This is a genomic window from Kribbella sp. NPDC051952 (assembly GCF_040680855.1).
Taxonomy (GTDB): Bacteria; Actinomycetota; Actinomycetes; order Propionibacteriales; family Kribbellaceae; genus Kribbella.
In genome coordinates, this window is the sequence record NZ_JBFAXQ010000020.1 from 1 (window position 1) to 57,265 (window position 57,265).

At 67.4% G+C, this 57,265-nt stretch carries 53 protein-coding genes (1 of these 53 cut by a window edge); 25 read left to right on the forward strand and 28 right to left on the reverse strand.

Annotated elements, in window-relative coordinates:
* Positions 1-775, forward strand: a 775-nt coding sequence (locus tag AB0L70_RS30345) for a phosphotransferase (protein WP_363690180.1), incomplete at its 5' end; no start/stop codon positions are given.
* Here the strand turns inward: AB0L70_RS30345 and AB0L70_RS30350 are convergent.
* From AB0L70_RS30350 to AB0L70_RS30375, 6 genes are all read right to left on the reverse strand, one after another.
* Complete coding sequence (locus tag AB0L70_RS30350) at positions 776-1,537, reverse strand: hypothetical protein (RefSeq protein ID WP_363690181.1); 762 nt, start codon at positions 1,535-1,537, stop codon at positions 776-778.
* Positions 1,538-1,605: 68 nt separating this feature from the next.
* Positions 1,606-2,724 carry a hypothetical protein gene (locus tag AB0L70_RS30355; protein ID WP_363690182.1) on the reverse strand — a complete coding sequence of 373 codons (1,119 nt, stop codon included), beginning with the start codon at positions 2,722-2,724 and terminating at the stop codon, positions 1,606-1,608.
* A 54-nt stretch (positions 2,725-2,778) separates the two neighbouring features.
* Positions 2,779-3,579: an ABC transporter permease gene (locus AB0L70_RS30360; RefSeq protein ID WP_363690183.1), complete on the reverse strand. Its 801-nt coding sequence runs from the start codon at positions 3,577-3,579 to the stop codon at positions 2,779-2,781.
* Positions 3,579-4,361 (reverse strand): ABC transporter permease, encoded by a 783-nt coding sequence (locus tag AB0L70_RS30365; RefSeq protein ID WP_363690184.1) that lies wholly within the window; start codon positions 4,359-4,361, stop codon positions 3,579-3,581. The genes AB0L70_RS30360 and AB0L70_RS30365 overlap by 1 nt, the downstream gene beginning before the upstream one ends.
* Positions 4,361-5,308, reverse strand: coding sequence for an ATP-binding cassette domain-containing protein (locus AB0L70_RS30370; RefSeq protein WP_363690185.1), 948 nt, complete (start codon positions 5,306-5,308; stop codon positions 4,361-4,363). The genes AB0L70_RS30365 and AB0L70_RS30370 overlap by 1 nt, the downstream gene beginning before the upstream one ends.
* 89 nt (positions 5,309-5,397) lie before the next feature.
* On the reverse strand, positions 5,398-6,126 hold the full coding sequence (locus AB0L70_RS30375; protein WP_363690186.1) for an SDR family oxidoreductase: 729 nt from the start codon (positions 6,124-6,126) through the stop codon (positions 5,398-5,400).
* Between the two features lie 155 nt (positions 6,127-6,281).
* Between AB0L70_RS30375 and AB0L70_RS30380 the strand changes: the two genes are divergently transcribed.
* The 6 genes from AB0L70_RS30380 to AB0L70_RS30405 all read left to right on the forward strand — a co-directional run bounded on the left by AB0L70_RS30380 (position 6,282) and on the right by AB0L70_RS30405 (position 11,362).
* Complete coding sequence (locus AB0L70_RS30380; RefSeq protein WP_363690187.1) at positions 6,282-6,884, forward strand: MarR family transcriptional regulator; 603 nt, start codon at positions 6,282-6,284, stop codon at positions 6,882-6,884.
* Positions 6,881-8,497: an MDR family MFS transporter gene (locus tag AB0L70_RS30385; RefSeq protein ID WP_363690188.1), complete on the forward strand. Its 1,617-nt coding sequence runs from the start codon at positions 6,881-6,883 to the stop codon at positions 8,495-8,497. Before AB0L70_RS30380 ends, AB0L70_RS30385 begins: the two co-directional genes overlap by 4 nt.
* Before the next feature lie 146 nt (positions 8,498-8,643).
* The gene (locus AB0L70_RS30390; RefSeq protein ID WP_363690189.1) at positions 8,644-9,237 is read left to right on the forward strand and encodes a hypothetical protein; all 594 of its coding nucleotides are present in this window, start codon (positions 8,644-8,646) and stop codon (positions 9,235-9,237) included.
* Complete coding sequence (locus tag AB0L70_RS30395; RefSeq protein WP_363690190.1) at positions 9,234-9,560, forward strand: hypothetical protein; 327 nt, start codon at positions 9,234-9,236, stop codon at positions 9,558-9,560. Before AB0L70_RS30390 ends, AB0L70_RS30395 begins: the two co-directional genes overlap by 4 nt.
* 96 nt (positions 9,561-9,656) lie before the next feature.
* Positions 9,657-10,235: a hypothetical protein gene (locus AB0L70_RS30400; RefSeq protein ID WP_363690191.1), complete on the forward strand. Its 579-nt coding sequence runs from the start codon at positions 9,657-9,659 to the stop codon at positions 10,233-10,235.
* A gap of 8 nt (positions 10,236-10,243) precedes the next feature.
* Positions 10,244-11,362, forward strand: a complete 1,119-nt coding sequence (locus tag AB0L70_RS30405; protein WP_363690192.1) for a hypothetical protein — start codon at positions 10,244-10,246, stop codon at positions 11,360-11,362.
* Between the two features lie 54 nt (positions 11,363-11,416).
* On the opposite strand, the gene AB0L70_RS30410 is transcribed toward AB0L70_RS30405, so the two are convergent.
* The 3 genes from AB0L70_RS30410 to AB0L70_RS30420 are packed head-to-tail and all read right to left on the reverse strand — an operon-like array spanning position 11,417 to position 15,244.
* Complete coding sequence (locus AB0L70_RS30410; protein WP_363690193.1) at positions 11,417-12,685, reverse strand: AI-2E family transporter; 1,269 nt, start codon at positions 12,683-12,685, stop codon at positions 11,417-11,419.
* Between the two features lie 30 nt (positions 12,686-12,715).
* A complete protein-coding gene (locus AB0L70_RS30415; RefSeq protein ID WP_363690194.1) occupies positions 12,716-14,086 on the reverse strand; it encodes a glutamate mutase L in 1,371 nt (456 codons plus the stop codon).
* A 3-nt stretch (positions 14,087-14,089) separates the two neighbouring features.
* A complete protein-coding gene (locus AB0L70_RS30420) occupies positions 14,090-15,244 on the reverse strand; it encodes a cystathionine gamma-synthase (protein ID WP_363690195.1) in 1,155 nt (384 codons plus the stop codon).
* A gap of 193 nt (positions 15,245-15,437) precedes the next feature.
* Between AB0L70_RS30420 and AB0L70_RS30425 the strand changes: the two genes are divergently transcribed.
* Positions 15,438-16,019 (forward strand): hypothetical protein, encoded by a 582-nt coding sequence (locus AB0L70_RS30425; RefSeq protein ID WP_363690196.1) that lies wholly within the window; start codon positions 15,438-15,440, stop codon positions 16,017-16,019.
* An 8-nt stretch (positions 16,020-16,027) separates the two neighbouring features.
* Positions 16,028-17,779 (forward strand): hypothetical protein, encoded by a 1,752-nt coding sequence (locus tag AB0L70_RS30430; protein WP_363690197.1) that lies wholly within the window; start codon positions 16,028-16,030, stop codon positions 17,777-17,779.
* A 175-nt stretch (positions 17,780-17,954) separates the two neighbouring features.
* On the opposite strand, the gene AB0L70_RS30435 is transcribed toward AB0L70_RS30430, so the two are convergent.
* Positions 17,955-18,260, reverse strand: coding sequence for a DUF1905 domain-containing protein (locus AB0L70_RS30435; RefSeq protein WP_363690198.1), 306 nt, complete (start codon positions 18,258-18,260; stop codon positions 17,955-17,957).
* Positions 18,261-18,304: 44 nt separating this feature from the next.
* Complete coding sequence (locus AB0L70_RS30440) at positions 18,305-18,982, reverse strand: hypothetical protein (protein ID WP_363690199.1); 678 nt, start codon at positions 18,980-18,982, stop codon at positions 18,305-18,307.
* A 62-nt stretch (positions 18,983-19,044) separates the two neighbouring features.
* Here AB0L70_RS30440 and AB0L70_RS30445 point away from each other — a divergent pair, with 62 nt between their 5' ends.
* Both AB0L70_RS30445 and msrA read left to right on the forward strand, forming a co-directional pair.
* The gene (locus AB0L70_RS30445; RefSeq protein ID WP_363690200.1) at positions 19,045-20,487 is read left to right on the forward strand and encodes a PLP-dependent aminotransferase family protein; all 1,443 of its coding nucleotides are present in this window, start codon (positions 19,045-19,047) and stop codon (positions 20,485-20,487) included.
* Positions 20,488-20,623: 136 nt separating this feature from the next.
* Positions 20,624-21,262: a peptide-methionine (S)-S-oxide reductase MsrA gene (msrA, locus tag AB0L70_RS30450; protein WP_363690201.1), complete on the forward strand. Its 639-nt coding sequence runs from the start codon at positions 20,624-20,626 to the stop codon at positions 21,260-21,262.
* 308 nt (positions 21,263-21,570) lie between these two features.
* Here the strand turns inward: msrA and AB0L70_RS30455 are convergent, their stop codons facing one another.
* From AB0L70_RS30455 to AB0L70_RS30475, 5 genes are all read right to left on the reverse strand, one after another.
* Positions 21,571-23,238, reverse strand: coding sequence for a PIN domain-containing protein (locus AB0L70_RS30455; protein WP_363690202.1), 1,668 nt, complete (start codon positions 23,236-23,238; stop codon positions 21,571-21,573).
* Complete coding sequence (locus AB0L70_RS30460) at positions 23,219-24,193, reverse strand: hypothetical protein (RefSeq protein ID WP_363690203.1); 975 nt, start codon at positions 24,191-24,193, stop codon at positions 23,219-23,221. Before AB0L70_RS30460 ends, AB0L70_RS30455 begins: the two co-directional genes overlap by 20 nt.
* 188 nt (positions 24,194-24,381) lie before the next feature.
* Positions 24,382-28,407 carry a trypsin-like serine protease gene (locus tag AB0L70_RS30465; RefSeq protein ID WP_363690204.1) on the reverse strand — a complete coding sequence of 1,342 codons (4,026 nt, stop codon included), beginning with the start codon at positions 28,405-28,407 and terminating at the stop codon, positions 24,382-24,384.
* Entirely contained in the window at positions 28,373-28,768 is a 396-nt protein-coding gene (locus AB0L70_RS30470; RefSeq protein ID WP_363690205.1) for a trypco2 family protein, read from the reverse strand. The genes AB0L70_RS30465 and AB0L70_RS30470 overlap by 35 nt, the downstream gene beginning before the upstream one ends.
* Positions 28,769-28,834: 66 nt before the next feature.
* Positions 28,835-29,359, reverse strand: a complete 525-nt coding sequence (locus AB0L70_RS30475; RefSeq protein ID WP_363690206.1) for a DinB family protein — start codon at positions 29,357-29,359, stop codon at positions 28,835-28,837.
* 168 nt (positions 29,360-29,527) lie between these two features.
* Between AB0L70_RS30475 and AB0L70_RS30480 the strand changes: the two genes are divergently transcribed.
* The 3 genes from AB0L70_RS30480 (at position 29,528) to AB0L70_RS30490 (ending at position 32,497) form a co-directional block, all read left to right on the forward strand.
* On the forward strand, positions 29,528-30,709 hold the full coding sequence (locus AB0L70_RS30480) for an MFS transporter (protein ID WP_363690207.1): 1,182 nt from the start codon (positions 29,528-29,530) through the stop codon (positions 30,707-30,709).
* Between the two features lie 144 nt (positions 30,710-30,853).
* Positions 30,854-31,678, forward strand: coding sequence for an alpha/beta hydrolase (locus tag AB0L70_RS30485; RefSeq protein WP_363690208.1), 825 nt, complete (start codon positions 30,854-30,856; stop codon positions 31,676-31,678).
* Positions 31,679-31,693: 15 nt separating this feature from the next.
* Positions 31,694-32,497, forward strand: a complete 804-nt coding sequence (locus AB0L70_RS30490) for an alpha/beta hydrolase (protein WP_363690209.1) — start codon at positions 31,694-31,696, stop codon at positions 32,495-32,497.
* A gap of 75 nt (positions 32,498-32,572) precedes the next feature.
* On the opposite strand, the gene AB0L70_RS30495 is transcribed toward AB0L70_RS30490, so the two are convergent.
* Both AB0L70_RS30495 and AB0L70_RS30500 read right to left on the reverse strand, forming a co-directional pair.
* Positions 32,573-34,039 carry a M28 family metallopeptidase gene (locus tag AB0L70_RS30495; protein WP_363690210.1) on the reverse strand — a complete coding sequence of 489 codons (1,467 nt, stop codon included), beginning with the start codon at positions 34,037-34,039 and terminating at the stop codon, positions 32,573-32,575.
* A 101-nt stretch (positions 34,040-34,140) separates the two neighbouring features.
* Complete coding sequence (locus AB0L70_RS30500) at positions 34,141-34,965, reverse strand: AAC(3) family N-acetyltransferase (RefSeq protein WP_363690211.1); 825 nt, start codon at positions 34,963-34,965, stop codon at positions 34,141-34,143.
* A 73-nt stretch (positions 34,966-35,038) separates the two neighbouring features.
* On the opposite strand from AB0L70_RS30500, the gene AB0L70_RS30505 reads away from it, so the two are divergent.
* From AB0L70_RS30505 to AB0L70_RS30515, 3 genes are all read left to right on the forward strand, one after another.
* Entirely contained in the window at positions 35,039-35,332 is a 294-nt protein-coding gene (locus AB0L70_RS30505; RefSeq protein WP_363690212.1) for a class I SAM-dependent methyltransferase, read from the forward strand.
* Entirely contained in the window at positions 35,332-35,757 is a 426-nt protein-coding gene (locus AB0L70_RS30510; RefSeq protein ID WP_363690213.1) for a hypothetical protein, read from the forward strand. The genes AB0L70_RS30505 and AB0L70_RS30510 overlap by 1 nt, the downstream gene beginning before the upstream one ends.
* A 257-nt stretch (positions 35,758-36,014) precedes the next feature.
* The gene (locus AB0L70_RS30515) at positions 36,015-36,704 is read left to right on the forward strand and encodes a hypothetical protein (protein WP_363690214.1); all 690 of its coding nucleotides are present in this window, start codon (positions 36,015-36,017) and stop codon (positions 36,702-36,704) included.
* Here the strand turns inward: AB0L70_RS30515 and AB0L70_RS30520 are convergent.
* Entirely contained in the window at positions 36,670-38,049 is a 1,380-nt protein-coding gene (locus AB0L70_RS30520) for an FAD-binding oxidoreductase (RefSeq protein WP_363690215.1), read from the reverse strand. The genes AB0L70_RS30515 and AB0L70_RS30520 overlap by 35 nt on opposite strands.
* 172 nt (positions 38,050-38,221) lie before the next feature.
* Here AB0L70_RS30520 and AB0L70_RS30525 point away from each other — a divergent pair, with 172 nt between their 5' ends.
* The 3 genes from AB0L70_RS30525 to AB0L70_RS30535 all read left to right on the forward strand — a co-directional run bounded on the left by AB0L70_RS30525 (position 38,222) and on the right by AB0L70_RS30535 (position 42,492).
* A complete protein-coding gene (locus AB0L70_RS30525; RefSeq protein ID WP_363690216.1) occupies positions 38,222-39,451 on the forward strand; it encodes a lactate racemase domain-containing protein in 1,230 nt (409 codons plus the stop codon).
* An 82-nt stretch (positions 39,452-39,533) separates the two neighbouring features.
* Positions 39,534-41,018, forward strand: a complete 1,485-nt coding sequence (locus tag AB0L70_RS30530; protein WP_363690217.1) for an alpha/beta hydrolase — start codon at positions 39,534-39,536, stop codon at positions 41,016-41,018.
* A gap of 22 nt (positions 41,019-41,040) precedes the next feature.
* Positions 41,041-42,492 (forward strand): NAD(P)/FAD-dependent oxidoreductase, encoded by a 1,452-nt coding sequence (locus tag AB0L70_RS30535; RefSeq protein ID WP_363690218.1) that lies wholly within the window; start codon positions 41,041-41,043, stop codon positions 42,490-42,492.
* A gap of 270 nt (positions 42,493-42,762) precedes the next feature.
* Here AB0L70_RS30535 and AB0L70_RS30540 read toward each other — a convergent pair whose 3' ends face one another.
* The gene (locus AB0L70_RS30540; RefSeq protein ID WP_363690219.1) at positions 42,763-44,136 is read right to left on the reverse strand and encodes a cystathionine beta-synthase; all 1,374 of its coding nucleotides are present in this window, start codon (positions 44,134-44,136) and stop codon (positions 42,763-42,765) included.
* A 95-nt stretch (positions 44,137-44,231) separates the two neighbouring features.
* Here AB0L70_RS30540 and AB0L70_RS30545 point away from each other — a divergent pair, with 95 nt between their 5' ends.
* Both AB0L70_RS30545 and AB0L70_RS30550 read left to right on the forward strand, forming a co-directional pair.
* A complete protein-coding gene (locus tag AB0L70_RS30545; RefSeq protein WP_363690220.1) occupies positions 44,232-45,260 on the forward strand; it encodes an SGNH/GDSL hydrolase family protein in 1,029 nt (342 codons plus the stop codon).
* 155 nt (positions 45,261-45,415) lie between these two features.
* Entirely contained in the window at positions 45,416-45,646 is a 231-nt protein-coding gene (locus tag AB0L70_RS30550; protein WP_363690221.1) for a DUF4287 domain-containing protein, read from the forward strand.
* A gap of 72 nt (positions 45,647-45,718) precedes the next feature.
* Here AB0L70_RS30550 and AB0L70_RS30555 read toward each other — a convergent pair whose 3' ends face one another.
* The 5 genes from AB0L70_RS30555 to AB0L70_RS30575 all read right to left on the reverse strand — a co-directional run bounded on the left by AB0L70_RS30555 (position 45,719) and on the right by AB0L70_RS30575 (position 50,074).
* On the reverse strand, positions 45,719-46,558 hold the full coding sequence (locus tag AB0L70_RS30555; protein ID WP_363690222.1) for an LLM class F420-dependent oxidoreductase: 840 nt from the start codon (positions 46,556-46,558) through the stop codon (positions 45,719-45,721).
* Positions 46,559-46,584: 26 nt separating this feature from the next.
* Positions 46,585-47,748: a VOC family protein gene (locus AB0L70_RS30560; RefSeq protein WP_363690223.1), complete on the reverse strand. Its 1,164-nt coding sequence runs from the start codon at positions 47,746-47,748 to the stop codon at positions 46,585-46,587.
* A 96-nt stretch (positions 47,749-47,844) separates the two neighbouring features.
* Positions 47,845-48,672, reverse strand: a complete 828-nt coding sequence (locus tag AB0L70_RS30565) for a Bax inhibitor-1/YccA family protein (RefSeq protein WP_363690224.1) — start codon at positions 48,670-48,672, stop codon at positions 47,845-47,847.
* A gap of 130 nt (positions 48,673-48,802) precedes the next feature.
* Positions 48,803-49,213 (reverse strand): hypothetical protein, encoded by a 411-nt coding sequence (locus tag AB0L70_RS30570; RefSeq protein WP_363690225.1) that lies wholly within the window; start codon positions 49,211-49,213, stop codon positions 48,803-48,805.
* A 111-nt stretch (positions 49,214-49,324) separates the two neighbouring features.
* A complete protein-coding gene (locus AB0L70_RS30575; protein WP_363690226.1) occupies positions 49,325-50,074 on the reverse strand; it encodes a DUF4118 domain-containing protein in 750 nt (249 codons plus the stop codon).
* A 74-nt stretch (positions 50,075-50,148) separates the two neighbouring features.
* Here AB0L70_RS30575 and AB0L70_RS30580 point away from each other — a divergent pair, with 74 nt between their 5' ends.
* The 3 genes from AB0L70_RS30580 to AB0L70_RS30590 all read left to right on the forward strand — a co-directional run bounded on the left by AB0L70_RS30580 (position 50,149) and on the right by AB0L70_RS30590 (position 53,331).
* On the forward strand, positions 50,149-50,649 hold the full coding sequence (locus tag AB0L70_RS30580; protein WP_363690227.1) for a DinB family protein: 501 nt from the start codon (positions 50,149-50,151) through the stop codon (positions 50,647-50,649).
* A 45-nt stretch (positions 50,650-50,694) separates the two neighbouring features.
* On the forward strand, positions 50,695-51,804 hold the full coding sequence (locus tag AB0L70_RS30585; RefSeq protein WP_363690228.1) for a GNAT family N-acetyltransferase: 1,110 nt from the start codon (positions 50,695-50,697) through the stop codon (positions 51,802-51,804).
* A 219-nt stretch (positions 51,805-52,023) separates the two neighbouring features.
* Positions 52,024-53,331 carry an NAD(P)/FAD-dependent oxidoreductase gene (locus AB0L70_RS30590; protein WP_363690229.1) on the forward strand — a complete coding sequence of 436 codons (1,308 nt, stop codon included), beginning with the start codon at positions 52,024-52,026 and terminating at the stop codon, positions 53,329-53,331.
* Here AB0L70_RS30590 and AB0L70_RS30595 read toward each other — a convergent pair.
* The 3 genes from AB0L70_RS30595 to AB0L70_RS30605 form a co-directional block, all read right to left on the reverse strand.
* Positions 53,328-55,664 carry a GH92 family glycosyl hydrolase gene (locus AB0L70_RS30595; protein WP_363690230.1) on the reverse strand — a complete coding sequence of 779 codons (2,337 nt, stop codon included), beginning with the start codon at positions 55,662-55,664 and terminating at the stop codon, positions 53,328-53,330. The two genes, AB0L70_RS30590 and AB0L70_RS30595, sit on opposite strands and share 4 nt — an antisense overlap.
* Before the next feature lie 88 nt (positions 55,665-55,752).
* Positions 55,753-56,409 (reverse strand): response regulator transcription factor, encoded by a 657-nt coding sequence (locus AB0L70_RS30600; RefSeq protein WP_363690231.1) that lies wholly within the window; start codon positions 56,407-56,409, stop codon positions 55,753-55,755.
* Positions 56,406-57,265, reverse strand: the 3' portion of a protein-coding gene (locus AB0L70_RS30605; RefSeq protein ID WP_363690232.1) for a histidine kinase. 265 nt of this gene lie beyond the right edge of the window; the window shows 860 of its 1,125 coding nt (coding positions 266-1,125); its start codon lies off the right edge, out of view — the gene reads right to left on this strand; it ends in the stop codon at positions 56,406-56,408. Before AB0L70_RS30605 ends, AB0L70_RS30600 begins: the two co-directional genes overlap by 4 nt.

Below are 57,265 nucleotides of genomic sequence, written 5' to 3' on the forward strand. Positions count from 1 at the left end.
CCGAGTACTTCTCCGGCAGCTCACCGGCGTACGCGTCGTCGCTGGCCCGTGGCTGGTCGATGCCGCCGATGCCGTTACCAGAGCCGTTGCCAGAGCGCCGCTGGCGATCGACGAGAAGCGCGCCTGGATGGTGCTGCCCGACGTCGGCAGTCCCTTGTTCGACGAGACGGATATCTCTGTCTGGGTCGACGCGCTGAGCGGGCACGCCAGATTGCAGCGAAGCTATGTCGATCAAACCGACCGGCTCTTCGAGTTCAGCTGCGTCGACCGCCGGCTCGCCGTACTTGCGGATGAGCTCGACCGGATCCTCGGTCCGAACCCGGCGACCGACCGACTCGAACCCGAGGAGCGAGCGGGGCTGCCGCGGCGGGCCGAACAGTTGCGTGAGGCAATCACCGAGCTGGCGGCGATCGGCGTACCCGAGACGTTGTTGCACGGCGATCTGCACCCGCGGAATGTCGCCGTACGGGATGGTCAGGTGCTCGCGTTCGATTGGACCGACGGGTCGGTGTCGCACCCGTTTCTGGACCTGATCACGTTCGTCGAGGAGCGTTCGCCGCACTCGATGGACCCGCGGGTGACGGACGCGTATCTGGCCGAGTGGGAGGAGTACGCCTCACCGGCGGATCTGCGCCGGGCGCTCGAGCTGGCCGAGGAACTCGGCGCACTCCACCAGGCAATGACCTCGCTGCACTTGCCGGATCACCTGTCCGGGCCGAGCCGGGAGTCGATGTATCGCGGTGCGGTGTGGTGGCTGCGGAAGGTGCTGGGCTAGCTACTTGTGCAGGATGGCCAGCTGGTTGCGCATGCCGCGGCGTACGGGTGGGTCCAGGTGGCGGTCCCAGTCCGGGCGGCGTTCGCCCCGAAGGAGGGCGTAGTACGCGAGTGCGTCGGACAGCGCCGCCTCGCGGAGGTACCCGCGGGCCAGCGGCTGCTTGCCGCGGCCGTTCGGTCGCGGGCGACGTTCGTACGCCGCGTTGGCGGTGAAGATCCCTAGTCCGTAGAACACGGTGAGCAGGTCGGTCAGCGGTTCGTGATCGGGCCGGCGGGCCAAGGAGATCCGGCCGCTGCCGAGCAGGAGTTCATGCCCGAGCTCGTGGGCGTAGATCGCGACCAGAGCCTCCGGGTCGGCGGCCAAGGCCGGAGCGAGCTGGATCTGGTTACGGTCGGCACCGCGCATCCAGCGGCCGGACTGCTCCTTCACCACGGACGTCGACCTTCGGTACGCCGGACGCCGGATACCTTCACCGACCAGCTCGAAGGTGAGTTCGCACTGGTCCGGGAGGAGGTCCATCCGGTCGGCGACGCGCGTACACAAGTCCTGCGCTGCCTCGAGGGTGCCGTCGTACCCGGCCGGGATGAGGTCCGTCGGCAGCACGATCGGCCGGAGCAGGATGTCGCGGCCGAACTCGATCACCAGCCAGTCCATCGACGCCCGGATCCACCGCCGCCGCCCACCCGGCAGTCGCTCCCGTGGCGCCTTCAGCTCGGCCCGAACCTGCTGACTGCGCCGCAACTGCCCGATCGGATTCCTCACCCGCCGAATCATCCCTGTCCGACGCCCTCGCAAACCTCCCAGTTCCCCACCGTCGCGACGACACTGCGTTAGGTGAGCGGCGCACCTTCCTGAATCGCCTTGGCCTCGGCCTCTTTCACCAGCATGCCGACCCCGCTGACGGTCCGGATCCGCACCGACAGATCGAGCTCCTTGCGCCAGAACGGGAAGAGTGACACGTTCGGCCACAGCCGATGCCGGTGGAAGCAGTACGACGACAGCGCGTCCGAGAAGCCGCTCTCCCCCAGGTAGCCGAAGGCCATGTACTTCCGCTTGCGACCCTTGATCCGCTCCGCGGCCTGGTTGGCCATGAAGATCCCGAATCCCTGGAACACGGCGAACAGATCGGTCAACGCCTCACCGTCGGCGCGTTCCCGCTTGATGATGCCGCCTCCCAGCAGCACCTCATGACCCAGTTCGTGGGCCAGCGCGGCCACCACGGTCGCCGGGTCGGCCAAGCAGTCGGCCGCCAGCAGAACCGCGGCTTTCTCGGGCGCGGCAGCCGGCCACTCCTGCCTACGGAGAGGAGACGGCGGTAGGCGCAGATCCAGGTAACAGCCATACGTACCCGTGCCTGCGGGAACGGCCCAGATTGCCTCGGCCTTCCGGAGCAACTCCGCCCGCCGATCCGGATCCTCCTCGTCAACGATCTCCTGGCATCGCGTGAGCTCGAACGCGAGCTCACGATCCGCGAGCCAGACAATCTCGGGCCCGAAACCGGTCCTCATCAGGGCGTCGATCTCGTCGTCCGTCATGTCTGCGTGGAGTCCCGAGACAGCGAGGATCTTGCGGGCCTGCTCCGCGTCCACGCTTTCCTGCAGCTGTTCGCGCAACTCACGCACCGCGAGGCCGCGGGCGGCAACGCGAACCTCGACCATCCGGAAACTGAACCGGATCGTGTCCGCGGGCACTCCCACCCGCTCGCAGACCTTGAGACACAGCGCCCGGGCCGCGTCCTCCGACCCGTCGTAGTCCGTGGGGACGAACGTGCTCGGCAACACCGTCTTCCGGCGCAACGGCTCGACCCCGAACTGGTCGATCAGCCAGTACATCGAGTCGTCGATCCACTGCTTCTGCCCGCCCGGCAGCTCGATCTTCGGCCCGAGGAACCGCGCTGTCGCCTCCTGCCGCGCGCGGCGCCGCTCCCGCCAGCCACTGATCAGTTTCACACCGAGACAGACGCCACCCACTCCACCCAGGTTCCCTTAGTTGCCGACGGCCCGCTATTTCAGCAGGAGGAGGCCCAGGCGCCGGGAGGCGACGTACATGCCGAGGGTGCCCATGGCTGCGAGGTAGGCGGCGTTGATCAGGAGGGGCCAGGCGATGGTGCCGGTGGTGAAGGCTCGTTCCAGTACGACGCCTTGGTAGAGCGGAGTGATCTCGACGAGCCAGCGGATCGCGGCCGGGTAGGTCTCGACCGGGTAGAAGGTGGCCGAGAACAGGAACATCGGGATGATCGCGAGCTGCACGAACTCGAAGTCCTGCCAGCTGCGCATGAACGTGGTCAGCGCCATCCCGGCGCCCGCGAAGGCGAACCCGATCAGCACCGAGGCCGGCAGCGCGAGCAGCGCCCACCACGACGACACCAGGCCCATGATCAGCATCACCACGATGAACATGGCCGAGTAGATCGCCCCGCGCAGCAGCGCCCAGGTCACCTCACCGGTCGCCACGTCCCACGGCTTCAGCGGCGTCGCCAGCATCGAATCGTAGAGCTTGGCGTACTTCATCCGGAAGAAGATGTTGTACGTCGAGTCGAAGATCGCACCGTTCATCGCCGAACTGGCCAGCATCGCCGGCGCGACGAAGGCGGCGTACGCGATCTTGGTGCCGTCGGCCAGTGTGAAGTCGCCGACCAACTGCGCGACGCCGACACCGATCGAGAGCAGGTAGAAGACCGGCTCGAAGAAGCCGGACAGGAAGACCACCCAGGACCGGCGGTAGACCAGGAAGTTGCGCTCGACGATGTGCCGCCCGCCGAGCCGGGTCGGGATCGGCAGCACCCGCACCGCCATCGTCGCCATCAGCCGACCAGCTTCCGGGAGAAGCCGCGGACGGCGAGCCGGGTGCCGACCACGCACCAGGCCAGCAAGTACACGATGTTGACGACGGCCAGCCACGGGTTGACCGTGCCGAGGCTCAGACTCCGGCAGAGGTCGACGCCGTGCCAGAGCGGACTGACGTAGGCCAGCCACTCGATCCAGTTCGGCAGCTGTGAGACCGGGAAGAACGCACCGGAGAACAAGAACGCCGGGACCACCCCGAACCGGAAGATCATCGCGAAGCCCGCGTCGTTGTCCAGCAGCGTCGCGTACGCCGCAACCGGCGCGGCCGCCGCCATCCCGACGAGCAGAGCCACCAGCAGCCCCAGCGCTCCGAGCGGCGACCGCATCCCACCGAACAGCGTGATCACCACCAGGAACACCGTGCAGGAGCTCAGCACCCGGAACGCGATGAACGCGAGCTGCCCGTAGACGACGTCGGCCGGACGCAGCGGTGACGCGATCATCGAGTGGTAGAACTTCTGCCACTTCAGCCCACTCATCACCGGGTACGTCGCCTCGCCCACAGCGATCTGCAACGCCGTCGAGGCGAGCAACCCCGGCGCGATGTACTGCAGGTAGCTCACCCCACCCAGCGCGCCGGTCCCGTTCTTGTCGACGAACGAGCCGAGCCCGACCCCCATCGAGGCCAGATAGAGCAGTGGCAGCAGGAAGCTGCTGACCAACGTGCCCTTCCAGGTCCGTTTGTAGACGGTGACCCAGTAGTCGAACTGGCGTCGCCCGTTCTCCAGTGCGAGCGCCATCAGTCGACCAACGTCCGGCCGGTCAGCCGGAGGAACACGTCCTCCAGCGTCGAGCGCCGTACGAGAACCGCGGCCGGCTCGAGGCCACGCTCGTGGACGCCGGCAACGGCACGCTCACCGTCGTCGGTATAGAGGAGGAGGCGGTCCGGCAGCACCTCGATCCGCTCGGCCAGGTCGGCGACCTTCTCCTCGAGCGCGTCGTGGTCGGACAGCATCACGTCCGGACCGAACCGCAGCTCGGTCACCTCGCGGGTCGAGTAGTCCCGGATCAGCTCGGCCGGCGACCCCTCGGCCGCGATCAGCCCGCCGTCCATCACGACGAGCCGGTCGCACAACTGCTCGGCCTCGTCCATGTAGTGAGTGGTGATGATCAGCGTGACGCCGGCCTGTTTGAGCCGGAACAGCTTGTCCCACAGCAGATGCCGGGCCTGCGGGTCGAGGCCCGTGGTCGGTTCGTCGAGCAGCAGCAGGTCCGGCTTGCTCACCAGCGAACGGGCGATCGTGAGCCGCCGCTTCATCCCGCCGGAGAGCTCGTCGACCTTGACGTTCGCCTTCTCGGTGAGCGCGACGAAGTCGAGCAGCTCGTCCGCCCGGCTGCGGCACTCGGCCCGGCTGAGACCGAAGTACCGCCCGTAGATCGTCAGGTTCTCCCGGACGGTCAGCTCGGTGTCGAGCGTGTCGTCCTGCGGGCAGACGCCGAGCCGGCCCCGGATCGCCGGGCCGTCGGCGGTCGGGTCCATCCCGAGGATGCGCAGGGTGCCTCCGCTGATCGGCGAGACCGCGCCGATCATCCGCATGGTCGAGGACTTGCCCGCACCGTTCGGCCCGAGGAAGCCGAAGGCCTCGCCCTTCCAGACGTCCAGGTCGATCCCGCGCACCGCCTCGAAGTCGCCGTACGACTTGCGCAGGTCGCGGACATGCACCAAGGACTCCCGCTGCTCACTCACGAGCCCGACCCTAGACGGGAGTCCCGACACTTTCTTGTCGTTATGGGCGGTTCCATTGCGTGACCGTAGAACCTCAAGACGGCTGGAGGTCAACCCCGCCCGACGTACGGCATCCCGGCCGCCATCACGGTCAGCGTCGGTACGGCGACAGCCGTCGGCAACTGCGCGATCTGTACGACGAAGTCCGCCACGATCTTGGGGTCGAACGTCGGCTCGACCGCGATCGACCCGTCCGGCTGGAGCACGCCTTGTCCCATCCGCTTGGTCATCGGGGTGGCGGCGTTGCCGATGTCGATCTGACAGGCCGTGATCCCGTGCGCCCGGCCCTCCAGTTCGAGGCCCTTGGTCAGCCCGGTGATCGCGTGCTTGCTCGCGGTGTAGGCGATCCCCTGCGGCCGCGGCACGTGCGCCGAGATCGACCCGTTGTTGATGATCCGCCCGCCCTTCGGGTCCTGCCGCAACATCAGCGCGAACGCCGCCTGCGCACACAGGAACGACCCGGTCAGGTTGGTATCCACCACCCGCCGCCAGTCCTCCTCCGCCAACTCCTCCACCCCCGCCGCCGGCGCCCCCGTCCCCGCGTTGTTGACCAACACATCAATCCGCTCCAACCCCCCGAAGAACCCCCGCACAGCCTCCCCATCAGCCACATCGAGCACCGCGAGCCGCACCTGGCCGCCCCCGTCAGCCACGGTCTGCTGGAGCTTCTCTTCCGTGCGACCCGTCACCCAGACGTCGAAGCCCGCCGCCGCGAGTGCGAGCGCCATCTCCCGCCCCAGCCCAGACCCGCCACCGGTCACCACAGCTGTTCGCGTCACAAAATCCACCCTTCCGCCGTCTCATGCCTGTCCGCTGATTCTCCTGCACTGCGGACAGTGACCGACCAGCGACGGCGAGTTAATGAGTGGCGACTCACTTGGCAATCTCGGAAACTCATTTGCGTGTATCACGCAAGCATGTATATGCTTGCAGCATGCAAGTAAACGACGGGTACATCCCGCAGACCCCCATCGAGGGCGTCATGCACGCGTTTACCCGGATCGGACGCCGGCTGAAAGCCAAACAGCCCGGCGACACGATCGACCACAGCGCGCACGTGGCGCTGTTCGTGCTGCGGTGCAGTGGCGCACTGCGGCTGTCCGACCTGGCCGTGCGGATGGAGCTCGATGCTTCGACCGCGAGCCGGCACGTCCGGGCGCTGGAGCAGCTGGGCCTGGTCCGCCGCTCCCCCGACCCCGACGACGGCCGCGCCTTCCGGGTCGAGCTGACCGAGCAGGGCATCGAGCAGTGGGAGTCCGGCGCGCGACGCCGGATGGAACTGCTCAGTGCGGCGATGGACGGCTGGTCCGAGGACGACGTGGAGACCTTCGAGCGGCTGATGACCCGGTTCGCCGACGGGGTCGCCAGCCTGACCGACACCCCGGCCGACGCCCGCTGGGCGGACAAGGGCTGGGCCGCCGTCGCCCCGCGACTGCGATCCCCGGCGCCAGAGCGCCGTACCGAAGAAGACTTCGCGCCCGGTAGTGACCCTGCCGCCCGCGAGAACACCGAAGAGAACCTGGAGAGCACCAGATGAGTACCACAGAGCCCGCCACCGCCGGCGGAGCTTCAGCATCCTCCGACGGCGGCCCGAACTATCTGTCACACAAGCAGATCCTGGTCGTCCTCGGCGGTCTGATGGCCGGCATGTTCCTGGCCGCGCTGGACCAGAGCATCGTCGGTACGGCGCTGCCCCGGATCGTCAGCGAGTTCAACAGCCTGGACAAGTTGTCCTGGGTGGTCACGGCGTACCTGCTGACCTCGACCGCCTCCACTCCGCTGTGGGGCAAGGTTTCCGACCTCTACGGCCGTCGCCCGCTGTTCATCGCGGCGATCGTCACCTTCCTGGCCGGCTCCGTGCTGGCCGCGCTGTCGCAGAACATCGAGATGCTGATCGGCTTCCGGGCCGTCCAGGGTCTCGGCGCCGGCGGCCTGATGTCCCTGGCCTTCGCCACCATCGGTGACGTGATCCCGCCGCGCGAGCGCGGTAAGTACATGGGGTACTTCGGCGCCGTCTTCGGCCTGTCCTCGGTGGCCGGTCCGCTGCTCGGCGGTGTCCTCACCGACGGTCCCGGCTGGCGCTGGATCTTCTGGATCAACCTGCCGATCGGCCTGGTTGCCCTGGGCATCGTCGGCGCCGTCCTGAAGCTGCCGCACGTGAAGCGTTCGCACAAGATCGACTACCTCGGCGCCGGCACGGTCGCCGCGGCCGTCACCTCGCTGCTGCTGGCCGTCTCCTGGAGCGGACCGACCAACGGCTGGGGCACCGGCACCACGATCGCCCTGCTGGTCGCGGCCGTCGTACTGGCCGTCGCCTTCGTCCTGATCGAGCTGCGGGTGGCCGAGCCGATCATCCCGATGGACCTGTTCAAGGGCCGGATCTTCTCCGGGTACGCCGGTTACGCGTTCCTGCTCGGGTTCGCGATGTTCGGTGCGCTGATCTTCCTGCCGCTGTACCTGCAGGCGGTCAAGGACATGTCGCCGACCCGCTCCGGCCTGGCGCTGCTGCCGATGATCGTCGGTATCTTCTCCGCGTCGATCCCGAGCGGTCAGCTGATGAGCAAGAGCGGCCGGTACAAGATGTTCCCGATCATCTCCGCGGTCCTGGTCGGCGGTGCGATGGTGATGCTGTCCACGCTGAGCCTGAGCACGCCGTACTGGCAGCTGGCGATCTACATGTTCGTGATGGGCGCCGGCCTGGGCCTGTCGATGCAGATCACCGTCACCGCCGCGCAGAACAGCGTGCCCCGCAAGCACATGGGTACCGCGACCTCGTCGATGACCTTCTTCCGCTCGATGGGTGGAGCGATCGGTACGGCGGTCTACGGTGCGGTGCTGACCAGCCGGCTGCAGGACCACCTGACCACGATCGTCCCGCAGACCATGCAGGGGATCGTCGGCCAGCTGGCCAAGGCGGCGAACAGCGTGCAGGCACTGCATGCCCTCAAGCCGCCGATGAAGGGCTGGGCCCTGCAGGGTCTGGTCGACGCGATGGGCGACGTGTTCCTGGTCTCCCTGCCGTTCCTGGCCATCGCTCTGGTGATCGCGATCATCACTCCGGAGCAGCGGCTGGCCGGTCGCTCCGACGGCCCGAAGCCGGAGGGCGAGGCGGAGTCGATCGAGGCCTCCGCGGCCGCGGCGATGCACTGAGGTAGCACTGACACAGCACTGAAGGCAGCCGCCCTGGGATGTTCCCGGGGCGGCTGCTCTGTGTGTGAGACAAATGCCCGCGCTGACCCCGCGGACCTCTAGTTTCAGTAGCAAAGTGCCCTGAGGATCGGACAGGAAAAGCCTGGATGAAGACATTGGACCGGCCGCTGAACGACGACGACCGCGCGATGGCAGATCTCGCCGACGTCCGGGACTGGCGGCGCCTCGGCGGACCGCATACCGGTGAGACCGGACCGGTCCCCGTGCGCAAGCTCATCAAGCGGGTCAAGTCCGGCACCAACTGGAAGCCGTGGCCGGTGAACCGCAAGACCGTCATCGACGACCAGCTCGACGGCTGGGGATTCCTGACCAGGCGCAAGACCGAGCTGGCTGTGTACGACGACCAGATCCTTCCGCACAGCCCGTTCAGTGGCTGGGTCGCGTTCGCGATCGAGCCCTGGGACGTGGACGCCGCGGCGGCGGGCCTGGACGAGCACTGGCCGGCCAAGTTCGACCTGGCCCGGCGGCACTGGGGAAATCCGGCGTACGTCGGAACCGAAAGCACCTCGGGCTTCGTCAACGAGTGGGCACCCGGTGCGGGCACGGACCGCCGCCACCTCGCGGTCTGGAACCCACCGGGCGCCGAGATCCACCTGTACAGCAACAAACCGACGGTCCGGCCGTTGTCGGTGTCCGTCGGCATCAATTATGTGGTCTACCTCAACGAGGAGGGGTCATGACGCCAAGATCAGCAGCGCAGATGCACCGCGAGGCGGTGCGCGATGCCGGAGCCAACTCCGACGTACCGCCCCAGACCGGGGACAACAGTGGCGTCTCGGAGGCGGCGATGACCGCGCGCGCCCAGGGGACCGCGGCGGCGCTCCAGAACGCCGGCCCGGCGACCTCGAGCGGCCTGTCCCCCGACCTGCAGCGGACGATGAACGCGGCGACACAACCGCAGACCGGGCAGACCCGGACCGGCGGCAGCGGGGACGGTGCAGCCCCCAAAACCGGTCAGACCGGGAAAGCCAGGGACAAGGGCGCCGGCCCCCGCTCGGTGTAGACCATTTCGTTGCATCCGGGCCGTCGACGTGACCCTGACCGCGCCCTACTGTTCCCGTCAGCAGCAAGCCGAACGACGATAGGGGATGCACCCCGCATGAAAACCAAGGACAGGCCGCTCGACCTGGACGCCGTCGCGATGAAGGACCTCGACGAGGTCGAGGACTGGGCGAAGGTCGCCGGTCCGGACACCGACGAGACCGGGTACGACGTCGTCAAGGCGCTGGTGCACCGGGTCTCCGCCGCGACCGGCTGGAAGCCGTGGCAGGACGAGCCGGGCACGAACTACGACACCATGCAGTCGTGGGGGTTCGAGACCTCGCGGGGCACCAACATGATCGTGTTCCCCGGGCTGGTCTTCGCCGACGTCCAGGACAGCGGCTGGTCGGCGTACGACCTCGAGGTCGAGGACATCCCGGCCGCGGAGGCCGGTCTGGACGCGCACTGGCCGGACGCCTTCTCGCTCGGCGTGAAGACGTGGGGACCGCCGATCTGGGCCAGTGACTACCGCAACCCGAACTTCGTCGACGAGTTCTGGCCGGGGGCCGGCTTCGACCGGCGCCACCTGGCGATCTGGCTGGCGCCTGGCGCGAAGTTCTTCCTGTACAGCGACCGGCCGACCGTGGACCCGTTGTCCCCGTCCGTCGGGATCAACTACACGGTCTACCTCGACTAGGAGCCATCGTGACCAACACCCCCTCTGAAGGATCGTCGTCCTCGGGCCTGGCCGGCTTCAGCACCGAGCAGCGGGCCACCATCCAACTCATCGTCGACGAGGCCCTGACCGCCCAGCGCCGGCAGCTGCTCGCGCAGGCGCCGTCGCGCGGGCGGCGGATCGCCGGCCGCGCCGTGCCGGTCGCAGCCGTGGCGGGCGTCGCGGCCATGACGGACCCGGGCCAAGAGGCCGTCAGCGCGATCGGGCACGCCGGCCGCGACGCCGGCGTCGCGATCGGGCACGCCGGTGAGTACGTCGCCGGCGAAGCCGTTGACGCCTACAACTCGACCATCGAAGGCGCGCAGAACCTGGGCCACGAGATCGCCCAGGAGTGGAACCAAGGTGTCGATGCCGCCCAGCGATTGGCCACCGACGTCGGCCATGACATCGCCAATCAGTGGGACAACTTCACCGGTTGGGCGACCGAGGCGGCTGCCAAGGCCTGGGGTGTCACTCAGGACACCTACAACGCGATCGCCGAGCCGGTTGGCAACGCAGCCCAGCACGTTGCGACGTACGCCGCACAGTTCGCCCACGACGTCACCCACAACCCTTCCACCATGGCGGTGGCCGGCGTTGCGGTGGCGGCGCTGGCCACGAACCCGAAGGTCCGGGAGACGGTTGGGAAGGCGGCCAGCGCTGTCGGCCGCTGGGGCGTCGAGGCCGGCAAGAGCATCGGCAGGGGCGTTGCCGGGGTTGCCTCCGGCCCGCTGGAGTCCCTCCACAACGGGTACCTGAACGCGAAGGTCGGCTTCGACAGCATTCGGTCGAACCCCCGGGTCCAGTCGGCCTTGAAGGCCGTCGGGCTCGGGTCGAAGGCGACCCACGGGGCTGTCTCCGAGGCCAACGCGATCACGAGTGGCGAGCAGGCCTCGCTGCCGAAGGCCGAAGAGGTCAAGGCGCTGCTGCCGCCGGGGCAGGACCCGGCAATGTCGGCGCGCGACAACAAGGGGGCCGCAGTATCGGCAGAGCAGCCCGGACAGGGCACTGGCACTGGCACGGGCACGCAGAATCTCGGCGAGACCCAGCGCACCGGTGCGGCCACGGATCCCAACAAGGGCAAGAACGGTCCGACGCAAGGCAAGTGAACTCGAACCATCCCGACCGGCCGTCCTCCACTGTGGAGGGCGGCCGGTCGGCTGTCAGGTCTCGCTTTCCGGGACCACGCGTGCCCTGCGTCTGGGCAACGGCGGTAACGGTCTGGGCGGTTCGGGGTCGGTGTCGTTGCCGGCCAGATGGTTGACGATCGTATTGATGACCGCGGCAGTCGGTACGGCGACCAGCGCCCCGACGATGCCCGCGATGACCACACCGGTGGCGATCGAGAGAATCACCGCGAGCGGGTGCACGCTGACCGCGCGACCGAGCAGGAACGGCTGCAGCACATGCGCCTCGAGCTGCTGTACACCGATCACCACCGCGAGCATGATGATCGCGATGACGGGGCCTTTGGCAACCAAGGCGACCAGGACGGCGACGATGCCGCTGACCAGTGCACCGACCACCGGCACGAACGCGCCGACGAAGACCAGGATGCCGATCGCGCTCACCAGCGGGAGGCCGAGAACCGCCGCGCCCAAAGAGATGCCGATCGCGTCGACCGCGGCCACGATGATGGTCGCCCGGACGAACGCGGTCAGCGAGACCCACGCCTTCCGGCCGGACGAGTCCGCCCTGTCCCGGGCCCGCCGCGGGAACAGCCGGACCAGCCAGGCCCAGATCTGCTCACCCTGGTAGAGGAAGAAGAACAAGCAGAACAGCGAGATGAACAATCCGGCGACGACGTGGGTGGCCGTCGTACCGACTGCTGCTGCCTGCTGACCGATCGCGCCGCCGGAGGTGATCTGCTCGCGCAGGGTCTTGATCGCGTTGGTGACGTCGGCGTCGGTGAGCCCGAAGTTGATCCGGCCCAGCTCACGGAGCTTCTGGACGCCCTCGCCGACCTGCGTGGACAGGCTGTCGAACTGGCTGGCGATCTGCGTCCCGACCAACGTGAGGAGGCCGGCGACCACCACGATGGTGGCCACCACGGTGATACCGGCGGCGGGTCCGCGTGGCAGACGCAGTCGCTGCAGGCCGTTCGTGATCGGGACGAGGAGTGCGGTCAGCAGTACGCCGACTGTGATGGGGACGACCACCTCGGACAGGTACCGCATGCCGAAGCCGATCACCACGACGGCGGCGACGATCACCAGGAACCGCCAGGACCACGCGCTGGCGATGTGCATGCCGCGCGTCACCCCGGCGTCGTACGGGCCACGGTCGGCCACGTCCAACTGGTGTTCGCCCGCTCCCTGCGCGGCCGTTGGGTGTTCGGCCGTTCTGTCGTCGACCGGTACAGACTCGCTGGACTCGTCCAGCACCTGATTGTCTGCCACCGGACTCGACTCGTCCCGCCCCGTCTCGCTCATCACACCTCCGCAGCTAGCTTGCTGAGGACACTAGTGCCCGGCGGTGGCCGTTCTATGAATCTGCGCGGCCAGCCCTTCGGCGGCCTTCGGGTTCTCGTCGGCCAGCAGACCGACGCCGGCGAGCACATAGTCCTTGTCCACGCAGACCTCCGCCCGCTGCGGCACCAGCCAGCCTTCCTCCTGCGCGTTCCTGCCGACCGCGCCGAGGATCCGCGCAGCAACGTCCGGGCCGTTGTGACGCAACACTCCCCCGGACCCGACCAGCAGATCCACTTCGCGCAGATCCTTCCCGGACCGCTCGATCACGCGCCCGCCCGGCCCGAAGACGATCCGCTGCCGGCCCGCGTGCCGTCGGAGTGCGACCGTCGCGGCCACTGTCGCCAGAGTCTCGTCGTACGACGCCTCGATCGGGCTGTCGGGGAGGTACGACGGATCCCGGTGGCGGCGGGCGGCCGCCGTACTGATCGGGTCGTCGGCCGCGACCAAGCCTGCCTCGATGGCGGCCGCAACGACCGGTACAGCGCTCCACCGCATGCCGAGGTCGCCTTCGACGGTCCGGGTCACCGGGTGGGTTGCGACCACCTCGCGGCCGAGGTTCGCATCCTCGGGGTCGAGCTCGATCACCGAGTGCACGTCGGTCGTCGCGCCGCCGATGTCCACGACCGCGACGTCGCCGTGCAATCCGGCCAGCACCTCGACACCGCGCAGTACGACGTCCGGCGTGGCGGCCCGAACCATCTGGGCGAACGCGGGATCACGGGACAGGTTCTTCCCACCGATCACGTGCGCGAGGAACATCTCCCGGATCGCGGCCCGCGCACTGTCCGGCGCGAACACCCCGATCTCCGGTACGACGTTGTCCGCCAGCACATGCGGTACGCCGCCGGCCGTCAGGATCTCGCCCACCTCGGCCCGGGCGTCGACGTTGCCCGCGACAACGACAGGACGACGCCACTTGTACTTCGCCAGCGTCTCGGTTGCCTTGAGCAACACCGCCGAGTTGCCACCGTCGGTGCCACCCAACAGCAGCACCACATCCGGCCGCTCGGCGCGGAGTGCCTTCTGACTGGTTGCCGTCAGCCCACCGTTGACTACGGCAACGACCCTGCCGCCGCTGGACAACGCGACCCGCCGGCCGGCCTCGGCCGTCACCAGCTCTTCGTTGCCGACGACCCCGATCCGCAGCCCACCACCCGCGCTGGAACACGCGAGCACATCAGCGTCGGCGACGCGACGGTCGGCGTCCAGCAGCACAGCGCGACACGCGTGCCATCCGTCCATCACATCGGTGTCGATGGTGGTCCGGTGCTCGGCCCGGGCGATCAGCTCGCCCGAGCCGGAGTCCACCGCGATCGCCTTCGTGAAGGTCGACCCGAAGTCGACCGCAACAACCAGGGTCACGGACTACGCCATCGCGCGGTCGAGGTCCTGGAGCAGATCGTCGATCGTCTCGATGCCGACCGAGAGCCGGATCAGGTCGGCGGGGACCTCGAGAGGCGTGCCGGCCACCGAGGCGTGGGTCATCTTGCCGGGGTGCTCGATCAGCGACTCGACGCCGCCGAGGGACTCGCCCAGGGTGAAGACCTCGGCCTTGTTGCAGATGTCCAGCGCCTGCTGCTCGCCGCCCACCACGCGGAACGACACGATCCCGCCGTACCGCTTCATCTGCTTCGCGGCGGTCTCGTGACCGGGGTGGCCATCGAGGCCCGGGTACAGCACCTGGCTGACGGACTTGTGCCGCTGCAGGAACTCGACGATCTTCTCCGCGTTGTCGCTGTGCCGGTCCATCCGGACCCCGAGGGTCTTGATGCCACGCAGCACCAGCCAGGAGTCGAACGGTCCGGCGACCGCGCCGATCGCGTTCTGGTGGAAGGCGATCTTCTCAGTCAGTTCGGTGTCCCGGACGATCAGTGCACCGCCGACGACGTCGGAGTGCCCACCCATGTACTTCGTGGTCGAGTGCACCACCACGTCCGCACCGAGCTCCAGCGGCTGCTGCAGGTACGGCGAGGCGAACGTGTTGTCGACCACCAGCAGGGCGCCGGCGTCGTGCGCGATCTGGGCAACCAGGGCGATGTCGGCAACGTTCAGCAGCGGGTTCGTCGGCGTCTCCAGCCAGACGATCTTGGTCTTGCCCGGGCGGATCGCGGCCCGGATCGCTTCCGGGTGGGTGATCGCGACGGGCGTCATCTCGACACCCCAGTTGCCGAGGACCCGGGAGAACAGGCGGAACGTGCCGCCGTACGCGTCGTCGGGGAACACCATGTGGTCACCCGGGACGCAGAGCGCGCGGATCAGCGTGTCCTCCGCGGCCAGGCCGCTGGCGAACGCGAACCCGCGGTTGCCCGCCTCGATCGCGGCCAGACACTCCTCCAGCGCCGTGCGGGTCGGGTTCGCCGACCGGGAGTACTCGTAGCCGTTGCGCAGCCCGCCGACGCCGTCCTGCTTGTAGGTGCTCGTGGCATAGATCGGCGGGACCACCGAACCGGTGGTGGGGTCAGGCTCGTTTCCGGCGTGGATGGCGAGCGTCTCGAAGCCGTAGTGGTGTTCCGTGTTCACCGGACCAGCGTACGGCCTGGTCTGATCGCGTCCCGCACGCCATCCACAGCTGAGACAATTCGGCGGATCCGGGTTGTCCACAGCCACGTCGTACTGGGTGGCGAATGACCCGCAGCGCCGCCTACGGTTGCGCACAGTGGTTGCGCTCGGTTGGTTTCCACGCGATACAGAGCAGAGAGGACGACGCGGCCGGATGAAGACGCAGGACAGGCCACTCGACCAGGACGACCTGGCGATGGCGGATCTCGCCGAGATTCGGGACTGGAGTGTGATCGCCGGCCCGGACGGTGACGAGTCGGGTCCGGAGGTTGTCCGTGCCCTGGTCCACCGGGTGATGGGCCAGACCCCCTGGCGGCCGTGGCCGCTGGAGCCCGGTGAGGTGATCGACGCCGAGATGGTCTCCTGGGGATTCACCACCCCGCGCGGTACGACGATGATCGTGTTCGACGGCCTGGCCTTCCCGGACTGCCCGGACAGCGGCTGGTCGGCGTACGAGATCGGCGTGGACGACATCGCCGCGGCCGAGGCCGGGCTGGACGAGCACTGGCCGATCCACCTCGCCCTCGCCACCCGGCACTGGGGACAACCGGACTACCTCGGCGACGAGACCGACGCGGGCTTCGTGGACGACTGGGAGCTCGGCGCCGGCACCGGACGGCGACACCTGGCCGTCTGGGTGCGACCGGGCGCTGAGTTCCACCTGTACAGCACCAAGCCCAGCAAGGACCCGCTGACGACCTCGGTCGGCGTCAACTACGCCGTATACATCGACTAGGAGACCCGATGAGCGAGCCTCAGGCAGAACCGCAGAGCCGCCGCGAGCGGAACGCCCAGCGGAAGGCAGCGCGGCAGGCCCAGAAGGCGCAGGGCAAGGCCGAGCGCCGCGGTGTGAAGGTGCTGAAGGGCACGTTCGCGCTCCTCCGCAAGGACGCCAAGCGGGCCAACCCGGAGACGCGCCGACTGATCGGTGCCGCCAACATCACCAAGGCCGAGCTGCAGCAACTCGCGCACCTCACCCTCGCCGCGCAGTACCAGCCGAATCTGTACGGCGAGCAGGCCCGACAGGCGCAGGCGTTGATCGAGGGTCGGCTGCGGCAGGCCCGGATGGCCCCCAGCGGGCGGATCTCGCGTTGGCGGGACACGAGACAAGGCACGAAGACACTCAAGTCGGCCTATGCCCAGGTCGGGCGGGACGTGAAGAACCGTGATCCCCGGCTGCATCGCGCCGTCGGCGGCCAGAAGTTCGGCAAGCACGACCTGCGGGACCTCGTGCGCCAGGACATGAACGCGATGATCCGGCGGGGAGATCAGATCATCGCACCGCAGGCCGGGCAGCCACAGCCCCAGCAGGTGGTGCAGCCGCAGCAGGTGGTGCAGCCGCAGCAGACGGTGCAGTCGCAGCCGGTCGGCGAGCGGCCGACACCGGCCCAGACAGGTCAGGGGCTGGGGCAGAGTCAGACCCCGAGTCAAGCACCGCAGCAGCAGGTGAACGGGGAGCTGGAGCGGCTTCAGCAGCACAACCAGGAATACATCCAGATCAACGATCAACTGGCTCAGCAGGTCGCTGAGCTCCAGGCCCAGGTCCAGCAGCTCACCGCCGAGCGGGACGCCCTCACGCAGCTCCTGGCCGAGCAGCAGGCCCAGCGCGCCGCGGAGAACGCCCCACAGGCCGCAGCCGAGGGCCCGGCCGTCGCGGAACCCGCAGCCGAGGCACCAGCCGTTGGCGAGCCCGCCGCTGAAGGACCCGCCGTTGCAGAGCCTGCCGCTGAAGGGCCTGCCGTCGCAGAGCCTGCCGCTGAGGGGCCCGCTGTCGCGGAACCTGCAGCCGAGGCACCAGCCGTTGGCGAGCCTGCCGCTGAAGGACCCTCCGTTGCGGAGCCCGCAGCTGAAGGACCCGCCGTCGCCGAACCTGCTGCGGAGGGTCCGGCTGTCGCGGAGCCGGCAGCTGAGGGGCCCGCTGTCGCGGAACCTGCAGCCGAGGCACCAGCCGTTGGCGAGCGTGCCGCTGAAGGACCCGCCGTTGCGGAGCCCGCAGCTAAAGGACCCGCCGTCGCCGAACCTGCTGCGGAGGGTCCGGCTGTCGCGGAGCCGGCAGCTGAGGGGCCCGCTGTCGCAGAGCCTGCCGCCGAGGCACCGGCTGTTGGTGAGCCTGCTGCTGAGGGGCCGGCTGTCGCGGAGCCTGCGACTCAGGCGCCGGAGCCTGTGCAGGCTGTGGCGGGACAGGAAGGCGCCAAGCAGGAGACCACAAATGCCTGGGTTGACTCAGCCCACGGAAACTCCCCTCAGGCCGCACCCGCTCCCGGTCAGCAGACCGAGACCGGCCAGGGCCAGGGACCGAACCGGGCCGACAAGGCCGCCGAACTGGCCCGTGCGGCCAGTGCCGCCGCCGACGTGGCACCTGTGACGCGGGACAGCCTCAAGAAGGCGAGCGAAGCGGGAGCCGCCCAGTCCGGCAACGACGGTCAGAAGGCCCCGACGCACGGCACCAACCGCACCGCGGGCAAGAACGGTCCCAACCAGGTCGGCGGCGACTAGTCCGCCTCGCAACCTCAACCATCGAACGCCGCCGGTCCACACCGGCGGCGTTCGTCTGTCCGCCGTACCCACCGGGGGTTCGTGTGTTCGCCGTACCCACCGAGGGTTCGTGTGTCCGCCCGTACCCACCGGGCGGCGTCCGCGATGCCGTCTGGCGACGGGCTCTCCGGGTGGGCTACAGGTCGAGGAGGGTCAGGTGGGTCTCGACCGGGGCGCCTTCGGCCAGGTCTTCGGCGAGGCGGACGGGCTTCTTCACCGGCAGGACGTAGCTGCCGGACTTGCTGGGAAACACAGACGTCTGCCACGTCGTGCCGCCGACGGTGACGCTGACCCGAACCGACCCGAAGCCCTTACCCCGACCGCCGGCGACCGCGGCGATGTCGTCGCTGATCTCGGGCGGCACGGTGACGAAGTACCAGCTGCCCTCCCCGTGCAGCCACAGCGGCGCCGAGAACTCGAACCTCAGGTGATCGGGCTGCACCCCACCACCTTCTCACTCCGCTCGCTGCACGCGCCTGCGAGATGTCAGGTGGAGGGCGTTGGCTGATCGAGCTTCAGACGGACCGTGAAGATCGGCAGCAGGTAGTGGACCAAGGGCCCGATCGACAGGGCGTAGACGACGGTGCCGACTCCGATCGAGCCGCCGAGAAGGACGCCCGTGGCGAGGACGGTCAGCTCGATCGTGGTCCGGACGAGACGGACACTGAGACCGGTACGGCGTACCAGGCCGGTCATCAGTCCGTCGCGCGGACCGGGACCGAACTGGGCGCCGATGTAGAGGGCGCCGGCCAGCGCGTTGACCACGACCCCGGCGACCATGAAGACGATCCGGAGCCAGAGCGCATCCGGTTTGCCGACCGTCGACAGCGTCAGGTCCGTGACCAGCCCGATGACGATCGCGTTGCTGATCGTCCCGAGCCCCGGCCACTGCCGCAGCGGGATCCACGCCAGCAGTACGACGAAGCTCACCGCGATCACCACGGTGCCGAAGCTCAGCGACACGTGCTTGGTGAGGCCGGAGTGGAACACGTCCCACGGGTCCAGGCCGAGGTTCCCCTGGATCATCAGGCCCATGGAGGCGCCGTACAGGATCAGGCCGACGTACAGCTGGACCAGGCGGCGCGGGAGGTGGCCTGCTTTGAGCTGCTGGATCGGGTTCAGGGGTGCGAGCCGACGCGGCGGCTCGGTCGAAGTGGCGGTCACTACTCCAGTTTGCGGAGTAAGTGGCCTGGTAATCGATAGCCAATTACGCAATAGTGGACTGCATGAAAGGGCAATATCTCCCCGCCAGTACGCTCGCCGGCCTGCTCGGCGCCTGGGCCGGCGACAGCGGTCCGGCGTACCGGGTGCTCGCGGAGCGGCTCCGATTGCTGATCGCCGACGGCCGGATCATGCCCGGTTCCCGGCTGCCGAGTGAGCGCGAGCTGACCGATGCGCTCGGAGTCAGCCGTACGACGGTGGCTTCGGCGTACCGGGAATTGCGCGACAGCGGGTACCTGATCAGCCGGCGCGGATCCGGGAGCGTCACCGCGCTCCCGTCCCGCGTCGAGCCTGAACTCGGCCGGCATCACGCGCCGGGGATCGACACCGACGGTCTGTACGACTTCACCTGCGCGGCGCCGTCCGCGGTGCCAGGGATCAGTACGGCGGTTGCCGAGGCGGCCGATGAGCTACCGGCGCAGTTGGCGACGCCCGGGTACCACCCGCAGGGGTTGCCGATGCTGCGGCAGGAGATCGCGGCGGCGTACGAGGAGCGCGGGCTGCCGACGTCTCCGGATCAGATCATCGTGACGGCCGGGGCGTTGGCGGCGACGTCGATCGCGGTGCGGGCGATCACGCAGATCGGTGACCGGGTGCTGACGGAGAGCCCGACGCATCCGAACTCGGTGGACGCGATCCGGCGGAGCGGTTGCCGGGTGGTCGCCGTACCGACGTCGCCCGGCGGCTGGGACCTGCCGTTGCTGGAGGCAACGATTCGGCAGACGGCGCCGCGGGCTGCCTGGATGGTGGTGGATTTCCAGAACCCGACCGGGTGGTTGATGTCGGCGGCGGACCGGGAGCGGTTGGCGCTGGCGTTCGCGCGGAGCCGGACGACGGCGATCATCGACGAGACGTTGTTCGAGCTGTCGCTCGATGGTCAGGAGGTGCCGCCGCCGTTCGCGTCGTACGACCCGAGTGGGGTGATCACGGTGGGGTCGGTGAGCAAGTCGTTCTGGGGTGGGCTGCGGATCGGGTGGATGCGGGTGCCTGAAGGGCTGGTCGCGCGAGTGCTCGATGCGCGGGCTTCGATGGATCTTGGTGCGCCGGTGCTGGAGCAGTTGGTGGTGGCTCGGTTGTTGCGGCAGCGGTCGACGCTTCTGCCGGAGCGCCGGGCGGAGCTGGCTCGGCGGAGGGATGCGTTGGCGGCCGCGGTGTCGGCGGAGCTGCCGTCGTGGCGGTTCCGGTTGCCGTCCGGTGGGTTGTCGCTGTGGTGCGAACTGCCGGAGCCGGTGGGGTCTTCGCTGGTCGGGTTCGCTCAGCGCAACGGCGTACTGCTGGTGGCCGGCTCCAGGTTCTCCCCCGACGGCGGGCTCGAGTCCTTCATCCGCCTGCCCTTCACCCTCGACGTCCACGCCCTCCGCGAAGGCGTCCAAGCCCTGGCCTCCGCCTACGCCGCCCTCACCACCGCCCCAACCCCCACCCGCCGAACCACCACCATGATCGCCTGATCCTCGTCCGGCGGGATGGATCACCTTGCCCCTCCCCACCACGGCCGCACGTCATCGTGCCGTAAGGGGTGGTGGGAAGGATCGTCTTACATCGGGTGTTGAGAGACTATGAGAGTCACACTGCGAGAGGCGTGAGATGTCGTTCTTCAAGCGCAACACAGCCCTGGTCGAGCCCGAGGCCGCACTGCCCGGCCGGCCCACTCCCGGCTTCGCCGTACCGGACGAGAACATCGTTCTCCACACGCCGCAGACCGCTGCGGCGCCGGAGGGGTTCGAGGAGGTCTGGTTCGGCACCGGATGCTTCTGGGGGACCGAGGAGATCTTCTGGCAGCAGCCCGGCGTGTACACCACGGCCGTCGGCTACGCGGGCGGTTACACCCCGAACCCGACGTACGAAGAGGTCTGCACCGGTCAGACCGGCCAGGTCGAGGCCGTCCGGGTCGTCTACGACCCGACCAAGACCACCTTCACCGATCTGCTGAAGGTCTTCTGGGAGACCCACGACCCGACGCAGGGCATGCGTCAGGGCAACGACCTGGGCTCCCAGTACCGCTCGGCCATCTACTACACCACCGACGCCCAGCGCGCCGAGGCCGAGCGCACCCGAGACCTGTACGCCCCCGTCATCAAGCCCCTCGGCTACGGCGACATCACCACCGAAATAGCCCCCGCCACCACCTTCTACTACGCCGAGCCCTACCACCAGCAGTACCTCCACAAGAACCCCAACGGCTACCGCTGCCACAGCAACACCGGCGCACCGTTCCCGGAGTAGACGGCGAAGTAGACCGGGGCTCGTGACTGAGCCCCGGTTTGCTTAAGGGAAGGCATGGGCTGACTTTGACGGCTGAGGAACGGGAAGCGAACCTGTGGGTTCCCCTCGACGTGCGCGACACCGATGAGGCCGCAACGTACGGTGCCCTGGTGGACGGCGTCCCCGAGTGGCTCGAACGGTCACTATGGCGCTGGCTGACGGATCGGTCAGCTGAGGGAGGCGAAGAGCTGGTCTATGACGTCGAGCGTCGGCTGCGCATCCGATTGCCTGGAACATGGGGGGCTGCTCCAGCCGTCCGACCACGGCAGTCAGTGCTCTTCGTCGCCGTCCCGGTCGGCCTCGTTCGGATCGGTGTCCAGACCTTGCGAGGACTCCACGCGGTCGCTCGACGTCGGTTCAGGTCCAGCTCCGGCGTCGGAAAGTTCGGAGTCGGGGTCTGCCGCTGTACGTGAAGAGTGCGGGCCTTCTTTCGACTCGGCCACGCCGGGTGGATCGTCCGTCGGCGCCCCATCTGGGTCCTGTGCCGAAGGGGTCTTCATTAGCGTCCCCAACAGCTCCGGATCGACCTTTGACAGCATCGATTCGTACAGCTTCGTCGACGGCAGCAGCCCCTCGTACAACTTCATCGCCGGCAGCAGATTCTCGAACATCTTCGGATCCACCTTCGGCAGCATCGACTCGTACAACTTCATCGCCGGCACCAGATTCTCGAACATCTTCGGATCCACCTTCGGCAGCATCGACTCGTACAACTTCATCGCCGGCACCAGATTCTCCAAGACCCTCGGACCGACACCAATCGCGTGTGACGAGGAACGTCGCAGCTCCTCTCGTGCATCCTTCTCCTGCCAGGGAATACGGCCGGGATCATCTGCGGTACTCGAGATACGCCTGATCTCGCCCGCAAGCGGCTTGCCGATCGAATTTGTCGTCAAGTACCCGCGGTACACAAGTGTCTTCGAAACCTGGATCTCCACACCAGATCCGTCAGGCAACCGCGAGACCGCTGGATCGTCTGCAAACGTCGGGGGAAGTGTCATCGCGACGCCCGACTCGCCAGATACGCTGAAATCTACTACCGCAGCATCATTCCCGGCTCCACCTCTAATCTCAGCGTGAAACTCGGTGAGCCGACCTACAGCGAGGAGTTGGGCACTAGCGGTCTCGACCGGCAATGCGCAGCGCCGAGGGTCCAGGGAGGTCGGCGCGATACCAGGAAGCACTGATTGAGCAACGAACTGACTCAGGACTTGCGACTGTAGGTGGTCTTTTAGGTAGCGCATTTCTTGCGGAAGATTTGGCGCGAGCCTTGCCGCCAGGTCCGAGACGACATCTCTCAGCTCCGCGGCATATGTCAGGCGACCTGCGAATCCAGCCGCCTCCAATTCATCTAGCAAGTCCTTATGTAAACAAAGCACGCCGGACTCAGCTTCGACATCAGATCCGAAGTCCTTTGTGTTATTCGAGACGAAAATTACATCGCCGGCGTGGTCCTTGAGGATCTGCATGATCGTCAACCAGATCAACGTGTCCCGATACCCGTCTCCGTGCGTATCACACGGCTTTCTGCGGGACACTGCTCGTTCAACTAGAACCGAGTGCGGCACATCGGGGAGAGGTAGAATCTTCGCGTCGAAATCCAACAAGATTTGCTTCAGTCGATCCGAATACATCTCCGATGCTTCATGAATCGCCATCTGCATGTCTTCGACGCCGGACAATAATCCCATTGCACGAAAACGCTTCTTGTCAGCAAACCCGTCGAATGCAATGCTCAGTTCGGCGAGGCGCCGCTGAAAACCTCCGATTGCCTCCAGGAGCACCACACCCGGAACGAAAACTTCCAGATCCCACGCTTCGGCTGCGTGCGCCAAGACTCCCCATGCGTCACCAGAACACATCGGATCACCGAGAATTACATTCGTATCCAGGACTATTATCAAAGTCGCCCCCAAATCACCCAGCCTGACGACCATCTTTTGAGCCGTCACTCGATTGGCTCAACTTCCGCAGCCTGTACACGTGCCAGGTCATATAGCCAAACAACACAACTACTGCAGCCAGGAAGAGAGCTACTATGCCGACGCCTCCGCCATAACTGAGAGTCGCGGGCGTCGGAGCCAAAAAGAGAATAGGTACTACGACGGTTGCCAAAGTGAGTAGTGCCAAGACCACGAGACCAGCCGCCAGACCAGGCGGCCTACTGATTCGCGCCCTTGCTTCGCGAGCCATACTGGTTTCCACGCGTTGCCTATCAGTTTGCGCACGCGCGACATCGACAAATCCCCGCAGCCGCTCAATCTCCTTCGCCATTTGCACCCCATTGCTGCCGATAATCCCACGCATTGACGTTGGGGTAAGATAGGAAACGTGCGAACGCGCGCGCTCTTCTAACTCATCTGCGATTAGGTTGTATAGGGCCTCCCAGATGATTTCTACGGAAACCGGCAGTTGCTTCCCGCGCCTAAACTCCGACCACGAGTCCAGTTGCACCTTGTCTGTTGGAATAGAGTTCCATAGATTGGGATGCCCTACGGCCTTCGCCATTTCGTCACGCCAGGCTTTTAGAGTCGACAACAAATCTTCGTCCGAGAACTCCGTGACACTTGCTAAATTCCGGACTTTCGACACTTCAACCTGTCCGTCATTTACAACGACGGATTGGAGATATTTGTAGACATCGTTTTCATCCAGTACATATTCAACTTCGGCTCGACGGAGTTCATCCTTTGCCGACCTCAGGTCGTCCTCTGCCTCGGCCAACCTCGCTTCTTCGCTTTTCAGGCGGTCCTGCGATGCTTGCAGCTCACTCTCTAGCGTGATGTAACGCGTTACGAGGAGACCACCAATGATCGCAACCAAGGTGGCGCCTGCGCCCATGCAGGCCTCAAGGAGAGGCCCCGAGTCTGGGGGTGGAGGACTGACGACCATGATCAGCATCGTACTGGGCGCCGCACCTCAGGATTTCTATCGCCTCGGCGGTATTGCTACCACCAGCAGTACCTTTACAAGAATCCCAACGGCTACCGCTGCCACAGCAACACGGGCGCCAAGTTTCCTGCCGAGAGCTGACAGTAAGTAGAAGGACAAGAGGAGCGGCCGGCCGGCTGCTCCTCTTTCTACGTCGGAGGGTGGGCAGCGAAGTTGTAGGTTTGGAGGAGTTGTTCGAGGAGCTCGTCGGGGAGATCGGTGATCTGGTCGACGAACGCGTCCGCGAGGGTGAGGCGTCGCAACGCCTCGTCCCGGACGGATTGCTCGTTGCTTCTCACCAGACCACCAAGGATTTCGGCGCTCTGAGCCCAGAGCAGGTCGGGACTCACCGCCTGCCGCAGCAGTGTCTGGGCGACCTGTTGCGCGTACTGGAGATGGTTTCCCCGCACCAGGTGGACGAGCACGTCGACAGCGCCCTGGTACCAGTCACGAAAGAAGAGATCGCGCGCCGGGACGTCGACGGTGACGATCTCGGCCGCGGCGGCCGCGAGAACAACCGGACCGTGGATGCTTTTCTGCGCGAAGTGGCCGGCCACCTCACGGCGCAGGTTGTCGTTGTCGGTCGGGTCGGCGGCGAGGATCGTGACCAGCCGGGCGGCGTCGGTCAACGCGCCGGTCGCTTCGAGAGCCTCGAGTGTGTCCGCGTAGAACGCCGAGTCGAGGAACTCCCGGTGGCTCAGGAACTCGATCATCCCTGCCACGTGCTCGCGAGCGGCATCTAGCTCCGACAGCGCAACGCGGGCCTCGACCAGACGGCGTTCGGCCTTGAACCACTGGTACGGGAAGGGCTGAAGCACTCTGTCGACCAGGACCTGGATCTGCGGCAGCCGCACCGCTGCCCCGGCCGCATCGACCTGGGCGTACTCGCGGACCATCTCAGCGAGCCTCATCGCCGTCTCTCGTTGCTGATAAGGCTCCTCGGAATCGAACAGCACGATCGCCGTGTCCAGGTTCCATCCCGTCACCGATGGCGCTGGGAAGGAATCTTTCTCCGGCTCGTCACCGAGGTGGAGCACGATCTGTTCGCGAGCGGTGGCGAGTTGCGCGGTGCGCTGCTCGGCGACCATCGTGGTGAACTCGGCCTCAACCGTGGCGCGGGCAACCTCGCCGTACTCGTCCCAATCACCCGTACGTCGTTTCGCCAGCGCTACCGCGCCCACGATCTCGGTGGTCGACGTACGTTCTCTCATCCGCTCGAGCTTCACCTGATGCGCACGCGCCTCGGCTTCCAAACCCATCGCGGCGAGGTGACGCACAAGGAGAGTCCGGATCTGCTCCTGCCACTCATCCCGCGCGATTGCCGTGATGACCGGGGCGTCGAGATCGGCGTCCAGGAGTACGGCGGCGAGCTTGTCGGCGGTCGAGCCGACCCAGGCGGCCTCGTCGTCGTGCGGCTCGGATTGGGTCACGGAGATCTTCACCGCTTTGTCTGCGAGCGTCCGGGCAATGTCGCAGCTGTGCAGCTGGTTGATGACGGCGGCGACATTCGCCATGTTCCACGCCTGCCGCGTACTCAGCGCATACGTCGGCGAGGTGAGCCAGTCGTTCACCGCGGACTCCCCGGCGAACGCGGCCAGATCGTCGTCACCACCGACCGCAGCGGCCGCGGCCATCGTCCGCCATCGTGCGGTGCGCACGACGGTCTGCGCCCAGTCGTGATACTTGAACTCGTTCGCGAACCGCGCCGAGGCCGTCAATTCCTCGGCCGTCACAAGACACTCGTCGGAACGTTTGAGATCGCCCAGTATCGCGAAGGCCTCCGCGAGGATGCCCATGGGGCGATGGCCTTCGGTGTCGGGTTCGAGCGCTAGAGCCGTCACGACTTCGGCCAGCCTGTGGGTTGTCTGCGCCTGCCCGGCGCGCGCGGCACAGAGTGCCACGTCGGCGAGGCACTTGGCCTTCTTCTCGAGTCGGGAGATCCGCAGCGCCACCTGCTCGGCCTCGTCGAAGCGGCCGATCTTGGTCAGTTGCAGAGCCAGGTCGGCCTGGACCGCGGCCTGGTACGGGCCGGCGTCGGCCTCGGCGGTCTGTTCCAGGCTCAGCGCGCGATGCATCAATTCGCTGTCGCCGGCGACCGACGCAGCGACGCCCACCTCACCCAGGGCGTACGCGCGGCCGTCCGGCTCGCGGATCATGCCTGCCAGCCGGAGTGCCTTCTCACCATCGCCGAGAAGCGTCCAGACCACGGCGACCCCGGTGGCCGGATAGGTAAGCGAGCCACGCACCGGACTCCGGGACAGGCCGAGGACCGCCAGCCTCAGCTCCAGATCCGGCTTGGCCAGCAATCCGTTCTCGTAGGCCGTGAGGTGGGCCGCTTGTGTCCGGATGATCTCATCGTCCGGAAGGCCAGGACTCCCGTCGGCGAGGAACAGCGCCATCCATCGGCCCGGTGACGACGCAGTCTCGTAGAGGCGATCCACGTTGTCCTTGGAGACCTGAGAGCTGAGCATCGCTGTGTATGAGTACAACAGGTATTGCGGGGTCTCGGCCCAGCCCTTCTCCGCGTACGAACGAGCCCAGTCATGGAGCTGCGTGCGGTAGTCGGGCAGACGGTCGGCGTACCGGGTCTGGGCCTTGGCGCGCAGTTGTTCGTGGGCGAAGCCGAAACCACTGGCCGATCCCGGTGCGGGTGTGATGGTGCGGGCCAGGTGGAGTTTCCAGGTCGTCTTGATCTGGTCCGCGTACACAGGTCGATTGAGCTGCAGGCGGATCAGCTCGGCCAGCTCCGCGTGGGTCAGGTGCCCTTCGGCGGCGGCGTGGAAGCCCAGGATCTCGTGAGTCAGCCCGTTCGGATCAGCCAAAGCCGCCTGCTCGACCTCGGCGTCGGCGAGAACCAGGATCCGTGCGGCGGTCTCCGACCGCTCCAACGGGTGCACGTGATCGTGGAGCGGATGCCCGTCCGGGATGCCGCTCGGTGAACCCGATCGGCTTGTCACGAGAAGCGCCGCACCGGGCGGCAGGTTTGTAGCCTTAGGCAACCATTCGGCGCACGGGATCTGCCCGGCGACGTGGTATTCGTCCAGGCCGTCGATCACCACCACGAGGCGACGTCCTTCGGCGACGCACCGCGCGGCGGCCTTCTGCAGCAGATCTTTGAAGGTGTGGATCGCGGCGTCTCCGGTGAGCAAGCCCAGCTGTGCCTGCTCCTGATCGGACAGCTGCGCGATCGCTGCCAACTGCAGCGACAGCGAGCGCATCACGTAGTCCGCCGTGTTCAGATTGCTGACACTGCGCAGGAAACACGAAGCCAACGCGGCCTGCGCAGGGTGCCGGTAGTTCGACACCCACCAGGCGGTCAACGCGGTCTTGCCCGCGAACGCATCCGCTTCGTACCACCACCAGCGATCGGACCCGGCGGCGTACTCGTCCAGGCAGGCGAGATCGCCGGCCCGCCCGGTCAGCAGCTCAGGTGCCAGGTCGGCCGCAACACCCAGGTAAGTGGCAGGTACGAGATCACTCAGCGCCAGCGGAGTCGCGTCGATGGCGGGCCCCAGAACAGCCCAGGAGTCGAGCGGCCAGACGGTCAACGCGCTGGCACCTTCATGCGCGTGGTGCTTCACGACAACGCCGATCAGATGACCGGCCGCCCAAACCGCCGCTCCGGACATGCTGTCCCAGACCGACCCGCCCTTCTGGGTGGCGACATCCGGCCCGCCGGTGACCGCCATCGCCAACGTGCCGAGATTCGTGTCGGCGGCCGGAATGACAGTCCCTCCGACTGCAGCCAGCTCACGGACCTGCAGGCCGTCGTCGGCGTCCCGCACCTTGTACCAGGGCAGGCCGAGCGCCGTCACGGAAACAGCCGCGATGGACTTCCGATCGAGCGTGCCGCGGACAGCCGGAAGAAACCCCGCCGGCAAGCCGTGCCCGGTGATCGGCACCAAGGCGACGTCCCCCACGCCGTACTGGATCCGGGAGCTGTCGACCTCAGCCTCACCCTCGAGCGTCGGCGTCGCCCCCGGCGCGACCCACACACGCACCGACGTGGCGTCGCGGACGACATGTGCAGCGGTCAGGACCCAGCCGTCCGCGACCAGATAACCGGAGCCCAACAGGTGCACGCCATCGGCCGAGGTAGTCCGGAGCTCGGCCACACAGAGTGGTGTGGGGTGCACCTCGTCAGTCCGATGCCGGCGCCGGCGGTTGGTACTCACGGGGGCCGACCGCCCCGGTCACCTCGAAGTCGGCTCGTTCACCCGTCTGCATCTCGAGCTGCGGCTTGAGGGTCAGAGTCAATGTCTGAGTGCCGGTGCGGCCGCGCTGCACGCCGGCCGTGGCACCGGCCTCGGCCGAGCCGAACACCCAGAACTTCCCCGTCACCTTGCCGCTCGCCTCGCCGGTCAGCGTGCGCTCGTGCGCGACCTCGAGAGTCACCGTGATCTCGTCCACGGTCAGCCGCAAGGCGTCCGCTGTCCCCGGCGGACTCGCGGCGAGTGCTCTCGCCTGCGCCTCCTGTAAGTCGGCCCGCAGGTCCCCCAGGAACTCCACCAGGCCCAGTCCTGTTTCGTCGTCCACCCCTCGCGCCCCCTTCACCACACCCCTGGTGCAGAGCGTGCCGCACAGCTCGTACGGGCGCCAGGGTCAGCCCATGGTTTTTTGGCCGTCGATGGATTCTCGGATGATGTCGGCGTGGCCGGCGTGCTGGGCGGTTTCGGCTGCTACGTGGAGGAAGATGCGGCGGACGGACCAGAAGACGCCGGGTGGCTGCCAGGGGGCGGCGGGGAGTTCGTAGCTGGTGTCGAGGTCGAGGGTGCGGACCAGCTCCTCGGTCTCGGCGGCGACCTTTTCGTACGCCGCCAGTACGCCGGCCAGCGTCTCGCCCTCGGCGAGGCGGAACTGGTTCTCCCACCGGGCGATCAGCTCCGGCGTGTACTCCGTCGGCGTCTCCTCACCGGTGCCGGTACGGGCGAACTCGGCCCAGTGCTGCTCGACCTCGGTCACGTGCTTGATCAGCCCGCCGATCGTCAGCTCGCTGACCGTACTGCGGGTGTTCGCCTGCTCGTCGATGAGTCCCTGCGCGGTGTGCCGCAGGAAGTAGCGATGCTTCGCCAGAAACTCGAGAATGTCGGCCCGCTCACCGGTCACGATCTGCTGGTTCGTAGTCATGCTTCGAGCCTAGGAACAGTAGCGGTCAGTTCATGACCTCTACTCGATCGGGTGTTATCTTTCTGGAAGTCGCTCAGGCCCGCCTTGGTCTAGCCGTGATTGTTCCGCCCCGGTGGCGCCGGCGACTCTGCGTGGTCCGCACCGCCAGTGGCGACGAGGGACCTGCAGATGTCGTCTTCCGGCTACCGTCCTCTGCTGCGCACGCCTGGTGCTGCAGCCTTCTTCCTCACTGCAGCGGTCGGGCGGGTGGGAATCGCCATGACCGGACTCGGTCTCGTCTGGCTCCTGCACGCTCGTACTGGCTCCTATGCCACCGCTGGTCTGGCCACCGCGGGCTTCGCGCTCGCTGAGGCTTTGATCGGGCCGCAGGTGGCGCGTTTGATCGATCGGCGCGGGCAGTCGCGCGTACTCCCGTTCGCGTTGCTCGCCCACGCTGCCGCTATCGCCGTCGTACTAACGTCATCCACACCGGCCGTGGCGATCACAGCCGCGACGTGTGCCGGTGCGGCCGTCCCTCAACTCGGAGCGCTGTCCGGTGCGCGCTGGGCACATCTACTCCGAGAGCAACGAGCAGACGAGCTGCCCAGCGCCTTCTCACTGGAGTCGCTGGCCAACGCCACTGCTTTCCTCCTCGGCCCGGTCCTGGTCACCACCCTCGGCGCACTCGGCGACACCACCCTGGCGAGCCTCATCGCCGTCGGCCTGATCACCGGCGGAGGAGGTGCACTGGCGGCACAGCGCCGTACCGAACCAGCACCGGCGAGTGCGTACGCCGGAGGCACCGAGCGGACTCTCCTTCGGCCTAGCTTCCTGCGACTTGCGGCCCTCAACCTGGCCATCGGGCTGTACTTCGGCACCATCGGGATCTCCGTGAGTGCGTTCGCCGTCGGGCACGGCGTACCGGGTGCTGCCGCGGGGATCATGGCCGCGTCCAGCATCAGCGGGTTGTTGTCCGGCTGGCTCTACGGACTGCGGCCGCGCCGGTTCCCGGCGTACCGGCAGCTCGTGGTGACGACCGGCTGGCTGACGATTGCCGGCCTGATGCTGCCGATCGCACCTGGGCCGATCTGGTTGGGTGCGGCCATTGTGGTGACGGAGCTGGCGGTGCCGCCGACGCTGGTGCTGCTCAACGTGCTCACGCAGAAGACGGTTCATCCGGCGGCGCTCACCCAGGCGTTCACCTGGAACAACTCGACAAGCGCGGCCAGCTCGGCCCTTGCGGCGTCACTCGCGGGTCGAGCCGCCGACGGGTTCGGTGCGTCCGCGGCTCTTGCGTTGGCTCCGGCGGCCGGCCTCATCCTCCTCGTCCTCGCCGTTTGGGGACTCCTCAGATCAGCGGCCGAGGGTTAAGGTGACCTGGGGTGGCGAGGCCACCAAACCTGTTGCTGACAAAGGGTTTCGCGTTCATCGCGGGACCGAGGGCCTGGGGCCGTGGGGAGCCTGTTCGGTCTGTTCGAGTCATGCCCGGATGCGCTTTCTGAGGGGGCACCAACAGTGGGAACGATCACGACCAGCGACGGCACCGAGATCTACTACAAGGACTGGGGCGAGGGACAACCGATCGTCTTCAGTCACGGATGGCCGCTGTCGGCCGACGACTGGGACAACCAGATGTTGTTCTTCCTGCAGCACGGATACCGGGTCGTCGCACATGACCGCCGTGGGCACGGCCGGTCCACTCAGACCAGTGGCGGTCACGACATGGACCACTACGCCGACGACCTCGCCGCGGTCGTCGAACACCTTGATCTGCACGACGCGTTCCACGTCGGGCATTCGACCGGTGGTGGCGAGGTCGTGCACTACCTGGCCCGGCACGGCGAGGCTCGCGCCGCCAAGGCCGCACTGCTCTGCGCGGTGCCGCCGCTGATGGTGAAGACCGACGCCAACCCGGAGGGTCTGCCCAAGGAGGTCTTCGACGACCTGCAGGCACAACTGGCCGCGAACCGGTCCGAGTTCTACCGCGCGCTGCCGACCGGCCCGTTCTACGGCTACAACCGGCCGGGCGCGGAGCCGTCCGAAGCGGTCATCGCCAACTGGTGGCGCCAGGGCATGATGGGCGGCGCGAAAGCCCACTACGACGGCATCGTCGCCTTCTCGCAGACCGACTTCACCGGGGATCTGCGGCAGATCACGATCCCGGTGCTGGTCGCGCACAGCGAAGACGACCAGATCGTCCCGTACGCCGATGCCGGCCCGAAGTCGGCCGCCCTGCTCAAGAACGGCGTACTCAAGACCTATCAGGGCCTACCGCACGGTCTGCCGACGACGCACGCCGACGTGGTCAACGCCGACCTGCTCGAGTTCCTGCAGTCCTAGCGCAAAGGAGCCTCGATGAAACGCTCACGCGTTCTGACCCTGCTGATCGCGTTCCTCGCCGTACTCGTGGCCGCGGCATCGCCCGCGGCCGCGTCCCACCCGAACAAGCCCAAGCCGACGATCGTCCTGGTGCACGGCGCCTGGGCTGACGGCTCCAGCTGGACCGACATCACCCGTCGTCTTCAAGGCGACGGCTACACGGTCCGCGTCCCACCGAACCCGCTGCGCAGCCTCAGCAGCGACTCCGCCACGATCCGCAACTTCATCTCCACCCTGTCCGGCCCGATCATCCTCGTCGGTCATTCGTACGGCGGTGCCGTCATCACCAACGCGGCGACGGGCAACCCGAACGTCAAGGGACTCGTGTACGTCGACGCCTTCGCGCCCGCAGCGGGTGAGGCGATCTTCCCGCTGGCCGGCGCGGACTCCGCACTGGCCGTCGATCCGACCACAGTCTTCGACTTCGTCCCGTACCCGGGCGCGCCGGCCGGCGACATCGACCTCTACCTCAAGCACGACACCTTCGTGACCTCGTTCGCGTCCGGGGTGCCGCGCCGCGAGGCCGAGCTGCTGTACCCGTCCCAGCGCCCACTCACGCTCAGCGCCGGAAACGAGCTGTCGGGTACGCCGGCGTACGACACGATCCGGTCCTGGTACGTCCTCGGGACCCGCGATCTGATCATCACCCCGACCGCCCAGCTCATCATGGCGCAACGGGCCCACTCCACCATCACCCGCGTCAAAGCGGGCCACCTGAGCCTCATCACCGAGCCAGGTGCGATCACCAAGGTCATCGAACAAGCCGCACGAGCCAACTGATCTCCGACCTTTGCGCTCGTGCACCCCGAGCTGATCCCAGAGGGCGCCACCACCAGGGTGGCGCCCTCCTTCGGGTCAGTTCGGGATGTTGGTGAGGTTGAAGGCGAAGCGGGCGGTGGCGTCCGCGATCGCGTCCGAGTTGATGTCCAGGGCGGTTGCGTTGACGTTGGCGAGAGTGTCACAGGCCTGGTGGTAGCAGACGTCGTACGCGACTCCCGCCGTACCGCCGAACTGGGCTGCCTCGGCCGGAGTCTTGATGCCTTCGGCTCCGGTGAAGATACCGCCGGCGGGGATGCCGGCCGCGATGAACGGGCCGTAGTCGGAGCGGCCGTCGAAGTCGGTGCCGACGTGGGCCAGACCCCGGCTGTCGAAGAACGACGAGAGCCGTTGCTCGATCGCGTCCGAACCGGGCGGGCCGGCCGGTGCACCTGTCGCGTCGGAGTCGTCACCGTCGTACAACTTGAAGGCGTAGTTGGGCGACGCGATCATGTCGAAGTTGAGGTAGAGCCGGATCCGGTCGCGTTCGGCCGCTGACAGACCCTCGACGTACTGGTCGGAGCCGAGCAGGCCGATCTCCTCGGCCGCCCAGAACCCGAAGCGGACCTTGTTCTTCACCGGGACGTTCGCGAGCTGCAACGCGGTCTCGAGGATCGCGGCGGCACCGGAGCCGTTGTCGTTGATGCCCGGTCCCGCGGTGACGCTGTCGAGGTGCGCGCCGACCATGACGACGTTGTTCGCGTCACCCTTCTTGGTCTCGGCGATGACGTTGTAGTTGGTGCCGAGCGTCAGGGTGGAGTCGACCTTCAGGTGTACGGTCGCGCCCGGTGTCGCGGCCAGCTCGGACCCGACGTCGAAGCCCGCGAACACCATCGGGATGTTCGCGCGCCACTCGCCGATGTCGAGCGGGAACGCGTCGGTGCGCCCTGGCTGACCCTCGTTGAAGATGATGATTCCGGACGCGCCCGCGAACCCGGCGTTGCGCACCTTGGTCGCGAACCCACACGTACCGCGCTGGATCAACGCGATGTTGCCGGGCACGAAGCCGGCGAAGTCGGACGTTTCGCAACCGCTGGTCGAGGACGGGACGGGGGTCGGCGGCAGGGTCAGGTCGACCCCCTGCACGGGCGCGGTCACGTCACCTGCGGGCGACGGCTGGAAGGTGAACAACTGGCCGTTCGGCGTGTAGGTCTTCGCATTCGGCGCCGTCTGCGCCAGCGTTGGCGGACTGTTCTCGACCCAGCCTTTGACGTAGTTGATCGGGTCGAGGGTGACCTTGTAGCCGGCCAGCTTCAGGCGAAGGGCGACGTACGCGACCGAGAGGTCATAGCCCTGCGTGCCGGCTGCGCGGGTGCCGTTCGAGGCGTTCGCGATCGCTTGCAGGGCGACGAGATGCTTCTTGACGTTCTTACCGTCCACCTTCTTCACGAGCTGCTTGGCGTACTGCTCGTCCGGTGGAACGGCACTGGCCGGCACCTGCTGTGCGGCGACGAGGGCGAGGGCCAGCGTGAGTGTGATGGCGACTTGACGACGGAAAACGCGCATGCTTCCCCCACAGAGCGGATCGACCAATTCCCCCAGGTCTTACGCTGCCCGCAAATCTATCGGGGTGACGAACACGCGGCCAGACCTCAGCTCGCGTGGAGTCACACGAAGGCCAGGCGCTGGTTGAGCGCGGCGGCGCAGCGACACTCGGGGTTGTCGGTGCAGAGAAGAGCCGCCGGGTTGTCCAGGACCAGGCGGGTGGTGGCCGCGAGTACGGCGTCCTTCGGGATGCGGCGTACCCGGGAACGCCCGATGTGAACCTCTTTCGTCACCGATCGAAGTGCGGGCTCGATGGCGTCGAAGCGGTGGCTCTCACCGGAGATGTTGGGCAGCTCCATCCAGGTGTTGTCGGGACCCTTGGCGTAGCGGTAGAAGCGCGACATGCCGAGGAGTTGCTCGGCGAGGTGGATGGTCGTGTTCGAGGTGTGGTCGACGCCGATCAGGAGGACGTCACCGTCGAGCGCCTCGATCGGGCCGAGCGGCCAGTCCAGGCGCTGCGCCGCGAGGAGTCGCTCGGCGTCTGGGCCGATGGCCTGGTAGGAGAAGAGTGGGTGTGCGGTCCGCAGCGGTGAACGGGTGCGGCGGAAGGTCTCCGGGATCACGCCCAGCCAGCGGTCGACCGGCAGGTCCATCCGGAAGCTGGTTGCCTGCGACAACTTCTTGTCGAACTCCGCCCAGCAGGCGGCCGGTTCGTAGGCGTTGTTCGGTCGCGCGATCCCTGGCGGCGCCGGGATCCCGGTGAGGTCCCAACTCCCGCCCGGCAGCAGAAGGGTGCCGCACACGGACGTCAGGGCCTGACACACCGCCTCCGCGCCACCATCGACGTACCCGAAGGAACTCAGCGACGAGTGCACGATCACAGTCGACGTTTTGTCCAACCCGAGCCGCCGCAACCCGTCCGCGATCTCCTCCGCCGTCACTCGCACCCGGGCAATATCTCACCTCACCCCGTTGGTCCGCCTTGCATTAATCAGTTGCGGGGGTGGAGAGGGTTGGTTCGTGACCTATTCCGACGCTGACGCGGCTGCGCTGTACGACGTAATCAACACGTGGGGGTCGAGCGACGACTTCTATCTGTCGCACGTGATGGGCGCGAGCAGTGTGCTGGATGTGGGGTGTGGGACAGGGTTGCTGCTGGAGCGGGCTCGGGCCGACGGGCACACCGGGCGGCTGGCCGGGATCGATCCGGATGTGGCGATGTTGGAGCGGGCTCGGCGGCGCGTGCCGGACGCGGAGTGGGTCGAGGGAAAGGCCGTGGACATCGCCTGGTTCGACGAGTCGACGTCGCGGTGATGGCGAGCAACGCGTTCCAGTTCCTCGTCGACGATCTCGAGGAGTCACTCACAAAGATCCGTACGGCGCTCACCACCGGCGGACGGTTCGTCTTCGGCACCCGGAATCCGGAAGTCCGCGAGTGGGAGAGCTGGAATCCCGACAATCCGTTCGATGTCGTCGATCACAACGGGCGCGAGCTCCGGATGATCTACCACGTAGAGCAGGTCGCGGGCAACGTAGTCACCGTCACCGAAACCACCGCACTCCGGGACGACGTCCCACTCCGCACCGACCGCGCCGTCTTCAACTTCCTCGGCGTCGACACCCTGAACGCCGTGCTCACCAAGGCCGGCTTCGACGTAGAAGCCCAGTACGGCGACTGGTCCCGCGGTCCCCTGACCTCCACCAGCGAAGACATCATCACCATCGCCCGCCGCGCCTAACGAGCCTGAAACAACCCAGAGGCCCGATAAGCGTCGTACAACGACAACACCACCCGCGTCGGCGGATGCAACTCCCCCGGCGGTCCAACGTCAGCACCTCGGCTCCCGACGCGACCCCAGCTGTTGGCGGAGGTGCCATAGGTGTGAGTGTTTGTGGGGCATCGGATGAGAGGGTAGGGGGTGTGGAGTGGGTGAGGCGTAGGGCGGGGTCTTGGTTGGCGTTGGGGTTGGTGCTTGGGCTGGGGTGGACGGGTGCGGTGACGAGCTCGCAGCCGAACTGGTTCGACCCGAGTGAGGCTTGTGCGAAGAAGGTCGGTAGTTACGACGACCTCGGCAACAGTGCGGAGGTCCACACGTCCTGGTTCCCGCCGTCCGCGACGTGTGACTTCGGGCATGGTGCGGTGCAGTACATGTCCACGACCCGATCCGTGCTGCTGTCGATCATCGGCGTGGTCAGTCTCGTCGTACTCGTGACCGGACTCGTCCTGACCGTACGACGCTTCTCCGGCGAACCCGGCCCGCTTCGCCCGGCCGACAAGGACCTGAAACGCCGCAGGCGCAACCAACTCACCTTCGGCGCCCTCGACGTCGGCCTAGCCGTCGCGCCGCTCACGTTCTTCAACGCCGTCGCGATCGTCCTCGGCGGCCTCCCCGGCGGCGTCCTCTGCATCCTGGCGTCACTCGCCGGCCTCAGCGCACTGGGCGTCGTACTCGACCGCCACATGGGTCCACTCCCGAGCACCGAGCTCGACAGCCGGCGCCGAGGCACGATCGCCGGGATCACCGTGTACGGCGTGATCTTCGCGGCGACCGCGCTCAGCGGCCAACTCCCGTTCCTCCGGCTCTGGGCCGTCCCCCTCGGCGCCGTTGCGTACGCCGCAATCGTCGCGTTCCAGTGGTCGCGTCAGAGCACTAGCGAGGCCAGCCAGGCTCAATATTCTGGTTGAGGTGGAACACGTTCTCGGGGTCGTACTCACACTTGACCCGGGACAGCCGTTGGTAGTTCTCCTCGCCGAACCCCGCGATCACCCGGTTCTGCCCCTCGTTCCCGATGAAGTTCAGGTACACGTACCCGGTCGACCACGCCTCGACATCCGAGCACACGTCCCGCGCCCACCGAATCCCACGGGCATCGTCGGCCGGATCCGACCACAGCCCGAACGGGTGCACCACCCACGCCGCCTGCCGGTGCGGCTGCGGCCACTTCTCGGCACCACGCCGTACGGCGCCACCCCACGGCACGACCATCTGCTGCGACGGTGACGGCGAGATCATCTCCGCCGCCCGGCCGGTGAACGCCTTCACGGCCGGATCGGGCAGCGACGACAGGTGCTCGGCCGACCAGTAGTTGCGGTACCCCGGCGGATCGTCGAGTGCCGACTGGATATCGGCGTACGGCATCTCCGCGACCATCTCCCCCTCCGGCGAGAGCGCGAACAGCGGCGCGAACACCTCCCGCAGCTCGGCCTCGGACCCTGCGTAGACCGCCGCCGCACCCACGACCCGCTCCCCGTGCAGGTGCGCGGGTACGAACTCCTCCGGCGGCCCGGTCAGGAACAGCACGCCCCCACCCAGTTCCTCGGGCGCATCCTGCTCGATCAGATCCCGATACGTGCTGACTACCTCGGCCCCCGCCGAGGCCGGCCAGAGCAGCAACGCCAACGTTGTCGTCGGCAACTGCTGGAGGTGGAACGTCAGCGAGGTCGCGACCCCAAAGTTGCCGCCACCGCCGTGCAAGGCCCAGAACAGCTCGGTGTTCTTCGTCTCGTCCGCGATCAGCAACCGCCCGTCCGCGGTGACGAGCTCCACCGAGACCAGCGCGTCACTGGCGAGACCGAACTTCCGTTCCAGCCACCCCGAGCCCCCACCGAGCGTCAGCCCGGCCACCCCGGTCGTCGAGACGCGGCCCCCGGTCGTCGCCAGCAGGTACTTCTGACCCGCCCGGTCGAGATCACCCCAGGTCGCGCCGCCCCCGACGCGTGCGATCCGGGCGAACGGATCGATCTGCACGCTGTTCATCCGGCGCAGGTCGACGACCAGGCCACCGTCGGTCAGCGCGGTCCCGGCCACCCCATGACCACCGCCACGCACCGCGACCTCGAGCTCACGCTCGACGCCGTACCGCACCGCCGCCTGGACGTCGGCCGCTGACTCGCACTGCGCGATCATCGCCGGCCGCTTGTCGATCATCCCGTTGAAGACGGTCCGGGACTCGTCGTACGCCGGATCCCCGTCCCGCAGCAGCACTCCCCCGAAACCCTTGGGTCTCGACCATTCGATCGTCTCGGACATGGTGAATCTCCCCCTTGATCACTCCCCCAGGCGATCCACCGATAGTCCACCGGCGCCCCGACCCGGTCAACCGTTCGATGCTTACCCCGCAATGACGCGATCCCACGCCTACCAAGGGTTTTCGGGTGGTCACAGCTGGTCCGGGCGGACCCACATCGGTAGGGTCGAGGCTGTGACTACAGCGGCGGTGATCGGTGGTGCGGGGCAGGTCCTGACCGATGACGAGGTGACGGCCTTCATCGGCGATCAACTGGCCGGTGCGGGGCTGGACGGACGCAGCGTCTGCGTGATCGTCCCGGACGCCACTCGCAGCTGCCCGCTCCCGCTGCTTCTGCAGGCCGTCCACCAGGCCCTCGACGGGCGCGTCTCCAAGCTCACCATCTTGGTTGCCCTGGGCACTCATGCCGAGATGACCGCCTCGCAGCTCAAGGAGCATCTCGGCGGCGACTACCCGAACGTGCTCAACCACGAGTGGTGGAAGCCGGAGACGTTCGCCGATCTCGGCACGATCAGCCCGGACCGCGTCGGCGAGATCTCCGACGAGAGGCTGCGCGACGAGGTCCCGGTCCGGCTCAACCGAGCCGTGGTCGAACACGATGTCGCACTCGTCGTCGGCCCGGTCTTCCCGCACGAGGTGGTCGGCTTCTCCGGCGGCAACAAGTACTTCTTCCCCGGTGTGGCCGGCCAGGAGGTCATCGACCTGTCGCACTGGCTCGGCGCCCTGATCACCAGCTCGAGCATCATCGGTACGCCGGGCACCACACCGGTGCGCGCACTCATCGACGAGGCCGCCTCGATGATCCCCGCGGACAAGCTCGCGCTCTCCGTCGTCGCGCAGTCCGGCACCGACTCGCTGCACGCGATCGCCTTCGGTGACACGATCTCGTCCTGGCAGGCGGCCGCCGAGATCTCCGCCCAGACCCACGTCCGGTATCTCGATCACCCGGTCCAGCGCGTGGTCTCGGTGATGCCACCCAGGTACGCCGACATCTGGACCGCGGCCAAGGGGTTCTACAAGGTCGAGCCGATCGTGGCCGACGGCGGCGAGGTCATCCTCTACGCCCCGCACGTCACCCAGCTGGCCGCGATGCACCCCGAGATCGAGGAGATCGGCTACCACTGCCGCGACTACTTCATCGGCCAGTGGGAGCGGTTCCGCGACCTGCACTGGGGCGTGCTCGCGCACTCGACCCACCTCCGCGGCGCCGGCAGTTGGGATCCCGCGACCGGCGAGCATCTCCGCGTCCAGGTGACGCTCGCGACCGGCATCCCGGAGGACGTCGTACGCCGGGCCAACCTCGGCTACCTGAATCCGGCCGCAGTGGATCTGGCGGTCTACGAGGACGACCCGGACACTCTCGTCGTACCCAATGCCGGCGAGATCCTGCACCGGCTGAAATAGGCAGTTCCTACCGAGGCGGCGTACCGGCCCGCCGCCTTAGAACGGATGGCACCGATCCAACGACCATCCGGAGAACCTCACCATGCTGCCCTCAGTACGACGGTACGGCGCAGTCCTGCTGACCGTCGGCACCCTGCTCGCCGGCGTCGCACCCGCGACCGCCGCGCCCACCGTTCCGAAGCTCACCTGGACACCTTGCGACGGCGGGTTCGAGTGCGCGACCGCCAAGGTTCCGCTCGACTACCGCAAGCCCAACGGGACCAAGATCGACCTCGCGTTGATCCGCAAACCCGCCACCGACCAGGCCCACCGGATCGGCTCGATCTTCGCGCTGCCGGGTGGTCCGGGGCAGAGCGGCCTCGACATCATCAAGACCCAGCCGCCCCAGATGCTGCAGCTGTTCGCGAAGTTCGACGTCGTCGGGTTCGACCCGCGTGGGATCGGAGCCAGCCGGCCCATGCTCGACTGCGGACCCGTCGATCCCGCACCGGTCCGGCATGACCGCGCCGACACTGTGGACAGAGCGGCGTACGAGAAGAAGGTGCGGGCTTATCAGCAGGCGTGCCTGAAGCGGAATCCCGCGCTGCTGCCACACATGAGTACGGCGAACACCGCGCGCGATCTCGACCTGCTCAGGCAGGCCGTGGGCGATCAGAAACTGACGGCGCTCGGGATCTCGTACGGGACGAACATCGGGGCGACGTACCTGAGCATGTTCCCCGGCAAGACGCGGGCGATGGTGCTCGGGAGTGCCGAGGACGTCCGTGGCACGAACACCCGGCCGGTCGAGGCCTGGCGGGTCCAGACCGCGTCGTTCGAGAACGAGCTGGACCGGTTCTTCTCCGCCTGCGCTGCGGCCGGTTCGCGCTGCAGCTTCGGTGGTCGCGATCCGGAGACGGCGTTCGACGCACTCGTTGCCAAGCTCAACAAAACCCCGTTGCCGACGAACGATCCCGAGGCACCTCCCGTGACCGGTGACGAGGTCCTGGCCGCGGCGGTCTCCGCGATGTACACGATCAGGTTCTGGCCGGTCTTCGCGGACGCGCTCGCCAAGGCGACGGCCGGTGACGCCAACCCGCTGGCCGATTTCGCCCGCAGCGACGACGGCTTCGGATCCGGCGACGTGTTCAACGCCGTGACCGCGGTCGACGCGCACTGGCCGGAAGGTCCCCGCGAGCGCTTCTACACCGACGGGCTCGACAACCTCGGGATGTTCGAGCACTTCTTCTGGCTCGGCGGCGGTCTGGACGACATGTACTACGGCACCTGGCCGGTCGAGGACCGCGACGCTTACCACGGCCCGATCCGCAACCCCGACTGGGCGCCGCCGGTCCTCGTGGTCAGCAACACCCACGACCCGGCCACGCCGTACATCGGTGCCAAGCGGCTGACCGCCGACCTCGGCAACGCCCGCCTGCTCACGTTCGAGTCCGACGGCCACAACTCGATCACCAGCGGAGACCCCTGCCTGATCGGCCCGGTCGTGACGTATCTGCACGACGGCAAGACGCTCCCGCCGGCCGGAACCGTGTGCGTGAACCACACAGAACCATTCCCAGCGGAGTGACCCACGGGTAACCTCAGCAAGCATGAGTGAGGTCGTGATCATCGGGTCCGGGTTCGCCGGACTGTGCATGGGGATCAAGCTGAAGCAGGCCGGGTGTGAGGACTTCGTCATCCTCGAGAAGGCGGACGATCTCGGTGGCACCTGGCGGGACAACACATATCCCGGCTGCGCCTGCGACATCCCGTCGTACCTCTACTCGTTCTCGTTCGAGCAGAACCCGCGCTGGACCCGGATGTTTGCGCCGTGGGACGAGATCCTCGCCTACCTGCGGTACTGCGCGGAGAAGTACGGCATCGCGGACAAGATCCGGTACGGCGCGGAGGTCACCGAGGCGGCCTTCGACGAGACGACCGGCCGGTGGACCGTGACCGTGAACGGCACCGAGACGATCGAGACCCAGGCCCTGGTCACGGGCGTCGGCAACCTGGAACAGCCGAAGCTGCCCGACATCCCGGGCCTGGACTCGTTCGGGGGTACGGCGTTCCACTCGGCGCAATGGGATCACTCCCAGGACCTGCGCGGGCGGAACGTCGCCGTGATCGGGACCGGTGCGTCGGCGATCCAGTTCGTGCCCGAACTGGCCAAGGAGGTCGCGCAGCTGGACGTTTACCAGCGGACGCCACCGTGGATCACCCCGAAGCCGGACCGCGCGATCGGCCCGCGGGAACGCCGGCTGCACGAGCGGTTCCCGGCCGGTCAGCGAGCGATCCGCAACATCGTCTACTGGGGACTCGAGGGTCGCGGTCTCGGCTTCGCGGGCAACCCGAAACTGATGAAAGGCCTTGAATTACAGGCGAAACGGCATCTGCACAAGCAGGTCACCGACCCCGAGCTGCGGACCAAGCTCACCCCGGACTACCAGATCGGCTGCAAGCGGATCCTGCTCTCGAACGACTACTACCCCGCGCTCGCCCGGCCGAACGTGGACCTCGTCACAAGCCCGATCGCACGTATCACCCCGACCGGCGTGGTCACCGAGAACGGAACCGAGCGGTCCTGCGACACGATCGTGCTCGGCACCGGGTTCGAGGTGTCGGCCGGGCTGACCCGGATGCCGATCCTGGGCAAGGACGGCGTCGAGCTGGCCGACCATTGGAAGCGCAACGGCATTGGTGCCCACCTCGGCATCACGGTCGCCGGCTACCCGAACCTGTTCCTGCTCGTCGGCCCGAACACGGCTCTCGGCCACTCGTCGATGGTGTTCATGATCGAGGCCCAGGTCCGGTACGTGATGCAGGCCCTGCACCTGGTCCGGCGCCGGGGAGCGTCGTACGTCGAGGTCCGCGAGGAGGTCCAGGAGCGGTTCGTCGACGGCGTCCAGGGCGAGCTCGACGAGACGGTCTGGCAGTCCGGGTGCAGCAGTTGGTACATGGACGCATCCGGGCGGAACTCGACCATCTGGCCGGAGTTCACCGTGTCGTACTGGCGTCGTACCCGGCGGCTCGATCCGAGCGACTTCGTCCTGGTCCGCTAGGTGCCGTGGTCCCCTAAGTGATGGCCCGGACTCCTGAAGTAGGAGACTCAGGGTTCGGGAGTACGACCTTGGGATGAAGCAAGACCGGCCCTCGGACCGATGTCCCGACGGCCGCTCTGAAGGATTCTTGAGGTATGGAAATCCTTCAGATCGCTGGAGCGGCAGTCATCGTGATCGGCATCGTGATCACGGCACTGATCGCCATCGTGCCTTCGGTCGTAGACCGATAAGTCTCCCGCTGACGGAGCCTCGCGGCTCCGTACACGGGAGTCAGTCGGCGGACAGATGGACCAGTAGGTCCTGCCGGGTCAGAACGCCCACCGGCTTGCCGTCGTCCAGCACCATCAGGGCGTCGCGACCCTCGAGCAGCTCGACCGCCTTCGTCACCGGTTCGCCGGCGCCGAGCGACGGCAGGGCCGGGTCCATGTGCTGCTCGACCATGTCGGCCAGCCGCGCCTTGCCGGAGTACAGGGCGTCCATCAACGTCCGCTCCGACACCGCGCCGGCCACCTCGGCCGCCATCACCGGCGGCTCGGCCCGGACGACCGGCATCTGCGATACGCCGTACTCGCGCAGGATCTCGACCGCCTCGGCGATCGTCTCGTGCGGGTGCGTGTGCACGAGCGGCGGCAGGCCGCCGTCCTTGCGGGACAGGATCTCACCAAGCGTGACGCCCTGGCGGGTGTGCGCGAGGAAGCCGTACTGCGCCAGCCAGTCGTCGTTGAAGACCTTGGTCAGGTAGCCGCGGCCGCCGTCCGGCAGCAGTACGACGATCACTGCGTCCGGGTCGTCGAGTTCGTGTGCCAGTCGGATCGCGGCTGCGGCAGCCATCCCAGCGGAGCCACCGACCAGCATGGCCTCCTCGCGGGCGAGCCGGCGGGTGAGCGCGAACGAATCCGCGTCCGAGACCTCGATGATCCGGTCGCAGATGTTCCGGTCGTACGTCTCCGGCCAGAAGTCCTCGCCGACCCCCTCGACCAGGTACGGCCGGCCGGTGCCGCCGGAGTACACCGAGCCCTCCGGGTCGGCGCCGACGATCTGCACCTTCCCGCCGGAGACCTCCTTGAGGTACTTCCCGGTGCCGGTGATCGTGCCGCCGGTCCCGACGCCCGCGACGAAGTGGGTGATCTTGCCCTCGGTCTGCTCCCACAGCTCCGGACCGGTGGTCTCGTAGTGCGAGCGCGGGTTGTTCTGGTTGGCGTACTGGTTCGGCTTCCAGGCGCCGTCGATCTCACGGACCAGGCGGTCGGAGACGTTGTAATAAGAGTCCGGGTGCTCCGGGGCGACGGCGGTCGGGCAGACGACCACCTCGGCGCCGTACGCCTTGAGCACGTTGCGCTTGTCCTCGCTGACCTTGTCCGGGCACACGAAGACGCACTTGTACCCCTTCTGCTGGGCAACCATCGCCAGCCCGACTCCGGTGTTGCCGGAGGTCGGCTCGACGATCGTCCCGCCGGGCTTGAGCTCGCCGGAGGCCTCCGCGGCCTCGATCATCCGGACCGCGATCCGGTCCTTCACCGAGCCACCGGGGTTGAAGTACTCGACCTTGGCCAGCACGAGGGGCTTGGCACCGTCGGTGGTCTTGGACAGCCTCACCAGCGGGGTGTTGCCGACGAGGTCCAGGAGAGAGTTTGCGTAGCGCACAGTGTCACTGTAGTGCTGTGCGCTTCTGAAGAGCGCGGGCGTGCCGTTTGCCCTATTTCACTTGCTTGTATGTGACAGCGTGTAATCCTTGACTCATGAGTAAAGCTGGGGCAGCGAAGCGCCTGGCCCAGGCCGCAGCTCTGGGAGGCGGGGGACTCGGACTCATCGGTGCGACGCTGTACGGCGTACTGACCGCAGAGGCCGAGTATGCGAAACGCGTGATCGGTCCGACGCGGTACTACCCGACTCCGGGCGACGGTCTGTACGGCCGGTTTCCAGGACATCCGATCACGTTCGCCATGCTCGGCGACTCCAGTGCGGCCGGTTACGGCACCGAGTCGCCGGAGGAGACACCCGGAGTGATGCTCGCCTCCGGCCTGTCCGAGCTGGCCAAACGGTCGGTGCGGTTGGTCGACGCGTCGAAGACCGGAGCGAAGTCGACCGACCTCGCCGCCCAGGTCGACGCCGCACTACAGGCCGGGCCGCATGTCGCGGTGATCCTGATCGGCGTGAACGACGTCAAGGCGCAGATGTCGCCCTCGACCTCGGTCCGGCTGCTGTCGACCGCCGTCCGCCGGCTGCGTGCCGCGAACTGCGAGGTCATCGTCGGCACCTGCCCCGACCTCGGCGTGATCCGCACGATCATGCCGCCGCTGCGGCAGGTCGCCCGAGCCTGGAGCCAGCGGCTGGCCGCTGCCCAGACGATCACGGTCGTCGAGGCCGGCGGCCGGACCGTCTCGCTCGGGTCACTCCTCGGACCGGTGTTCTGGACCAACCCGAGCATGTGGGGACGCGACAACTTCCACCCCTCGGCCATCGGGTACGCCGCGGCGTCCGCGGCGCTACTGCCGTCCGTCGCGGCCGCGATGGGGGTCGGGCCGGAGTCGTTCGTACCGCCGGAGACGTTCCGGGGCGAGGCGATCCTGCCGATCGCGGAGGCTGCTGTGCAGGCCGCGCGGACGGCCGGTACTGAGGTCGCGGCGACCGAGGTGGCCGGGCGCGAACGTGGTCCGCGCGGTCGGTGGGCTGCCCTCCGCCACCGCCGCCGTCACCCGAAGGCAGACGTCGACCGGGTCGAAGAGCACGACACCTCCGAGTCGGACGCCGTACCGGTCGGGAGTTAGCTCCGGGAAAGTGCCCGGAAATCGTGCCCTGGTTGAGGTCGCGACGTAGTTGTGCGTCCGCTGAGCGGGGAGATTCATGACGAAAGTCTTGCCTGTGAGCGTCATCGTGGTGCACAGTCGATAACTACGCGGTACCCCGATGACGGGAGGCGAAGATGGGCTTGAGCCACTCCGAGGAGACGCATCAGCGTCTGGTGGAGAGGGTGCCCAGGTGCACCGGACGTGAGATGACCGAGTGGTTCCAGCTGATGAACGACGGACCGTCGTTCCTGCGCTTCGATGACAGAGTGAGATGGCTCTCCAGCGAGTACGCCCTCGCGCACGGGCACGCGACCGCCATCGTCCACGAATACGATCTCGTCAAGGCGCACCGGCGAATGAGCTGACACCCGAACAGGAGACTCTCACCGAAGACCTGCCCTTTCAGGTGGAAGGGCGGGTCTTCGCGTATGTGAGGGTCAGCGCAGGGGTTCGAGGGCTTTGGCCAGGGGCTCCAGCACCGCGGGGGTGTGGGGCGGCGGGAGGTAGACGATGGCCAGGTCCAGGCCGGCGTCGCCCATAGCCTCGGCTTCGGCGGCGACCTTGGCGTAGTCGAGGTCGGGGCCCAGACGGACGTGCGACGAGAGGGTGATCTCGCTCGGGTCGCGGCCGATGTCGGCGCAGTGGCGGTAGAGGACGTCGCGTTTGTGGGTGAACTCCTCGGGCGTGCCGCCGGCGAAGTTCCAGTGCTGGGCGTACTTGGCCGTCGTACGCAAAGTCCGCTTCTCGCCGCTGCCGCCGATACAGATCGGCGGGTGCGGCGTCTGCACACCCTTCGGCTCGCAGCGGGCGTCGGTCAGTTGGTAGTACTTGCCCTGGAACGTCGTGGTTTCCTGGCTCATCAGGCCGACGAGGACCTCACACGCTTCCTCGAACCGGTCGCTGCGCTCCTTGAGTGAGCCGAGTTCCATGCCGTAGGCGCCGGACTCCTCTTCGTTCCAGCCGGCACCGATGCCGACCTCCAGGCGGCCGCCGGAGACGATGTCGAGGGTCGTGGCCATGTTCGCGAGCAGCGCGGGGTGGCGGTAGTGGATCCCGCTCACCAGCGTGCCGATCCGCAGCCGGTTGGTGGCCTGCGCGAGCGCGGTGAGCGTCACCCACCCTTCCAGGCACGGCCCGCTCGAGTCGGAGTGGATGGGATAGAAGTGATCGAAGGTCCAAGCGGATTCGAACAGTTCGATGTCGTCCGCGGCCTGCCAGACGGCGAGCATGTCGGCCCATTGAGTGTTCTGAGGCGAGGTCTTGATCGCGAATCGCATGATCGCCATCGTATGCCTGCCGCTTCCTACGGACGGGCGACGATCTCCACCTCGTTGCCCTCCGGGTCAGCAACGCGGGAGCCCTCCAAAAGCCGACCGCCGGCCGCGATCGCCGTGCTGATCCGGGCCTCGACCTGGTCTTCGGGTACGGCGAGTTCGAGCCGGATCCGCGCGCGCTCGTGGCGACGGGGATCCGCCGGATCCAGGGTCTGGAAGAAGAGAACCGGGTTGAGCCGACGAGGGTCGTTGAGGTCACTCAGGAACTCGCGCGGATCGGGCTCGTAGCCGAGCAGCGTGGCCCAGAACGCCCGTACGGCGGGAATGTCCACGGCGTCGATGCCGAACTGCATGAACCGGACGTTGCTGGGATCTGCGGTGAGGCCCAGCGACCGGGCCGCGGCCTGGATCTCGGTCGCCAAGGCAACGAACTCTGGCCTGGGCGCGCCCTCGTCGTTCTCCCACAGGTCCTTGCCGCTGTCGAGCGTCACGCCGGACGGGCGGAGGTCGACGAGGATCGGCACCCCCGCGTCGTCGGACAGGCCGGCAACCGCGGTGGCGAGTTGGCTGGCCTGGGCCGCCGACGTGGTGGGGTAGAAGGTCATCGCACTGAAGACAGTCCACCAGTCGGAGGCGTCCGCGAACTCATCGCCGGGGACCAGGTCGATCTCGTTGCCTTCGTCATCCGCGATCCCGACTCCGTACGGGCCGATGGGCTCACGCTTGAGCGCCGCCATGGCATCCTGCACGGCCGCAGAGTTGCGTACGACGTCGACGTGGATCCGGTTCCGCAGCGGCTGCGGCTCACTCAGCGGGTGAATCGCGAGCGCGGGATCTCGTCGGAGCGGGTCCGCGAGGCCGTCGTCCCCGGCCGGCTGATAGGCGAGCGCCGTACGCCAGAAGTCCCGCACCGAGGCAGGATCAGCGGCGGCGATGACGAGCCGAAGCTCTTGCAGGGCGGCAGGATTCGCGGTCAGCCCGAGGTCCTGGGCCGCCTCGGATGTGGTCCGGGCGAGCTCGGCATCCGAGCCGATCCGGATCCGCAGCCCGCTCGCGCGGAGGTCGATATCCGGCAGTTGGCCGGCCTCGGCGATGCGAGTGATCAACGCAGCGCCGGCTGCCTGCGATGGGGCGTCGTACCAGACGCTGGCCCCATCCTCGAACTCGCGCCAATCTCCTACCTGGTTCGTCATGAGCTCACCCTAGGACCACATCCGGACGATCTCCGTCCGGAAAGGCCGAAGGGCCGGTCCACCTGGGCCGGCCCTTCGGGTGATCACTGCGGTAGGTCAGTCGCCACCGCGGAGGATGGCGAGGATGCGGAGCAGGTTCCAGTAGAGCCAGACGAGGGTGACGGTCAGGCCGAAGGCGGCCCGCCAGGCCTCGTTCTGCGGGGCTCCGGCGCGGACGCCCTGCTCGATCATGTCGAAGTCGAGGATCAGGTTGAACACCGCCAGACCGGCGCCGAGCGCGGCGAACAGCAGGCCCATCGGTCCCATGCCGCTGATGCCGGAGTTGAAGCCGAACAGGCTGCCGACGAAGTTCAGCAGGATGACGCCGGCGAAGCCCATCGTCGCGATGATCACCATCTTGGTGAACCGCGGCGTCACCTTGATCGCGAAGTACTTGTACGTCGCCAACGTCAGGCCGGCCGTCACCATCGTGGCGAGCACCGCCTGAACGATGATGCCGGAGTCACCGACCCAGTTCGCGATGAACTTGCTGCCGATGCCCAGGAACACACCCTCGGCGGCGGCGTACACCATCACCAGCGCCGGGTTGATCTTGCGGGAGAACGACAGCACCATCGCGATCACGAACGCCAGCAGGGCGCCCGCGAGGAAGATCGGCTTGACCAGGTCGTCCGGCGTACGCCACCAGGCGAGGGCGGCGGCCACGACGACCACACCGAGGGTGAGGCTGGTCTTGACGATGACGTCGTCCAACGTCATCGGGCGGCTGCCGGCCGGTGCACCCTGGTACTGCTGCGGGGGCTGTCCGGGCCCGCCATAGCCGTACGGGCCAGGCTGGCCGCTCGGAGCGGCGCCCGGATAAGCCTGGCCGTGGCCAGGCGCAAACGCACTCGACCGGTTCAGGACCGGGTTACTGCTCTGCATGTCATTCCTCCTGGTGACCCACATCCGGGGCCGTATCAAGATCGTACGGTCCCACCCTTAACAACATCTGAGAATCCCCCCGATGTTCCCCAACCGAAATCCCAACCACACAAGCAGTTGCGGAAACCAATCACTCAGCAATAGGTAGTCCAGGATTCCGCGCCTTCAGATACCGCATCCGCTCCCCAGGAACCATCCAGGCCCCAGCAGCCAACCAACGCAGCGTGTTAGCCACGGTGAACGGCCATCGATAATGCTCGAGCCCTTCGTACATCGCGTCGACGCCCAGGATCTCGACCATCAGGTCATCGACCCTCCGTGTCATCCATCGCGAGTAGATCGCCGTGATGGCGATGAACAGCAGCCACAGGCACAACCCACCGGCCAGCATGCGCGGCACGTTGTAGCCCGTGACCACGCCGACCAGGAAACCGCCCACCCACGGTAGGCCCCAGCGGATCCACTGAAAGTGCCGTCGCAGGCCGAGCCGAGCTGCGAGAAGAGCCTCTGCGATCAGCACGTCGCGAAGGGGCGCGCTCATCGTGGCGAACAGCTGGGTGTTACGGAACCGGTCTGGCGGCGTCGTGGCTGTATGGGCAGTCACGACGCCGGGACCGGCGGCCACCCGGGACGTCTTGCTCCCGCAGGCCGGTCAGAGGTGAGGATGTAGGGCCTCATGGGTGGAGAGGGCGGCGCCGACCTGATCGGCCAGGGCGACGGCGACCAGGCGCTGTTCGAGGTCGGGGCGGGCGATCCGCGCAGCCGCGATCAGGAGGAAGCGGCCGCGGGTCTCGCCGGCGTGCTGGACGGCCAGCTCGATCTCGGAGTTCGTCGGCAGACCGTCGCGTTCGACCTTGAGCAGGTAGCTCCCCCGCGTCACCGATCCGTCCGGGTTCAGCCGCGGCGCCTTCGTCTGCTTGTCCCCGGCAACGAACTTGACCGCGTCGATCCCCAGTACGGCGGTCAGTTCCATCCGCACCTGATCGATCAGGTCATCCGTCGACCCACCGGCCGCGACCGCCTGCGAGGTGGTGATCACGCCGTCCAGGTACCCGCGATGCCGCGACGCCCTCGCTTGTTGCCTCCGGCCCCAGATCGCGATCTCGGTGACCGCGGCGCCGATCAGGACCAGCAGGATGGTCAGTTCGACGTCGTCGCTGCTGTTGATCGTGAACGTGTTGTAAGGCACGGTCAGGAAGAAGTCGAACCACACCGCGCTCGAGACTGCCGCGAGTACGCCGGCCAGCCGGATGCCGAACGCTGCCACGGCAACGATCACGACAACCAGCAACAGCGCCGCGTTCGCGTTGTCGAAATTGTCCCGGAACGGGGTCAGCAGTGCACAAACGATCGGGGGCACGAGCAGCGAACCCACCAGCACCGGATTGCGGTAACTCTCCACACCTCTATTCACCCTCGCCAGGCACCGCCGATCAACACTTCTCACAAAGGTCTATCGCGCTCTACCGTGAGCGGATGCCCGAGATCACCCGCATCCGGCCCCCCGAGGACGCCGACGAACGCGGCACGATGACCGGCCTGCTCGACTTTCTCCGGTCCACCGTCGAGCTGAAATTCACCGGCCTGACGGAGGCGCAGGCATTCGCGCAACCCGTCCACCCGTCCGCCCTGACCCCGGCCGGAATCGTCAAGCACCTCACCGGGGTGGAACGATTCTGGTTCGCGATCGACTTCGCCGGTCTCAAGGTGGAGTGGCCGTGGACCGAGGAAGATCCACACGGGTGCTTTCCGCTGGCTCCCGACGACACGGTCGAGGGCCTACTTACGGCGTACCGGGCCGAATGTGCCCGCTCGCGCGAGATCACCGCGGCGGCCGCACTCGACGACCGCGCCCGATCTGACGGCATGACCTTCAAGCTTCGCTACGCGATCGCCCACCTGATCGAGGAGACCGCCCGCCACCTCGGCCACCTCGACCTTCTCCGGGAGGCCACCGACGGTCAGGTCGGCGAGTAGAAAACCCGTAGCCGTCGGCGACTCCGGCGCATAGCTTGAAGTGCCATGTACCGGATTCGCCGAGCGGTGGAAGCTGATGTCCCGTTCCTGAGCAGGTGGGACGGGAATGCGCTCGCCCACATCCAGAACCCGGCGACAGAGCTGAACGTGATCGAGCTCGACGGGCAACCGGTCGGACGCCTCCGGCTCACCCGGACCGCGGAAGCGCTCGAGCTCAACGGGATCCAACTCCTGCCGGACGTCCAGAATCGCGGCATCGGTACGGCGATCATCACGCAACTCCAGTCCGAGGCCGCGAGTACCGGCGTACCGCTCGAACTCGAAGTCGCTAAGGACAACCCCAACGCCCGGCGGCTCTACGACCGGCTCGGCTTCCGGTTGGCCGGCGAGGACGACCACGACTTCAGGCTCCGCTGGCTCTCACCGGCCGCGGCGCGGCAGAACGAGATCTGGAACGCCGACACCGCGCAGCGGTACGACACTCCCGGGTCCGGCATGTTCGCCGCCGAGGTGCTGCGACCGACGGTCGACCGGCTGGCGGAGCTCGCGGGTGACGGGCGCGCGCTCGAGTTCGCGATCGGCACCGGGCGGGTCGCCGTACCTCTCGCGGAACGCGGCGTACCGGTCAGCGGGATCGAGTTCTCCACCGCGATGCTCGAACAGTTGCGGACGAAGACCGACCTTCCGGTGGCGGTCGGCGACATGTCCGCTGTCCGCGTCCCGGGCGAGTTCAGCCTCGTCTATCTGGTCTTCAACACGATCTCCAACCTGCTCACCCAGGAGGAACAGGTCGCCTGCTTCCGGAACGCGGCCCGGCACCTCTCCCCCGGCGGCCGGTTCGTGATCGAGCTCTGGGTGCCCGAACTCCGCCGTCTCCCTCCCGGCATCCCGGCCACCGTCGGGACCGCCGACCCCGGCTACATCCTGCTGGACACCTACGACGTACTGAAGCAGCACGTCGTCTCGCATCACTTCCATTTCGGCGAAGGCACCCGGGCAGAGCTCTTCCGGAGTCCGCACCGCTACATCTGGCCCGCCGAGCTCGACCTGATGGCCCAGCTCGCCGGCTTCACCCTCGAGTCCCGCCACGCCGACTGGACCGGCACTCCCTTCACCGCCGACTCCCCCTCGCACGTGTCGGTCTACCAACTCTGAGCGCCTCGCCTGAACCTCGGCCGGCTTGCGGTTCTGTGACGGGTGGAGTGAGTGCTGGCGGGGGGCGGGTGCGGGGCTCACCATGAGGGTGTGGAGTCCCCCGGGAGAGGGAGTGTTCGGTGGGTGAGATCACTCGCCAGAGGGTTTGTGAAAGTTTTCACGAGCGGATAACCTGAAGTAGACATGAAGTCAGAGAGCCACTCAGGGAGAGTGAACCGCATGACAGCCCAGGTGCCGCACATCCTCATCGTCGGAGGCGGTTACGTCGGGATGTACACCGCGTACGGCCTGCGCCGCGCGGCCCGCAAGGGCCGGATCCGGGTGACCGTGGTCGACCCGCGTTCGGTGATGACCTACCAGCCGTTCCTGCCGGAAGCGGCGGCCGGCTCGGTGGAACCGCGGCACGTGGTAGTGCCGCTGCGCAAGACCCTCAAGGGCTGCCGCGTGGTGACCGGTCGGGTGACCGGGATCGACCACGCGAACAAGGTCGCGAAGGTGATGCCCGAGGAAGGCCCGGAGTACGAGCTGGCCTACGACCAGGTCGTGGTCGCGCTCGGCTCGATCGCCCGGACGCTGCCGATCCCCGGCCTGGCCGAGGAGGCCACCGGGTTCAAGAACGTCGAAGAGGCGATCGCCCTGCGCAACAAGGTGCTCGACCGCCTGGACGTCGCGTCGTCCCAGCCCGACCCCACGCTGCGCAAGTCCGCGCTGACCTTCGTCTTCATCGGCGGTGGGTACGCCGGTGTCGAGGCGTTCGCGGAGCTCGAGGACATGGCCCGCTACGCCACCCGGTACTACGACAACATCAAGCCCGAGGACATGCGCTGGGTGCTGGTCGAGGCGACCGGCCGGATCCTGCCCGAGGTCGGTCCGGATCTCGGCAAGTACACCGTGGACCAGCTGCGCAAGCGGAACATGGACATCCGGCTGGAGACCCGGCTGGAGTCCTGCGAGAAGGGCCACGTCATCCTCAGCGACGGCGAGGAGTTCGACGCGGACACGATCGTCTGGACCGCCGGTGTGAAGGCGAACCCGGCGCTCGCCGCGACCGACTTCCCGCTGGACGAGAAGGGCCGGCTCAAGTGCCTCGCGAACCTGCGGATCGAGGGTGTCGCCGACGCCTGGTCCGCCGGTGACAACGCCGCCGTACCCGACCTGACCTCGGAGACCGGTGCGTACTGCGCTCCGAACGCCCAGCACGCGGTCCGTCAGGCGCACCGGCTCGCCGCGAACATCCTCCGGGTCGTCGACGGCCAGCCGCCGCAGGACTACGAGCACAAGTACGTCGGTTCGGTCGCGAGCCTCGGCCTGCACAAGGGTGTCGCCCAGCTGTACGGCGTGAAGGTCAAGGGCTGGCCGGCCTGGTTCCTGCACCGGACCTATCACGTGTCCCGCGTGCCCACCTTCAACCGGAAGGCGCGCGTGATCCTGGACTGGACGCTGGCACTGTTCTTCCGCCGCGAGGTCACCAGCCTCGGTAGCCTCCAGACCCCGAACGAGGAGTTCCACCGCGCGACGCGGTCCTAACGGTCGACCGGAGCGGTGCCCCAATCTGTGGGCGCCGCTCCGAGTCGTACGGCGATCCGCCCGCCGTGCGTCACGAACGACTCCGGCAACCACGACTCGGCCCGATTGCGGCCGTTCAGCTGGAGAGACTGCACGTACTGGTTGGCGTCTGACGTCCCCGGCGCCTCAACAGTGATGCGTACGCCGTTACTCCGCCGCAGCTCGACCTTCGGGAACAACGGGCTGCCAACCAGCAGTTCAGCCCGACCAGGCGTCTGCGGGAACAGTCCGATCGCCGCGAACACGTACCACGCGGACAGCGTGCCCAGATCGTCGTTCCCCGGAAGCCCTGACGGACCCACGCCGTACACGGTGTCAACAATCTCCCGTGTGGTCGCCTGCGTCTTCCAGGCGACGCCGAGTCCGTTGTAGAGCCACGGCGCGTGCAGCCCGGGCTCGTTGGTCGGGTCGTAGCGCAGCGCGCTGCCGCCCTTGACCGCCCAGTTCCCGTTCTCGTCGTGGAAGAACCCGTCCAGCCGCTGCACCGTGGTGGGCCCGATTGCAGCCGCGAGCCCGGACACGTCCTGCGGGACCATCCAGGTGTACGTCGCACTCGAACCCTGCGCGAATCCGACATCGGTGGACGGGGTGAACCCGGGCTGCCACGTACCGTCTGCCAGTCGGGCCCGCTGGTACCCGGCCTCCGGGTCGAAGGTGTTCTTCCACCAGCTGCCGCGATCCTTCAGGTCCGTGACATTCTTGCCGAGCCGAGTGCCCCACTGGGCCAGGGAGAAGTCGGCGAGCGAGTTCTCGAGTGTTTCGGCGGCACCGCCCCAGCAGTGGCAGGCGTCCTGCGGCGCGTAGTGCTTGGCCAGGTAGGTGTTCAGAGCGGGTCGTTGCCCGGTGCATTGTCCGGGGCAACCACCGTCGTTCTCGGCGTCGGCGTTCTGCACTGTTGCCTGATGCACCAAGGACGCATAGGCGCCCTGGGCATCGAAGTTCCGTACGCCCATCGCGGCGAAGGTCGCGAGCGTCGGCGCGGCCGGGTCGCCGGTCATCACGTGAGTCGCTCCGTTGACGTGGAGCCAACGATCCCAGATGCCCTTGTTCTGCTGAGCAAATTGATACATCGACTGCGCGAAGTCACCTGCGATGTCTGACTTCAGCAGGGCGAGGAGCTGGATGTGGGCGCGGTACTGATCCCAGCCGGAGAACGTTCCGTACTGCGCTCGCTGACCTGGCGCGAGTCGGTGGACCTGGAAGTCGCTGCCTAGGTAGCGCCCGTCGACGTCGTTCGAGATGTTCGGCTGCAGCATCGAGTGGTACAGCGCGGTGTAGAACGTGGTCCGCTGCGCATCCGTCCCGCCAGTAACTTTCACGGCGTCCAGCTCGCGCCGCCAGTCCCGGTATCCCTCACCGGCCAGGTGATCCACGGTCGTCTGCGGTTTGATCTCACTGCGTAGGTTGAGCTCGGCGCCGAGCAGGCTGACGTACGAGATGCCGATCCGCATCCGCACTTTCGCGCCCGGCGCGAAGCTCACATACCCACCGGAGCCGCGGCCCGCCCGGTCCGCACCCGTCGCATATCCCTCGCCTCCCGTGGTGTGGCTGCTGCCGGGTGTGAGCGCGCTGTCCTTCCAGGTGCCGTTGGCAACGACTGGCTGGTCGAAGGACGCCGTGAAGTAGAGGCGGTAGTACGACTTCCGGTTGTTCGTTCCGCCGTTCGCACGACGGCCGCAGAACGCGCCGGTCAGCACCGATCCGGTGACCTTGCGGCCGGTGCGGTCGATCGAGATCTCCGCATCCTCGCTGCCGTTGAGGGAGTTCGACGTACGGAAGAGCAGGTTGGCGGCCTGATCGGCCGGGAAGGTGAACTCGCCGACGCCGGCCCGGGTGGTGACGGCCAGGTCGGTTTTGATGCCGGAGGCAAGGGTGACGGTGTAGCGGCCGGGCTTGGCCGTCTCGTTGGCGTGGCTGAAGTTGCTGGCGTACTTGGCGTCCGTGGTGTCGGCGGTCGGCGAGGAGTCGACGGTTCCGGCGTACGGCATGATCGGTACGTCGCCGGCCGCGCCCGGGTTGCAGCCCGCGCCGTTCACGTGGGTCAGGCTGAAGCCACGCACGCGCGTGGTGTCGTACTGATAGCCGTTCGCCGCGCCGGTGCTGGTCTGGTCGCCGCGCGTACTGGTCGGGCTCCACGAAATCATCCCGAACGGGCGGACCGCACCCGGCCAGGTGTTCCCGTCGCGGGCGGACCCGATGAGTGGATCGACGTACGACGCGAGATCTTGCGATGCCTGCGCCGGGACGGCGGGCACGAGCAGGGCGACGGTCAGGCCGGCAGCGACCAGGCGCATGGTGAAACCTTCCGGGGGCGGACGGACGATTCAACGTTAGAACGCCAAGGTTGCCACGCGGTGTTGCTGGAGTGTCTAGTGCCTCGCGCTAGTGCAGGAGGCCGGCGTCGTGGACCAGGAGGGCGATCTGGACCCGGTTGTTCAGGTCGAGTTTGGTCAGGATGCGCGAGACGTGGGTCTTCACGGTCGGGACGCTGAGGTAGAGCGTGGTGCTGATCTCGGCGTTCGACTTGCCTTCACCGACCGCGACGGCGATCTCGCGCTCACGGTCGTTCAGGCCGGCGAGCCGGGCGTGGGCCTTGGCCTTGCGGTCGTCCTGACCGGACTCGGCGACGCGGGTGATCAGGCGCTTGGTGACGGTCGGCGAGAGTACGGGCTGTCCGCCGGCAACTCGCCGTACCGACTCGACGATCTCGGCCGGCGGGGTGTCCTTGAGCACGAACCCGGCCGCCCCGGCGCGGAGCGCGCGCAGGACGTGCTCGTCGGCGTCGAACGTGGTCAACATGACGACCTCGGGCGCGTTCGGGCGCCGCCGTACAGCCTCCGTCGCGGTCAGGCCGTCGGTGCCGGGCATCCGGATGTCCATCAGGATCACGTCCGGCGCGAGCCGCTCGATCAGCCCCTGTACGCCGCTGCCGTCGCTCGCCTCGCCGACCACGCGGATGTCCTGCGCGCCGCCGAGCATCAGCTTCAACCCGGCCCGCAGCAACGGGTCGTCGTCGACAATCAGCACCCGAATCGTCATGCCGGCCACGGTAGCCAGGCGAAGAGGCGGAAGTCGCCCTCGGGGGTGCGGCCGTGCTCCAACCGGCCGTCCACGAGCGTGGCCCGCTCGGTCAATCCCTTCAAACCCTGCCCATCTCCTCGTCTGCGGTTCGGCGCGGCGTTGCGGACCTCAACCTCCAAGCCGTTGCCGGGGGCACCCGTCACGCTGATCGTCACCTTCTCGCCCGGCGCGTGCTTCATCGCGTTGGTGAGACCCTCTTGCACAATCCGGTACGCCGTACGACCGACGTGGTCCGGCAGGGTACCGGGCGCATCGAGCGTGAGATCGACCGGGAACCCCGCCTCGCGGGAGGCCTCGACCAACTGCGGCAGGTCGGCGAAGGTCGGCTGCGGGAGTTCCTCGACTGGAGCCCGCAGTACGCCGATCACCTCGCGCAGGTCCTGCAATGCCTGGTGCGCACTGGCCCGGATGATCTCGGCGGCACCCGCCACCTCCTCGGTAGAGGCGTCCGGGCGATACGCCAGCGCCCCGGCATGCACGCTCAGCAGCGACAACCGATGCCCGAGTACGTCGTGCATCTCCCGGGCGATCTCCTCGCGGGCCCGCAGCTGGGATTGCTCGGCCTGGAGCCTGGCGAGGCTCTCGGCACGGTCGGCACGATCGCGCAGCGTCTGCAGGAGCTGGCGGCGGGAACGGATGTAGAGGCCCCAACCGGCCAAGGCGATGTAGATCGCCACGGCTGCTACGGCCAGGGCCGCGGGGTCGTCGGGCTTGTTCCGGACCTCGATGTAAATGGCCAGGCTCACCGCATTCAGGCCGAAGACGACAAGTGTGGTCCGCAGCGGCCGGTAGACGGCCACCGTCAGGATCAGGA

Bases quoted from the DNA above. Each gene is read 5' to 3' on its own strand.
- AB0L70_RS30520 (WP_363690215.1), bottom strand. From the start codon at position 38,049: ATGTCCGAGACGATCGAATGGTCGAGACCCAAGGGTTTCGGGGGAGTG.
- AB0L70_RS30380 (WP_363690187.1), top strand. From the start codon at position 6,282: ATGCAAGTAAACGACGGGTACATCCCGCAGACCCCCATCGAGGGCGTC.
- AB0L70_RS30445 (WP_363690200.1), top strand. From the start codon at position 19,045: ATGAAAGGGCAATATCTCCCCGCCAGTACGCTCGCCGGCCTGCTCGGC.
- AB0L70_RS30595 (WP_363690230.1), bottom strand. From the start codon at position 55,664: ATGCGCCTGGTCGCTGCCGGCCTGACCGTCGCCCTGCTCGTGCCCGCC.
- AB0L70_RS30570 (WP_363690225.1), bottom strand. From the start codon at position 49,213: ATGAGCGCGCCCCTTCGCGACGTGCTGATCGCAGAGGCTCTTCTCGCA.
- AB0L70_RS30365 (WP_363690184.1), bottom strand. From the start codon at position 4,361: ATGGCGCTCGCACTGGAGAACGGGCGACGCCAGTTCGACTACTGGGTC.
- AB0L70_RS30590 (WP_363690229.1), top strand. From the start codon at position 52,024: ATGACAGCCCAGGTGCCGCACATCCTCATCGTCGGAGGCGGTTACGTC.
- AB0L70_RS30545 (WP_363690220.1), top strand. From the start codon at position 44,232: ATGAGTAAAGCTGGGGCAGCGAAGCGCCTGGCCCAGGCCGCAGCTCTG.
- AB0L70_RS30395 (WP_363690190.1), top strand. From the start codon at position 9,234: ATGACGCCAAGATCAGCAGCGCAGATGCACCGCGAGGCGGTGCGCGAT.
- AB0L70_RS30555 (WP_363690222.1), bottom strand. From the start codon at position 46,558: ATGCGATTCGCGATCAAGACCTCGCCTCAGAACACTCAATGGGCCGAC.
- AB0L70_RS30585 (WP_363690228.1), top strand. From the start codon at position 50,695: ATGTACCGGATTCGCCGAGCGGTGGAAGCTGATGTCCCGTTCCTGAGC.
- AB0L70_RS30535 (WP_363690218.1), top strand. From the start codon at position 41,041: ATGAGTGAGGTCGTGATCATCGGGTCCGGGTTCGCCGGACTGTGCATG.
- AB0L70_RS30475 (WP_363690206.1), bottom strand. From the start codon at position 29,359: ATGACTACGAACCAGCAGATCGTGACCGGTGAGCGGGCCGACATTCTC.
- AB0L70_RS30490 (WP_363690209.1), top strand. From the start codon at position 31,694: ATGAAACGCTCACGCGTTCTGACCCTGCTGATCGCGTTCCTCGCCGTA.
- AB0L70_RS30410 (WP_363690193.1), bottom strand. From the start codon at position 12,685: ATGAGCGAGACGGGGCGGGACGAGTCGAGTCCGGTGGCAGACAATCAG.
- AB0L70_RS30495 (WP_363690210.1), bottom strand. From the start codon at position 34,039: ATGCGCGTTTTCCGTCGTCAAGTCGCCATCACACTCACGCTGGCCCTC.
- AB0L70_RS30425 (WP_363690196.1), top strand. From the start codon at position 15,438: ATGAAGACGCAGGACAGGCCACTCGACCAGGACGACCTGGCGATGGCG.
- AB0L70_RS30530 (WP_363690217.1), top strand. From the start codon at position 39,534: ATGCTGCCCTCAGTACGACGGTACGGCGCAGTCCTGCTGACCGTCGGC.
- AB0L70_RS30580 (WP_363690227.1), top strand. From the start codon at position 50,149: ATGCCCGAGATCACCCGCATCCGGCCCCCCGAGGACGCCGACGAACGC.
- AB0L70_RS30360 (WP_363690183.1), bottom strand. From the start codon at position 3,579: ATGGCGACGATGGCGGTGCGGGTGCTGCCGATCCCGACCCGGCTCGGC.
- AB0L70_RS30480 (WP_363690207.1), top strand. From the start codon at position 29,528: ATGTCGTCTTCCGGCTACCGTCCTCTGCTGCGCACGCCTGGTGCTGCA.
- AB0L70_RS30600 (WP_363690231.1), bottom strand. From the start codon at position 56,409: ATGACGATTCGGGTGCTGATTGTCGACGACGACCCGTTGCTGCGGGCC.
- AB0L70_RS30385 (WP_363690188.1), top strand. From the start codon at position 6,881: ATGAGTACCACAGAGCCCGCCACCGCCGGCGGAGCTTCAGCATCCTCC.
- AB0L70_RS30455 (WP_363690202.1), bottom strand. From the start codon at position 23,238: ATGGTCGTCAGGCTGGGTGATTTGGGGGCGACTTTGATAATAGTCCTG.
- AB0L70_RS30390 (WP_363690189.1), top strand. From the start codon at position 8,644: ATGAAGACATTGGACCGGCCGCTGAACGACGACGACCGCGCGATGGCA.
- AB0L70_RS30400 (WP_363690191.1), top strand. From the start codon at position 9,657: ATGAAAACCAAGGACAGGCCGCTCGACCTGGACGCCGTCGCGATGAAG.
- AB0L70_RS30550 (WP_363690221.1), top strand. From the start codon at position 45,416: ATGGGCTTGAGCCACTCCGAGGAGACGCATCAGCGTCTGGTGGAGAGG.
- AB0L70_RS30460 (WP_363690203.1), bottom strand. From the start codon at position 24,193: ATGGTCGTCAGTCCTCCACCCCCAGACTCGGGGCCTCTCCTTGAGGCC.
- AB0L70_RS30510 (WP_363690213.1), top strand. From the start codon at position 35,332: ATGGCGAGCAACGCGTTCCAGTTCCTCGTCGACGATCTCGAGGAGTCA.
- msrA (WP_363690201.1), top strand. From the start codon at position 20,624: ATGTCGTTCTTCAAGCGCAACACAGCCCTGGTCGAGCCCGAGGCCGCA.
- AB0L70_RS30565 (WP_363690224.1), bottom strand. From the start codon at position 48,672: ATGCAGAGCAGTAACCCGGTCCTGAACCGGTCGAGTGCGTTTGCGCCT.
- AB0L70_RS30430 (WP_363690197.1), top strand. From the start codon at position 16,028: ATGAGCGAGCCTCAGGCAGAACCGCAGAGCCGCCGCGAGCGGAACGCC.
- AB0L70_RS30560 (WP_363690223.1), bottom strand. From the start codon at position 47,748: ATGACGAACCAGGTAGGAGATTGGCGCGAGTTCGAGGATGGGGCCAGC.